The 57,671-nt window shown below is 64.4% G+C and carries 50 protein-coding genes (1 of these 50 running past the window's edge); 24 read left to right on the forward strand and 26 right to left on the reverse strand.

From position 1 onward, the window contains the following. From EGH23_RS16045 to EGH23_RS16055, 3 genes are all read left to right on the forward strand, one after another. The coding region (locus tag EGH23_RS16045) for a TOBE domain-containing protein (protein WP_220581003.1) at positions 1-321 on the forward strand (321 nt) is incomplete at its 5' end. A 245-nt stretch (positions 322-566) separates the two neighbouring features. Further along, a complete protein-coding gene (locus tag EGH23_RS16050; protein ID WP_220581004.1) occupies positions 567-1,595 on the forward strand; it encodes a zinc-dependent alcohol dehydrogenase family protein in 1,029 nt (342 codons plus the stop codon). A gap of 200 nt (positions 1,596-1,795) precedes the next feature. After that, complete coding sequence (locus tag EGH23_RS16055) at positions 1,796-2,494, forward strand: cyclase family protein (RefSeq protein ID WP_220581005.1); 699 nt, start codon at positions 1,796-1,798, stop codon at positions 2,492-2,494. 69 nt (positions 2,495-2,563) lie between these two features. Here the strand turns inward: EGH23_RS16055 and pdxA are convergent, their stop codons facing one another. Beyond that, positions 2,564-3,559, reverse strand: a complete 996-nt coding sequence (gene pdxA / locus EGH23_RS16060; protein ID WP_220581006.1) for a 4-hydroxythreonine-4-phosphate dehydrogenase PdxA — start codon at positions 3,557-3,559, stop codon at positions 2,564-2,566. Then, complete coding sequence (locus tag EGH23_RS16065; RefSeq protein ID WP_220581007.1) at positions 3,552-4,820, reverse strand: four-carbon acid sugar kinase family protein; 1,269 nt, start codon at positions 4,818-4,820, stop codon at positions 3,552-3,554. The genes pdxA and EGH23_RS16065 overlap by 8 nt, the downstream gene beginning before the upstream one ends. A 158-nt stretch (positions 4,821-4,978) precedes the next feature. Between EGH23_RS16065 and EGH23_RS16070 the strand changes: the two genes are divergently transcribed. The 4 genes from EGH23_RS16070 to EGH23_RS16085 all read left to right on the forward strand — a co-directional run bounded on the left by EGH23_RS16070 (position 4,979) and on the right by EGH23_RS16085 (position 10,015). After that, positions 4,979-6,292, forward strand: a complete 1,314-nt coding sequence (locus EGH23_RS16070; RefSeq protein WP_220581008.1) for a nickel pincer cofactor-dependent isomerase, group 22 — start codon at positions 4,979-4,981, stop codon at positions 6,290-6,292. Between the two features lie 139 nt (positions 6,293-6,431). After that, the gene (locus tag EGH23_RS16075) at positions 6,432-7,262 is read left to right on the forward strand and encodes an ATP-binding cassette domain-containing protein (protein ID WP_220581009.1); all 831 of its coding nucleotides are present in this window, start codon (positions 6,432-6,434) and stop codon (positions 7,260-7,262) included. A gap of 479 nt (positions 7,263-7,741) precedes the next feature. Next, positions 7,742-8,956 (forward strand): sugar ABC transporter substrate-binding protein, encoded by a 1,215-nt coding sequence (locus tag EGH23_RS16080; protein WP_220581010.1) that lies wholly within the window; start codon positions 7,742-7,744, stop codon positions 8,954-8,956. A gap of 21 nt (positions 8,957-8,977) precedes the next feature. Continuing rightward, a complete protein-coding gene (locus tag EGH23_RS16085) occupies positions 8,978-10,015 on the forward strand; it encodes an ABC transporter permease (RefSeq protein ID WP_236044878.1) in 1,038 nt (345 codons plus the stop codon). Positions 10,016-10,136: 121 nt separating this feature from the next. Here the strand turns inward: EGH23_RS16085 and EGH23_RS16090 are convergent, their stop codons facing one another. After that, on the reverse strand, positions 10,137-11,267 hold the full coding sequence (locus EGH23_RS16090; protein WP_220581011.1) for a PfkB family carbohydrate kinase: 1,131 nt from the start codon (positions 11,265-11,267) through the stop codon (positions 10,137-10,139). 740 nt (positions 11,268-12,007) lie between these two features. Between EGH23_RS16090 and EGH23_RS16095 the strand changes: the two genes are divergently transcribed. Next, complete coding sequence (locus EGH23_RS16095; RefSeq protein WP_220581012.1) at positions 12,008-13,096, forward strand: PLP-dependent cysteine synthase family protein; 1,089 nt, start codon at positions 12,008-12,010, stop codon at positions 13,094-13,096. A gap of 192 nt (positions 13,097-13,288) precedes the next feature. Here the strand turns inward: EGH23_RS16095 and EGH23_RS16100 are convergent, their stop codons facing one another. Continuing rightward, positions 13,289-16,228: a PAS domain S-box protein gene (locus EGH23_RS16100; RefSeq protein ID WP_220581013.1), complete on the reverse strand. Its 2,940-nt coding sequence runs from the start codon at positions 16,226-16,228 to the stop codon at positions 13,289-13,291. 1,607 nt (positions 16,229-17,835) lie between these two features. Between EGH23_RS16100 and EGH23_RS16105 the strand changes: the two genes are divergently transcribed. Then, the gene (locus tag EGH23_RS16105) at positions 17,836-19,110 is read left to right on the forward strand and encodes an orc1/cdc6 family replication initiation protein (protein ID WP_220581113.1); all 1,275 of its coding nucleotides are present in this window, start codon (positions 17,836-17,838) and stop codon (positions 19,108-19,110) included. A 728-nt stretch (positions 19,111-19,838) separates the two neighbouring features. On the opposite strand, the gene EGH23_RS27490 is transcribed toward EGH23_RS16105, so the two are convergent. The 5 genes from EGH23_RS27490 to EGH23_RS16125 form a co-directional block, all read right to left on the reverse strand. Further along, on the reverse strand, positions 19,839-20,024 hold the full coding sequence (locus EGH23_RS27490) for a DUF8106 domain-containing protein (RefSeq protein WP_483867117.1): 186 nt from the start codon (positions 20,022-20,024) through the stop codon (positions 19,839-19,841). Then, positions 20,021-20,278 carry a DUF8028 family protein gene (locus tag EGH23_RS16110; RefSeq protein ID WP_220581014.1) on the reverse strand — a complete coding sequence of 86 codons (258 nt, stop codon included), beginning with the start codon at positions 20,276-20,278 and terminating at the stop codon, positions 20,021-20,023. Before EGH23_RS16110 ends, EGH23_RS27490 begins: the two co-directional genes overlap by 4 nt. A 281-nt stretch (positions 20,279-20,559) precedes the next feature. Continuing rightward, a complete protein-coding gene (locus tag EGH23_RS16115; protein WP_220581015.1) occupies positions 20,560-21,045 on the reverse strand; it encodes a universal stress protein in 486 nt (161 codons plus the stop codon). A gap of 110 nt (positions 21,046-21,155) precedes the next feature. After that, positions 21,156-21,260 (reverse strand): C2H2-type zinc finger protein, encoded by a 105-nt coding sequence (locus EGH23_RS16120; protein WP_220581016.1) that lies wholly within the window; start codon positions 21,258-21,260, stop codon positions 21,156-21,158. Between the two features lie 84 nt (positions 21,261-21,344). Then, complete coding sequence (locus EGH23_RS16125; RefSeq protein WP_220581017.1) at positions 21,345-22,013, reverse strand: helix-turn-helix domain-containing protein; 669 nt, start codon at positions 22,011-22,013, stop codon at positions 21,345-21,347. Between the two features lie 141 nt (positions 22,014-22,154). On the opposite strand from EGH23_RS16125, the gene EGH23_RS16130 reads away from it, so the two are divergent. The 4 genes from EGH23_RS16130 to EGH23_RS16145 all read left to right on the forward strand — a co-directional run bounded on the left by EGH23_RS16130 (position 22,155) and on the right by EGH23_RS16145 (position 27,420). After that, entirely contained in the window at positions 22,155-23,822 is a 1,668-nt protein-coding gene (locus EGH23_RS16130) for an ABC transporter substrate-binding protein (protein WP_220581018.1), read from the forward strand. Then, positions 23,819-25,126, forward strand: a complete 1,308-nt coding sequence (locus tag EGH23_RS16135) for an APC family permease (RefSeq protein ID WP_220581019.1) — start codon at positions 23,819-23,821, stop codon at positions 25,124-25,126. The genes EGH23_RS16130 and EGH23_RS16135 overlap by 4 nt, the downstream gene beginning before the upstream one ends. A 70-nt stretch (positions 25,127-25,196) precedes the next feature. Beyond that, entirely contained in the window at positions 25,197-25,745 is a 549-nt protein-coding gene (locus tag EGH23_RS16140) for an SPW repeat domain-containing protein (RefSeq protein ID WP_220581020.1), read from the forward strand. Positions 25,746-25,848: 103 nt separating this feature from the next. Further along, positions 25,849-27,420, forward strand: coding sequence for a TrkH family potassium uptake protein (locus tag EGH23_RS16145; protein ID WP_220581021.1), 1,572 nt, complete (start codon positions 25,849-25,851; stop codon positions 27,418-27,420). Positions 27,421-27,451: 31 nt separating this feature from the next. Here the strand turns inward: EGH23_RS16145 and EGH23_RS16150 are convergent, their stop codons facing one another. The 11 genes from EGH23_RS16150 to EGH23_RS16200 form a co-directional block, all read right to left on the reverse strand. Beyond that, positions 27,452-27,733 carry a hypothetical protein gene (locus EGH23_RS16150; RefSeq protein ID WP_220581022.1) on the reverse strand — a complete coding sequence of 94 codons (282 nt, stop codon included), beginning with the start codon at positions 27,731-27,733 and terminating at the stop codon, positions 27,452-27,454. Positions 27,734-27,792: 59 nt separating this feature from the next. After that, positions 27,793-28,065 carry a hypothetical protein gene (locus tag EGH23_RS16155; RefSeq protein WP_328766190.1) on the reverse strand — a complete coding sequence of 91 codons (273 nt, stop codon included), beginning with the start codon at positions 28,063-28,065 and terminating at the stop codon, positions 27,793-27,795. 103 nt (positions 28,066-28,168) lie between these two features. After that, positions 28,169-28,507, reverse strand: a complete 339-nt coding sequence (locus EGH23_RS16160; RefSeq protein WP_220581023.1) for a hypothetical protein — start codon at positions 28,505-28,507, stop codon at positions 28,169-28,171. Between the two features lie 17 nt (positions 28,508-28,524). Then, positions 28,525-30,927 carry a formate dehydrogenase subunit alpha gene (gene fdhF / locus EGH23_RS16165; protein ID WP_220581024.1) on the reverse strand — a complete coding sequence of 801 codons (2,403 nt, stop codon included), beginning with the start codon at positions 30,925-30,927 and terminating at the stop codon, positions 28,525-28,527. After that, on the reverse strand, positions 30,924-31,868 hold the full coding sequence (locus tag EGH23_RS16170; RefSeq protein WP_220581025.1) for a 2Fe-2S iron-sulfur cluster-binding protein: 945 nt from the start codon (positions 31,866-31,868) through the stop codon (positions 30,924-30,926). The genes fdhF and EGH23_RS16170 overlap by 4 nt, the downstream gene beginning before the upstream one ends. 75 nt (positions 31,869-31,943) lie before the next feature. After that, a complete protein-coding gene (locus EGH23_RS16175) occupies positions 31,944-33,491 on the reverse strand; it encodes an NADH-ubiquinone oxidoreductase-F iron-sulfur binding region domain-containing protein (protein ID WP_220581026.1) in 1,548 nt (515 codons plus the stop codon). Positions 33,492-34,459: 968 nt separating this feature from the next. Beyond that, on the reverse strand, positions 34,460-35,746 hold the full coding sequence (locus EGH23_RS16180) for an L-lactate MFS transporter (protein ID WP_220581115.1): 1,287 nt from the start codon (positions 35,744-35,746) through the stop codon (positions 34,460-34,462). A 566-nt stretch (positions 35,747-36,312) separates the two neighbouring features. Beyond that, a complete protein-coding gene (locus EGH23_RS16185) occupies positions 36,313-37,326 on the reverse strand; it encodes an AIR synthase-related protein (RefSeq protein ID WP_220581027.1) in 1,014 nt (337 codons plus the stop codon). Beyond that, positions 37,323-38,420 (reverse strand): ABC transporter ATP-binding protein, encoded by a 1,098-nt coding sequence (locus EGH23_RS16190; RefSeq protein ID WP_220581028.1) that lies wholly within the window; start codon positions 38,418-38,420, stop codon positions 37,323-37,325. The genes EGH23_RS16185 and EGH23_RS16190 overlap by 4 nt, the downstream gene beginning before the upstream one ends. Then, entirely contained in the window at positions 38,417-40,201 is a 1,785-nt protein-coding gene (locus tag EGH23_RS16195) for an ABC transporter permease (protein WP_220581029.1), read from the reverse strand. The genes EGH23_RS16190 and EGH23_RS16195 overlap by 4 nt, the downstream gene beginning before the upstream one ends. Before the next feature lie 2 nt (positions 40,202-40,203). Beyond that, a complete protein-coding gene (locus tag EGH23_RS16200; RefSeq protein ID WP_220581030.1) occupies positions 40,204-41,316 on the reverse strand; it encodes a thiamine ABC transporter substrate-binding protein in 1,113 nt (370 codons plus the stop codon). Positions 41,317-41,482: 166 nt separating this feature from the next. Between EGH23_RS16200 and EGH23_RS16205 the strand changes: the two genes are divergently transcribed. Beyond that, a complete protein-coding gene (locus tag EGH23_RS16205) occupies positions 41,483-42,328 on the forward strand; it encodes a ParA family protein (protein WP_220581031.1) in 846 nt (281 codons plus the stop codon). Continuing rightward, a complete protein-coding gene (locus EGH23_RS16210) occupies positions 42,325-42,774 on the forward strand; it encodes a DUF7970 domain-containing protein (RefSeq protein ID WP_220581032.1) in 450 nt (149 codons plus the stop codon). Before EGH23_RS16205 ends, EGH23_RS16210 begins: the two co-directional genes overlap by 4 nt. A 34-nt stretch (positions 42,775-42,808) precedes the next feature. Here the strand turns inward: EGH23_RS16210 and EGH23_RS16215 are convergent, their stop codons facing one another. From EGH23_RS16215 to yicI, 4 genes are all read right to left on the reverse strand, one after another. Beyond that, complete coding sequence (locus EGH23_RS16215) at positions 42,809-43,138, reverse strand: hypothetical protein (protein ID WP_220581033.1); 330 nt, start codon at positions 43,136-43,138, stop codon at positions 42,809-42,811. Between the two features lie 671 nt (positions 43,139-43,809). Beyond that, positions 43,810-44,589, reverse strand: coding sequence for an IclR family transcriptional regulator (locus EGH23_RS16220; protein WP_220581034.1), 780 nt, complete (start codon positions 44,587-44,589; stop codon positions 43,810-43,812). A gap of 54 nt (positions 44,590-44,643) precedes the next feature. Further along, positions 44,644-45,771 carry an ABC transporter ATP-binding protein gene (locus tag EGH23_RS16225; protein WP_220581035.1) on the reverse strand — a complete coding sequence of 376 codons (1,128 nt, stop codon included), beginning with the start codon at positions 45,769-45,771 and terminating at the stop codon, positions 44,644-44,646. Positions 45,772-45,860: 89 nt separating this feature from the next. Then, positions 45,861-48,203 carry an alpha-xylosidase gene (yicI, locus tag EGH23_RS16230; protein ID WP_220581036.1) on the reverse strand — a complete coding sequence of 781 codons (2,343 nt, stop codon included), beginning with the start codon at positions 48,201-48,203 and terminating at the stop codon, positions 45,861-45,863. Between the two features lie 82 nt (positions 48,204-48,285). Here yicI and EGH23_RS16235 point away from each other — a divergent pair, with 82 nt between their 5' ends. The 3 genes from EGH23_RS16235 to EGH23_RS16245 are packed head-to-tail and all read left to right on the forward strand — an operon-like array spanning position 48,286 to position 50,774. Further along, positions 48,286-48,498, forward strand: coding sequence for a hypothetical protein (locus EGH23_RS16235; protein WP_220581037.1), 213 nt, complete (start codon positions 48,286-48,288; stop codon positions 48,496-48,498). 26 nt (positions 48,499-48,524) lie between these two features. Beyond that, positions 48,525-49,790 carry a mandelate racemase/muconate lactonizing enzyme family protein gene (locus EGH23_RS16240; protein ID WP_220581038.1) on the forward strand — a complete coding sequence of 422 codons (1,266 nt, stop codon included), beginning with the start codon at positions 48,525-48,527 and terminating at the stop codon, positions 49,788-49,790. Positions 49,791-49,811: 21 nt separating this feature from the next. Continuing rightward, a complete protein-coding gene (locus tag EGH23_RS16245; RefSeq protein WP_220581039.1) occupies positions 49,812-50,774 on the forward strand; it encodes a C-terminal binding protein in 963 nt (320 codons plus the stop codon). 194 nt (positions 50,775-50,968) lie between these two features. On the opposite strand, the gene EGH23_RS16250 is transcribed toward EGH23_RS16245, so the two are convergent. Both EGH23_RS16250 and EGH23_RS16255 read right to left on the reverse strand, forming a co-directional pair. Beyond that, entirely contained in the window at positions 50,969-51,835 is an 867-nt protein-coding gene (locus EGH23_RS16250) for a carbohydrate ABC transporter permease (RefSeq protein WP_220581040.1), read from the reverse strand. Between the two features lies 1 nt (position 51,836). Beyond that, positions 51,837-52,832, reverse strand: a complete 996-nt coding sequence (locus EGH23_RS16255; protein ID WP_220581041.1) for a carbohydrate ABC transporter permease — start codon at positions 52,830-52,832, stop codon at positions 51,837-51,839. Between the two features lie 114 nt (positions 52,833-52,946). Between EGH23_RS16255 and EGH23_RS16260 the strand changes: the two genes are divergently transcribed. The 6 genes from EGH23_RS16260 to EGH23_RS16285 form a co-directional block, all read left to right on the forward strand. Then, the gene (locus tag EGH23_RS16260; RefSeq protein WP_220581042.1) at positions 52,947-53,084 is read left to right on the forward strand and encodes a hypothetical protein; all 138 of its coding nucleotides are present in this window, start codon (positions 52,947-52,949) and stop codon (positions 53,082-53,084) included. After that, complete coding sequence (locus EGH23_RS16265) at positions 53,084-54,067, forward strand: YeiH family protein (protein WP_220581043.1); 984 nt, start codon at positions 53,084-53,086, stop codon at positions 54,065-54,067. Before EGH23_RS16260 ends, EGH23_RS16265 begins: the two co-directional genes overlap by 1 nt. Before the next feature lie 49 nt (positions 54,068-54,116). Beyond that, on the forward strand, positions 54,117-54,440 hold the full coding sequence (locus tag EGH23_RS16270; protein ID WP_220581044.1) for a UxaA family hydrolase: 324 nt from the start codon (positions 54,117-54,119) through the stop codon (positions 54,438-54,440). Positions 54,441-54,445: 5 nt separating this feature from the next. Continuing rightward, the gene (locus EGH23_RS16275; RefSeq protein WP_220581045.1) at positions 54,446-55,612 is read left to right on the forward strand and encodes a UxaA family hydrolase; all 1,167 of its coding nucleotides are present in this window, start codon (positions 54,446-54,448) and stop codon (positions 55,610-55,612) included. Position 55,613: 1 nt separating this feature from the next. Then, positions 55,614-56,618, forward strand: coding sequence for an Ldh family oxidoreductase (locus tag EGH23_RS16280; protein ID WP_220581046.1), 1,005 nt, complete (start codon positions 55,614-55,616; stop codon positions 56,616-56,618). Positions 56,619-56,695: 77 nt separating this feature from the next. Next, on the forward strand, positions 56,696-57,671 hold the 5' portion of the coding sequence (locus EGH23_RS16285; RefSeq protein WP_220581047.1) for an ABC transporter substrate-binding protein. The gene runs 392 nt beyond the window's last position; 976 of the gene's 1,368 nt are visible here — the first part of the coding sequence; its start codon is at positions 56,696-56,698; its stop codon lies beyond the right edge, outside the window.

Genomic DNA, 57,671 nt, shown 5'->3' on the forward strand with positions numbered 1-57,671 from the left:
CGCCCGGAGGACCTGACGCTCCACGACGACCCGACCGGCGGCCACGAGTTCGAGGCCGTCGTCGACGTCGTCGAACCGATGGGCAGCATCTCCTACGTCTACCTGCAACCGAGACAGCAGGACCACGAACAGACGTTCATCGCGGAGACGGACGGCCAGCGCCCCATCAGCGAGGGGTCGGAGGTCTACGTCGAGATACCCGACGACGACGTCCACCTCTTCGACGCTCAGTCCGGTGAGACCATCCACCAGCGCAAGCTCGACGAACGGGCCGAAGTCGCCCTCGAAGAGCGGATGCAGACGGTCAGTTCCTCGGACTGAGCCGGTCGTGCCGGGCTGCTGTCGACCGGCTCTTCGAAGACTCGGAGCACCGAACCGAGTCGTCGGCGAATCACGTCTGTTGTCCACCGCTGCTGCCGAAAACGGCGATATTCGAGCGGTCAGTCTCGCACGCTGGCAGCGAGGACGTAGTAAGTATCCCGCCGCTCGTCCGTCCGTAATAGAAATACCCGAGCTTTGCCGGTATCTTTATAATCAATCACGGCCACGTTTCACTCGATCTCAGTATGAAGAGCGCAGTACTGACCGACCAGCGAGAGGTCACAGTTTCGGATCGAGAGCGCCCGAGTCCCGGAGATGACGACGTAATCGTCGAGATCGGGGCGTGTGGCGTGTGCATGACCGACTATCACCTGTATCACGGGACGTTCCCGGCGGAGTTCCCCGTGGTCCCCGGTCACGAGAGTGCGGGCGAAGTGGTCGCCACCGGTGACGGCGTCTCGAACTTCGAGGAGGGCGACCGGGTCGCGGTCTTCCCGGGGATCCCCTGCGGCGAATGCGACTTCTGTAAGGAGGGAAAACAGAACCTCTGTGAGAACACGGTCTCGATGGGCGGCGCGGGCGACGAGATACTCGACGGCGCGTTCGCGGAGTATCTGCGTGCACCCGCCCAGTGTCTCCAGGACATCGGCGACCTCTCGTACTCGGCAGCCGCCTTCGCGGAACCGCTCGCCTGCTGCATTCACGGGGTCGACCGGGCCGACATCGAGAGCGGTGACACCATCGTGATCGTGGGTGCCGGACCGATAGGGCTGCTCTTGCTCCAAGCGTTTCGCGCGAGCGGAGCGGGGACGATCATCGTCTCCGAAATCGTCGACGAGCGTCGAGAGATCGCGACCCAGTTGGGCGCTGACTACGTCGTCGACCCGACAGCGGAATCACTAGCGGACCAGGTCGACGAACTGGTCGACCGAGTCGACGTCGCCGTCGAGGCCGTCGGGCTTCCGGCGACGATTGAAGAGGCGCATTCGCTCACGTCACCCGGTGGAACGACGCTCGTGTTCGGCGTGCCGCCACAGAACGAGAGCATCAAGATCGACCCGTTCGAACTCTACTACCGAGAGCTCGAGATGGTTGGCGTGTTCGCACTCACGCAAAACACCTTCTCACGCGCGGTGACGCTGCTGCAAGGCGACCGGATCGAGACGGAGCGACTCGTCACCGACGAGCTCGGACTCGACGGGCTCCAAACCGCCTTCGATCAGATGGAGAACAACGAGGGACTCAAGAAGATGATCTATCCCAACGGGAGATAGCGGCTCGCGGGTCGAAATCGGTGGAATTCCGCGCGTTGGCGATCACGTTATCGGGAAGCGGACCCGATCGGTCGCTCACGAGTAGCATCTACGGAGGAGTAGCGGTGACAGAATCCCCGGATCCCAGGCTGCAGTGCGAACGTCGGTCTCGCATCCGAGCGAGCACAATGCTTATTTTTTAGTGGACTGTCGACTCTATCATGTTCGATTCGAAGGAAGTCGTCGAACTGTCCAACCCGATCAGTGAGCAGATCCCCGTATGGCCGAGTTTTCCGCCGGTCGAACTCGAACAGACCGCTCTCGCCGCACGCGACGGGTTCACCATGGAGCGACTGGAGATGCGGAGCCACACGGCGACCCACATCGACGCTCCGGCGCACTTCATCCCGGAGGGCAAGACCGTCGACGACTTCTCCATCGAGCGGTTCATGGGCGAGGGCGTGGTGATCGACCTGACGCCGAAAGAGCCCGAAGAGGCGATTACCCGCGCCGATATCGAGGCCTACGAGTCGGATATCCGGCCCGGCGACGTGGTGATGCTCCACACCGGCTGGGACGAGCACTACGGGCAGACGCCCGAGTACCTCTTCGAGTTCCCCTATCTGACCGGCGAGGCCGCGGAGTACGTCGTCTCGCTCGACCCGAAGGCGGTCGGGACGGAGGGAGCGAGCGTCGGCGGCTGGTACGACGAGGTGCCGGCTCACGGCCCGTCGACCGACGTCCACCCGGCCGACTCGCATCTGCCCCTGCTCGAGAACGACGTCATCCCCATCGAGGAGTTGCGGAATCTCGACCAGGTCCTCGACGGCGCGGAGAGTCGGCGCGCGGACTTCTTCTTCCCGCCGCTCAACGTCCAGGGGGCGGGCGGGTGTTCGGTTCGCGCCTTCGCGCTGGTGTAGTCAGCCGAGCGAGCGTCCGCGCCGGAGGTGACAGCGCGATAGGACAGAGGTGACAGAAGGGAACCGCGTCTATCGGGCGAGTCTGACGGCCGTCGATACCGCGTCGATCATGCTCTGTTCGGAGGCGACCCCTTCGCCGGCGATGTCGAAGGCGGTGCCGTGGTCGACGCTCGTCCGGACGATCGGGAGTCCGATGGTGACGTTGACGCCGCTCACCGCGTCGCCGTCGCCGGTGAAGCCGAGCATCTTGATCGGGATGTGGCCCTGGTCGTGATACATGGAGACGACGCAGTCGAACTCGCCCGACGCGGCTCGAACGTAGACCGTGTCCGGTGGCAGAGGACCGGTCACGTCGACGTCCGTCTCGGCCGCCCGGTCGACCGCCGGTTCGATGACCTCGGCTTCCTCGTCGCCGAGGAGGCCACCGTCGCTCGCGTGCGGATTCAACCCCGCGACGGCGACGGAGGGGTCGTCGATACCGAGGTCGCGTAGCGCTTCGTCCGTGACGGAAATCGTCGACGCGACGTCGTCGACGTCGAGGTCGCAGGCCTCCCGCAACGGGATGTGCGTACTGACGTGCGTCACCGTCAGGTCGTCCTCGATCAGCATCATCGAGTAGTCGTCGGTCCCCGTGTAGTCCGCGAGCATCCCCGTGTGGCCCGCGTACTCGCTCCCGGCCATCCGGGTCGCCTGCTTGTTGATGGGGGCGGTGGTTATCGCGTCGATCTCGCCGGCCTGTGCCAGTTCGATAGCCCGCTCGACGTACTCGAGGCTCGCCGCGCCGTTCGCTTGCGAGAGTTCTCCGTACTCGTGGTCAGACACGTTGTCGAGGTCGATTACCGGCAGCGTCTCAGGGTCAGCCTCCGCCTCGAGCGGCGAGTCGACGCGACGGACGGTGAGGCCGGACGCGAACCGCTCCGCCGCGTCCTCCAAGACGGACGCGTCGCCGATGACGACGACGGTCGCCGTCTCGACCAGCGTCGGGTACGACTTGACGATGACTTCGCTTCCGATGCCCGCGGGGTCACCCATGGTAACGCCTACGGTGGGAGTTCGATCACTCATCACGAAGACCGAGACGAGCGAGGGACTTAATTATTGCCTGCTCGTCTCCGAAGCCGCCGGCTTTCGTGACAGCCGCCGCCCCGTCTGCGACGCCCCCTTCGACGGTCGCGAGCGGTATTCCCGGAGCGACGCTTTCGCCGGCCATGCGGAGCGCCGTCGCGTCGAGGCCGTCGAGAACCGCCCGAGCGGTCTCCCCGCCGGTGAGAAAGAGGTTCGACGCCAAGCCGTCACCGGCGACCTCAGCCGCGCCCGCAGCGAGCGCGTCCGTGATCCGCCGTCGCACCGTCGCTCCGTCGACGCCCGCTCGCTCACCGGCCGCCATCGCCCGGTCGACGTCGCCGCGTTCGTCGGCGCTGTGGAGTAGCACGCCCCCGTGTTCGCCGACGGCAGTGATTCCACGGGACGCCAGTTCGGCCCCCGCACCAGACGGGTCCGTGACCGCCGTCTCGACGTCGAGATGTCGCCGCTGGCCCTGTGGCACCGCTTCGAGCTGTTCGAGCGTCTCCGGTGCGACGCTCCCCGAGACGCCGACTACGGGCCGGGTCGGGTCGACGTCGATTCCCGCTCCCGACGGCGTCCCCGGGACGGCGACGTGGCGTGCGAGACCACCGCTACCGACGTATAGACATCGCCCGGAGAGGCTATCAGCCGCCGTGGCGATAGCCGCGAGGTGGCTGTCCGTGACGGCGTCGCAGGTGACGATGACAGGTCCGTCCGTCGAGGTCGCCGACTCGAAGGCCTCGCGTACGGCGGCCGTGCCGCGAGCGACGGTGTCGACACCGATCCGTTCGACGGGATACTCACTCGACGCGAAGAGTTCGGGAAGCGAGTCGTGTGTGGGTGGTCGTTCCTCGTCGTTGCCGGGCGGCGAGTCGGTCACTAACTGACCGTCGACGAGGTGATACCCACAGGCTGTCAGCCGTCCGTTGTCCGGAAACGCCGGCGCGACGACGACGAGGGCGGGGGCGGTCGCTCGCGTCGCGGCGTCGATCTCCGCGCGGACGTTGCCGCGAAGCGTCGAATCGACCTTCTTGAACGCGACCGAGGGGTCGGCGTCTTGGAGAACCGCCCGAACGCGGTCGGCGGCGACAGCGGGTTCCTCGTAGCGTGACTCGGTGTTATACACCGCAACGTCACCCCGTGTCGTCGTGTCAGTCTGTGCAGAGAGCACGACGCTGGTGTCGTAGCCGCGCGTCGCGAACTCGTGACCGGCGTCGCAACTCCCGGTCAGATCGTCCGCGACGACGAGACAGCGGGTCATCGGCGAATCCCTCTCCGTAATCGCGTACGCTGGGCTTGAACGTGAGCGTCCATGGTCCGTATGGCGCGGCGCTCCGTAAAGAAACATTCGCACGGGAACCGACGGCTGCGCGAAAGGGACAACACATAAGGTCCAGATGGGCTTTAGTACGCGTATCCATGGAGTTCGAGTTTCCGGACCGTGACCGTTTGGAGGCCGCCAACGACGCCGACGTGGCCGACCTGCCCCGCGCCTACCGTGTCAGTCGCACCCGGGATCACCCTACCGTCCCCGACGTCACGGAAGCCTCGATAGACGCCGTGACAGATATCCCCGAACTCGACGACCTGGAACCGGGGAGCACCGTCGGCATCACCGCCGGGAGCAGAGGTATCGAGGTTCTCCCGGAAGTCCTCGAAGCGACCGTTGCGGAACTACAGTCTCGGGGCCTCGAACCGTTCGTCTTCCCCGCGATGGGCAGCCACGGCGGAGCGACCCCCGAGGGCCAGCGCGAGACGCTCGCGACGCTCGGTATCACGTCCGAGCGACTCGGGTGCGAGATCCGGTCCTCGCTCGCCGTCGAACAGGTCGGAACCGACTCGACCGATCGGCCGGTGTACGCCGCCGAAGACGCGCTCGAAGCCGACGCGGTCCTGCTCGTCAACCGCGTCAAACTCCACACGGACTTCGAGGGCGACGTCGAGAGCGGGCTCTGTAAGATGGCCGTCGTCGGCCTGGGCAAACAGCGCGGCGCCGACAACATGCACAACGCCGCGCTCGAACGCGGATTCCACGAGGTAATCCCGGAGTGGGCCGGCATCCTGATCGAAGAGACACCGATAATCGGCGGCGTGGGCATCATCGAGAACGCCGCGGAACAGGCGGCCGAGATCCACGGCGTCTCCGCCGCCGATCTCTTAGTGGAGGAGCCGAGGCTGCTGGAGCGCTCGAAGGAGTTCTTCCCCGAACTCCCGGTCGACGACCTCGATTTGCTCGTCGTCGACGCGATGGGCAAGGAGATCAGCGGGACCGGACTCGATACGAACGTTATCGGCCGAGTCCGGTTCCACAATCAGGCGGAGGTCGACGAGCCGTCGATCACCCGGATCTACGTGCGGTCGCTGACACCGGCGTCACACGGAAACGCCCTCGGGATGGGTCTCGCCGACCTCGTTCACCAAGATCTCGCGTCGACCGTCGACTTCGAGGACACGTACGTCAACATCGTGACCAGCGGCGAACCGAACCGGGCGAAGCTACCCTTCGTCGTCCCGAGCGACGCGACGGCGTTCGTGCTCTCGGCGTCGATGACCGGCGTCGCCGGCGCGGGCGATCTCCGAATCGCCCGTATCGAGAACACGATGGAACCCGGAGAACTGTGGGTATCCGAACCGGTCGCCGAAGAACTCGCCGACCGGGACGACGTCCAGATCCACGGAGACGAACCGTGGCAGTTCGACGAGCACGGCGAGCTCGCGATGTCCTGGGAGTGAGGCCAGACGGTCCATCGACGGCCGCGGCGTACCCCCGGAGTGATGACGCCGCGGACGGGGCGCGTACTCCATCACCAAAATTTATTTATATTGGTAGTGGAGATATGGTGTCAGGCCGACTCATACATAACCACCAGCCATGACCACAGACAGTTCACAGCCACGGATCGAAGTGGAACACGTCAAGAAGCGCTTTGGCACCGTCGAGGCGCTCTCGGACGTTTCTCTCGCGCTCAAAGACAACGAAGTCCTCTCGCTCGTCGGCGACAACGGCGCCGGCAAGTCGACGCTCATCAAGATGCTCGTCGGCATCCACCAACCGGATGGCGGCGAGATACGGTTCAACGGTGAACCGGTCACCATCGACGGCCCGAAACACGCCCGAAAGCTCGGGGTCGGGACGGTGTATCAGGACCTCGCGCTCGTCGACGAACTCTCCGTCGCGGAGAACCTGTTCCTCGGCCGAATGCCGGTGAGAAAGGTCGGCGGACTCGTCCCAGTCGTCGATCAGGAGTACATGGCCGAGGAGGCCGAGCGCATCCTGAGCGAGCACCTCAACATCCACGTCGACCCGGACACGCCGGTCGAATTCCTCTCCGGTGGGGAACGACAGGCAGTCGCTATCGGACGCGCTCTGGTTACCGACCCGGATATCGTCCTGCTCGACGAGCCGACGTCGGCGCTCTCTAAGGCAGCCGTCGAACACGTCGAAGAACTCGTAGAACGATTGCGCGATAGCGGCCACTCGGTCATCCTCATCGACCACAACCTCGAGGAAGTCCTGTCCATGAGCGACCGCGTCGCGGTGCTCTTTCAGGGCCGAATCGTCGACGTGGTCGACGCCGCGGACGTCACCCGCGACGACGTGGTCAGCATGATGGTCTCCGGGCACCGCGCCAACGAGGACGCAGACGACGAACTGGCCGGCGATGGATCGGACATATCCTCGTCGCGTTCGTCCACAGCCTGAGTTCTATCGGGTGAGAAGGTAGTTCTGTCCCGTCCCAGCGCAGTGGCGTACATCTCACCCGACGCCACGTTCCCCATCGTTCTCTGGAACTCTAATGCCTCAGCTTCAATCGCTTTATCTACCGTGCTCCGCGTCGAGTCCCCTCATCAAGTCACTCGTAGGGGTCTTTTCGACGCCGATTGACGTCGTTCAGGGGGCTCAGCTCCGGTCTCTAGGACGGCACGGGATCCTCTATCTCTCGTCTGCTGTCCCGTGGTCGCGGGCTCTTCGGCCGCACCACGACCGCTGACTCACGATGTCATTTGGCTAACTTCTCGGACGACTGTGAACTGGAGAACCCGGTTGTGCACGCGAACGAGGACCCGTAAGTCTCCCAAGACTGTGATACTCTCCTATCGTGCCTCGACCTCGCTGGCCGCTTTGGCGAAACCCTTAAGTACCATTACTCGAGAGGTAGGGTTGGAACTCAATCAAAGACCATGATTAGTAGACGCAACCTTGTTCGAGCAGTCGGAGCGGCAGGTATCGCCGGTCTCGCCGGATGTTCGGGCGGCGGAGACGGTGACCAGTCAGGTGGCAGCGACGGCGGTTCTAGTGACGGCACTTCGACAGGCGACGGCAGCAGTGACGGTTCGAGCGGCGACACCCAGCGGTTCGCGGTTTCGACGAAGTCGATGGGGCAGGCCGGCCTGTTCGTGCAAGGCCAGGCCGCGAAGTGGTACACCAGAGACAGGGACGACGTTGAGATTACGATTCTGGATGCCGAATTCGACGCTTCGAAGCAGACCCAAGACGCGATCAACGCGATCAACCAGGGACTCGACGGGATTCTGCTGAACCCCTTCGACGCCAAGGCGTCGAGAAAGATCGTCGAGGCGGCGACCGAGGACGACATCCCAGTGATGAACTTCGACACCGCGACGCTGTCGGAGGACATCCTCATGGGTGCCCTCTTCGGTCAGTACGCCGGCGGGCAGGTCGCTGGTGAACGGTTCACAGAAATGATCGACGAGAAGGGTATCGAGAACCCGAAGGTCATCACGAGCGTCTTCAATTTCGAATCCACGACGAGTCAGGCGCGCCTGTTCGGGTTCACCGAGAACATCCCGGACAGCGTCGAAGTCGTCAACCGAATCGAGAGCGACGGGACGCCCGAGGACTCTGCCCCACAGACACAGAGTGCGCTGCAGGCCAACCCCGACGTCGACGCCATCTACTCCAACAACGTCGGCAGTGGAATGGGTGCCCTGACGGCGCTCAAGCAGATGGACATGTACCACAAGAAAGACAGCGAGGACCACGTCATGGCCTTCGGTATCGACGGCGGTCCCGAACTCAACAAGCGGATCGGGAGCGGGTACTACGACTTCGCGATCGACCAGCCGCTTCACATGTACGCACCGCTGACCCTCGAGTTGATGTGGGGCTATCTCGAGAACGGAGAGAGTGCACTCCCACAGGTGGGAGACACGGTCACGCCCGGCGAGAGCCTCTCGATCCAGAACAAGACGGTCGAGGGAATCCAGCCGTGGTCCGAGCAGTTCTGGGGCCCTGCCGAGATGACTGAGTACGAAGCCGAGGACACCACGTGGTGGCCGTGGCTGAAGTGTCAGCACGCGACGATTACTCAGGACAATGCCGACGCCTCCTACCTCTACGGTAACGTCTACCGAGAGATCGAGGGGTCGAACTAAGCCAAATCACCTGAAGAGACGATGAGTACACTATCTGACGTAAGTTCGGCGATCTCTGAACTCCAGGAGGACCGGACGCGGATGATGCTGTTCGCGCTGGACAATCTCATCTGGCCCATCCTGTTAGTGGCATTTATCGTGTTCTCGATCCTCCTCCCGGAGATATTCACCCAGTACCGGAACATCGAGTTCCTGCTGTACACGAGTGCGGGACTCGGGGCCATCACTCTCGCGGAGGCCATCTGCCTCATCAGCGGGAACTTCGACCTCTCGGTCGGGTCCGTCGCGGGGTTCTCGTCGATGTTCACCGCACTGGCCCTCACGAGTTGGTTCCCGGCGATTCCGGGAGTCGCGGGCATCCTGATCGTCCTCGCGGTCGGCGGGGCGATCGGCTTCCTGAACGGGTTCTTCATCGCGAAGTTCGACGTGAATCCGTTCCTTCAGACCCTGTCGGCCCTCATCGTCTTCGAGGGGGGGATCCTGGTCCTGTCGACGCGATCCGTCTACGATCTCCCAGCTAGCTACCTCTGGCTGGGCGGTGAAGACGTCTCGCTCGGCGGACTGCTCCCACAGTCGGTTCCCGTCGCCGTCCTCTTCATGCTCGCACTCTTCGTCACGGTGTGGTTCGTCCTGGTGAAGACTCGGTTCGGGCGAGCAGTGTACGCGGTCGGTGGCGACGAAGAGTCGTCGGCCGAAGCCGGCATCGACACGGACCGCATCGTCATCGCCGTTTTCGTGCTGTCGGGGATGCTGGCCGCGACGGGGGGCCTGCTCCTGACCGGGTTCAACGGTGGGGCGACGCCGACGCTCGGAACCGCACAGCTGTTCCCCGCCTTCACCGCTGCCGTTATCGGTGGGGTGAGCCTGTTCGGAGGCCGAGGTAACGTGTTCAACGCACTCGGCGGGGTTCTGTTGCTCAGCACCATCGCGGCCGGACTCGTGATGCTGAACATCGACCCGCAGATCGTCCAGACGATCAACGGCCTCGTCCTCTTCGCAGCGATCCTGCTGTACACGTTCGTCCAGCGATTTCGGGGCCGACTGCTCTCGGACCTCTGAACCCCGACGAAACATCTTTCTCCCGAAACTGACCGTGTCGACTCTCGGTCGCGATACGCCTTCGCATCCCTCCGGGTTCGACCTTACTGCCGAGGTTGGCAACTGAAAAACGGTTCGCGTACTACTCGAACTGTGCGTCGTAACTGGTGACGGCCGAGACGACGTCGTCGTAGGACGGCGTCTCGCCGGTCCGGACGAACTCGCGAGCGAGCGCGTTGCCGAGCACGACGGCGGCCGCTTCCGGGAGGCCCTCGACGAGACCGAGGGACAGTCCCGCGTTGAAGTGGTCGCCGGCACTGGTGGTCAACTCCGGAGAGTCGACGGGAGTGACGCTCACGCTCGTCGTCCCTCCGTCGCTTACGACCACGGACTCCGTCACGCTGTGGCCGACGAACCGGTCGACGGCCAGTGAGTCGAACGCGACGCGAGCGTCCGCGACGATATCCTCGCTCGTGTGCGCGCCGAGGACGGCCGCGAGCTCCTTCGTCTCGTAGCGGTTCGCCGAGACGGTTACCTCAACCTCCTCTGCGAGACGGCGCGTCGCCGCGAGGATCGGTTCCAGTACCTCCTCGTCGAGTTCCCGGATGTCCGCGGGGTCGAGCAAGACGTGCTCTGGCGGGTCCGAGAGCTTCGGAAAGACCTTCTCTCGAAGTCCGTCGATGATACCCGCTAGTTCGGGAATCACCGCCCAGTAACCGATTCCGAGGAGTCTCGCGCCATCGAGTTCGTCGACCAGCGTCTCGATACCGACGCGCGACTCGATCGTCTCCCAGTCCAGCGTCGCGGCACCGCCGCTCTCCATCAGCATGAGCTTCCCGTCGTCGAATTCGACGGCGTCGGTGATCCCCGGGTCCCCCAGCGAGTACACGGTACACGCCTCGAATTCCCGCTCGAAGATGTCCAGAACCGGATCTCCGCACATCCCGACGAGCGTCGGATCGAACCCGAGGGTCCGGTACGCGCGAGACAGGTGGCTGACGTGCCCTCCGGTTCGCTGGCCGTGGCGCTCCCACGAGATGGCGAGCGAGCTGTCGGCGGCCGCCGACGTAACGATCTCCTCGCCGAACTCGCGAAGCGTCGTGATGCGTTCGTCGCTCGACGAACCGGCGTTCGTTCCCGCTCGTCGGACGTTATCGACGAACCCGTCGAAGCCGAACACGACCTTCCCGCCGCTCAGTTCCGTCGGGAGGTGATCCCGGCACGACGCCACCGCGTCACGCGTCTGTGGATCCGGATCGCTAGTCGGCGACATTCGTTTCAACTCCGTCGGCTGCCTGTGTTCGTACCCGGAGCACTTCCGGGGCAGAAACGGTGACGTAGGGGCTCTCTGTTGTCCCTGAGAGATGCTCTGTGGGGTGCCTCGATGCTTCGGGTTCAACCGGGCAACACGGAGTACGTCGATCGCTGTCGAGTCGGTTTAGTTCGAGTACTGCCGGTACCCGAGACGCTGCTAACAGACGCATGTGTAGCGTTACATCTGGGGATGATATAAAAGATTATGCCGCGATGCTGTGTGAAGACCTACCGACATTTCGGTAGTCCGAACCAGGGGCACGAGTCATCTATATCTACTTATCGTCACTTTGTGTTTAAATAGTGAATATTTGATATTGTATACCGACTTCTTCCGCCAAATCTGCAGATATGATATCTAATAGGCATATTCTTATATATACAGATATATTGTCCGCGTTTTGTTCTTATATTTCGTCTATATTCATATGCCCATATCTAAATCGGGATAGTGGTAGACAGCCGTCGTCGTCGTTTCCGCGGACGACGCGAACGAGGATACGACGCCGCAGTCGAACTACAGTCGACCGTCGGCGAAGGATCGATCATCAGTAAATCGGAAGAGCGATTCACGGGCGGAGGTCCGGAAGACAGAGATAGCTATCCCCGTATGTGTCCCTCAGACGTACTATTCGTCGGACACTTTATATCGTCACTTGGCCCAAGAATTTATCCCGAGACCACGGCTGTCTATTGACGATGGGTGAGGAGCCTTCGTACGACGATGTACTGGACGGCAGCAGCCCCGCCGAAACGATGGGACACGCCTCGGAGGCCCGCCGTCGCTCCGACGCCGACGTAGACCCCGAGGACGATCTCGACGTTACTTTTCTCGACGTAGAAGCAGCGGACGACGTACCCTTTCCCCGCATCGCCCGCGACCCGGTGCTCCGCGAGATCGGAAACACGCCGCTGGTCCCCCACCCCGAGAACGAGCAGATCGTCTGCAAGATGGAGCGCGAGAACCCGACGCTGAGTCACAAGGACCGCCTCGGTGCGGGAATGATACTCGGGCTCCGACAGATGGGCGAGCTCGACGAGGGTCAGCGCGTCGTCGAGGCCAGTTCCGGCAACACGGCCGGCGGCGTGGCGCTCGCCGCCAATCGCCTCGGACATCCCTGTACGATCGTCATGCGCGAGACGACCAGCCCCGTCAAGCAGGGCTTCGTCAAATCGCTCGGGGCCGAAGTCGTCACCGCTCCGGACGTGGGCCACGAAGAGCACTTCTATTACCAGAAGGTCGCACGCCGCTACGCCGACGAGCACGACGCCGTCTACCTCAACCAGTACGAACGGCCGCTCAACCGCCACGTCCACTACGAGTGGACCGGACCGGAGCTGTACGACCAGATAGAGGGGGAAGGCGTCACGCACGTCGTCGGTGCCGTCAGCACGTGCGGATTCATGACCGGCGTCGCCGAGTACCTGAAGGAGAGGGAACCGGCGATTCGAACGGTGGGCGTAGACGGCGAGGAGTCGAACGTCCACCGGACGTTCCACGACAACGAACTCGGCCAGTACGACGTCGACGTCGAGGGACTGGGACAGTGGCGCGTGACCGACGTGGGCAACCTCGCTGCCCTCGACGACGTTCGAACGGTGCCCGACTCGACGGCGATCTCCCGCTCGAAGCACGAGAGCGCCGACAACGGTCTGCTGATGGGGCTGAGTTCCGGCGCGGCGATGGAAGTCGCCCAGACGATCACGCAGGAGGACGACGATGCGCGGGTCGTCACGGTCGTCCACGACGGCGCGGAGCAGTACTTCCACGACGTCGAAGGGTGGTAGACGAGAGGCCGACTCGCGGGCCGTCTCCGATATCGTATCCGATTCCTATCCGTATAACTGTCTTTCGCGGATGTTTCTCTGGTCTCCGCTCATAGATGTCGCGTAGATGTAGACATACGGATGATTACGCATGTAGACAGACAGTTGTACAGCTGTTGCAGAGAGCCGTCGACGTAATGCGGCGAACGCTCCCTACGTGTCCTCTCCGATACACCTGAACTCGAAGCGCGCGCCGCCGGATTCGCTCTCGGTGATGCGGCACTCCCACCCGTACGCCTCGGTCAGCTCCCTGACGAACGCTAATCCGAGACCGGTGCCGCCCTGCTCGGCAGCCGTCGTGTAGCCGACTTCGAACACCGAGTCCCGGTCGTCTTCTGGGATTCCAATTCCGTCGTCTTCGACGTAGAATCCCGACGACAGTTCGCCGACGGCGATCGAGACATCCTCGCCGCCGTGCTCGACCGCGTTCCGATAGAGGTTCGCGAACAAGTGCTGGAGGTACGTCTCGTCTGCCTGTACCGTCATGTCGAGGTCGATGTCGAGCGACGCCGACAACCCGCCTACGTCGTCCCACGCTTCGCGCGCCATCTCCGCCAGATTCACCGATTCGGTCGTATCGACGGCGTCGTTGCCTCGGGCCAGGACCAACATCACGTCGATCATCGTCTCGATGCGGTCGAACGCATCCGTGACGTATTCGACCGCGTCGGAATCGGTCTCGTCCGGCAGCTGTCGACTGTAGATGTGGCCGATCGTGACCGGATTTCGGAGTTCGTGCGCGAGCATGCTCGCGAAGCTTTCGAGCCGTTCGTTGGACGCTTCGAGTTCCGCGACCAGCTCCTCCAGCTCGGTCTGGTAGGCGTGGCGTTCGATGGCCTCAGCGAGGATGTTAGCGACGCTCTGGACGAACGTGACGTCCTCGTCGGTGAACGACTTCCGTTCGGTGTCGTGCGTGCCGAGGATACCCCACGGATCGTCGTAGGATCCGATGATCGTACTGATGCCGCTACTGACGCCGTGCGCGCGAAGTAAGTCGGGACCCGAAAAGCGCGACTCGGTCGCTAGATCGTCGACGACGACGGGTTCCTTCGAGCGGAGCGTATACGACGCCTGCGAGTCGTCTTCGATCGCCGAGACCGTCCCGGTACCGACGATTCCGTCGTCCCAGCCGACGCCCTGTCGGAGGAGCAGTTCGTCGTTGGACTGATCGAGGTCGAGAACCTTCGCGTACTCGTTGTCGAGGACGTCGGCGACCAGTCTGGCCGCTCCCTCGAAGAGCGCATCGAGGTCCGTGTCCTCGAGCGCGCGCCGACTGAGTTCGGAGACGACCCACTGCTGACGGGCGCGGGCTTCGAGTTCTCGCTCGGACTCGACGCGTTCGGTCACGTCCCGGACGTAGATCGACATCCCCGTCTCCGAGGGATAGGCGTGAATCTCCACCCAGGCTTCGAGCGACTCGTTGTACCAATCGAAGCTGACCGGTTCCTGAGTCTCCATCGCCTCGTGGGCCTTCTCCCAGACGACCCCCGTCTCCGCCTGGGGGAACGCCTCCCAGACGCTCTCGCCGAGCACCGCCGCTTCCTCCCGTTCGATAAGTTCCTCGGCGGCTTCGTTGACGTGGGTGAAGCGCCACTCCTCGTCGAGAGCGATGAACCCGTCGGTTATCCGGTCGTACACCTCGTCGAGTTCGGCCTCGAGTTCGGCGCGTTGGCGTTCGAGTTGCTCGGCCTGGGTCCTCAGTTTCGTGATGTCCTTGACGGCGAGGACGACGTGCTCGGGCGGCGATTCGTCGCCGAACGGCACAGCGGTCACGGACATCCACGCCCGTCCGCCGGGTAGGTCGATTTGACCCTCCCAGTCGGTAACCGGATCGCCGGTCTCGAACACCCGCATATAGGGCCGCTCCGACAGCGGAATCGGGTCGCCGTCCGCGTCGTAGACGAGTTGGTCACCGATAGCGTACTCGCCGGATTCCTCGAGACCGAGGCGGTTCCGGGCGCGCTGGTTCAGTTTCTCGATACTCCCGTCGCGGTTCACGACGAGGATACTCAGCGGGGCGGCAGCGAGAATCTGATCGACGAAATCCCGCTCTCGCCGGAGTTGGGCCTCTTGACGTTTGAGTTCGGTGATGTCCTCGCTGGCGGAGATTATCCGTTCGAGCGAGCCTTCCGAGTCGAACTGCGGGACGGTGTTGACCGAAATCCAGAGGCGGTCCCGTCCGGGGCGGTCGATGGCGATCTCCTCGTTGAACAGCGCCTCACCGGTCTCGTAGACGCGAGCCATCGGCGTTTCGCTGGGAGCGAGAGGGTTACCGTCGCCGTCGTAAAACTCCCACTCGTCGCGATCCGCGGGATCGCCGACGATCTCCTGCTCGGAGAGACCGAGGACGTCCTGTGCGCGCTGATTGGCCATGACCGTCTCGCCGTCGCCGTCCTGTACGGTGATGGCGACCGGTGCCGTCCTCAAGAGATGTTCGGTCAGCTCGTTCTCTCGGCGGAGTTCCTCCTCGCGTTGCTTTCGCTCGGTCAGGTCCCGGGTGACTTTCGTGAACCCCTTTAGCGAGCCGTCGTCGTCCCGGATCGCGGTGATAGTGACGTTCGCCCAGAACTCCGAGCCGTCGTTTCGAACGCGCCACCCCTCGGATTCGATACGGCCGCTCGCCTCGGCGGCCGCCAAGTTCCGCTCCGGGACCCCGCGTTCGGTGTCTTCGTCGGTGTAGAACGTCGAGAAGTGCTCGCCGACGATCTCGTCCGCGTCGTACCCCTTGATTCGCTTGGCTCCGTCGTTCCAGCTGGCGACGTACCCCTTCGGATCGAGGACGAAAATCGCGTAATCTTCCACCGAACGGACGAACTCGGCGAACTGGTCGTCCTCGTCCCACGGCGAATCGATATCGGTGGTCGCGGTAGCTTCCGCTGGATGCCACCAGATGCGGCTTTCGGGACCAGTTTCCTTCGTCTGGAGCACTCCTCGATCGACGAGTCGGTCGAGCGATCGGCGGGCACGCTGACGGTGACAATCGAGCGCATCGGCGACTTCGGCCGTCGTCAGCGGCGTCGATGACTGTTCCAGTCGCTCGAAGACCGCCAGCGTGTCCGCGACGGTGACGTCAGCCCCTTCCCCGGATCCCATGGTAGCGCGTAATAGCTGTAATGTACCCGCCAGCGTTCTTAAACCTGTGGTGCGTCGGGGTTTCGGGTAATCGTAGTGTAGCCCGTCTCCCGTCTCGGCCGCTATCGTCGTATCGGAAATTACTGATCGGAACAGTGCACTAGAACTACCGAAATGGCTACAGACGAGATATGGGCGAGAGAATATAGATATGTAGAATTGCGTTTTGAATTTCGCCATATATAATTATATATACACTTTTCATGGACATATAATGCCTATGTAGAGATATAAGGAGGGATATAGGTACGTTTTTGACAATAAGAATATATTTACTCTAATCCAGATACTAAAAAGAGCATAAATACAATCTTCGGAAGCTGCGAAGACGTATACGAGTCGAAGAGTGGTTCGTGGGAACTCCGCTTTCGAAAGCGATAGATCACCGGTTCGCTCGGTGACCTCGTTCGAGGGAAGACACAGACACCCCTCTATCGATGTGTTCCGACTGTTAGGGGAGTGTGGTGTCGACCGGGACTCGTGGAAAGCACAAAGACGATCGAAGGACGTGTTCGAACCGTGTGGGACACACACCCCTCTATCGATGTGTTCTGACCGACTGTGTAGGGGGGACCGTCGAGCGGAGAGCCGGTAACGAGCGACGTCCCACCGTACAGAGAATGTGCCGGAAGTCGAGAGAGAGCGGCGAAAACTATAGAAATGGCGAAGAGACTCTAAAGCGGCTCTACAGTGGTGTCGAGAGCTACTACGGAAAGTGTACGATCCGGCTGCTTCGTTTCTACCTCCAGAGTGAGGATCCCACCCCTCGGAACACATCGAACACATCGATAGAGGGGTGTGTGTGTGTTGTCGCTAGTAAGCTAGAAGAAAGAAGAAGAAGAACGAATATCGAAGTGTGAGAGGTTCTACATTCTATATTTCGGCTTCTAGCGTTAGAGGTGAGGACACGGCTCTCTCTACCGAATCTGTTTTGACCGCTCTCTCGATGAACCCGCTCGAACCCCCACCCCTTCCTTTCGCTCGAACACATCGATAGAGGGGTGTGTGTGTCCCTTTTTTCCCGAACATATCGTCACTACTTCTGTCTCCTCTCGCATCCGGGAAGCGCGAAATCGCATTAACGCGCTACTGACGAACTCAATAACGGAATCACACATCGATAGAGGTGAGTAACGTTTTTCCCCCCTGAACGTGTCGGTTCGGTCATGGACGCTGACGACTCTGAGACTGACGACACCACCGAGTCGTCGAGGCCGGACGATTCCGAAGCGACGACACAGTCTGATCTCCTGGCGAGCGCGGACGAGCGAACCACGGCCGACGAGGCCGAGTCCGCAGGCGAACTCGACCCGGTTTCTGATTCGAATGCAACTCGGACGAATACAGAGCCGGCTCCGACGACCGAGTCCAGCGAGGAACAGTCGTCATCGACCGAAGATAGAGAACTGTCGTCACCCGAAGAGGGAGAACCGTCGTCTCCCGCTGAGAGCGAGACGTCAGCTCCCGATGCCAGTACGTCGATCTCGACCGAAAATAGCGAGTCAGTCTCTCTCGACGGCGAGGAATCGTCGGCTCGCGACAGCGACGGCTCGCAGTCTATCGAGGACATGCTTCTCGAGTTCGAGGAGCAGGAGGGGCTGATTCGCGACCGCTCGCTGCTCGATCCCAACCACGTCGTCGAGGAAGACCGCATCGTCGGCCGCGACCGGCAGCTCCAGGAAGTAACGAAGATGCTCCGGGTCGCACTCGGTGACAACCGACCGCCGAATCTCTTTCTATACGGTCCCTCGGGGACGGGGAAGTCCCTCATCACCAAGGCCGTCTGTAAGAACATCAGTCAGATCTGTTCGTCGAGGGACATCCGATTCGGGACGGTCGAAGTCAACTGCCAGGACCTCGATACGCTCGGTATCGCCGTCTACGAACTCGGTCGCCGCGCCGCCGACGAAGCGGACGTCGACATCGAGGTACCGAAACACGGCGTCGCCACGAAGGAGAAGTGGGACGAGCTGTATCGCATCGTCAACGAGAACTTCGATTCCGTGGTGTTCGTTCTCGACGAACTCGACATGCTCGTCGGCCGCCGCGACAAACAGGACCCCGCGTTCTCGCGGCTCCTCTACCAGCTCTCGCGTGCGGGTGCCAACGACGAGATGACCGCTCACATCTCCGTCGTCGCCATCTCGAACGACACGAAGATGATGGAACTCGTCGGCAGTCGCGCGCTGAGTTCGTTCACCCCCGAGGACGTCCACTTCGACGATTACGACGCGAACCAACTGCAGTCGATCCTCCGGCGACGACAGGACGCCTTCCACGAGGACGTCCTCGACGACGGCGTCATCTCGCTGGCGGCGGCGTTCGCCGCACAGACCCACGGCGACGCGCGGAAAGCCATCGACCTGATTCGGGTCGCCGGCGAACTCGCGGAGCGGGAGGGCGATTCCAACGTCCGCGAACGACACGTCCGTGCGGCTCAGGACAAGGTCGAGAAGAACCGCGTGTTAGAGGTCGTCCGCGGCATCAGCACGCAGAAGAAGCTCTGTCTGTACGCGACCGCGGCGGTTGCAACGGAGACGGAAGACGAAACCGCCCGGAGCACGACGGGGTATCGCGTCTATCAGTTCCTCACCGACTCCATCGACGCCGACCAGTATCACCAGGAGACGTACGTCAACAAGATGAAGGAGATGACGACCTACTCGCTCGTGGACTTCGAGCGGCGGAGCCACGGTCCGAGCTCGGGGATGTTCTTGGAGTTCCAGTTCGGCGAGCGGCCACGGACCATCCTCGAAACTCTCAGGGAAGACTCTCGACTGGAGATGGTCGCCGCCGATGAGGTGCAGTCCGTCGTCAGGGCGCAGGTCCGAAACGAGGCGTAACCGACGCACGTCGGATCCGACAGACCCCTCTATCGAAGTGTTCTCTGATAACCACACCCCTCTATCGAAGTGTAGATCTCGTTCAAAGGCGCTCTAGTGCCGATATCTCTCAGTGCCGAAGGGTCGGATCTGTCGTCCTCCGGATAGTAATAGGCGAGCTCGAGGCGCTCTCCGTTTCCAAGTAGACCGACGTTCGGGTCGCCCTCTCCGTCGAGGGTTTCGCCGACCGGTTCGCTCTGACGGTCACCCCCCTCTATCGAAGTGTTTTCGCCGATTAGTTCCTTCAGCCACGCTCCCCCCTATCGATGTGTTCTCCCGACGATTTCTCCGAGTAGTCACGCTCCCCCCTATCGATGTGTTCTCCCGACGATTTCTCCGAGTAGTCACCCTCCCCTATCGAAGTGTCTTTTCGACGAGTCCGTTCGGACGGTCTCCCCTCTATCGAAGTGTTCGGTTCCTTCTGCTGTTACCCCGTGTTCGGCCGAAACCGATAGTGAGAGGTTCACTGTACTGATCTCGATTCGATACTGGTCCGTCCACTCCCGATCGATCGACCGGTGTGTCGGAATTCTCGCTGGCGGTCGTTTCCGGTTGCCCAACACTTCGATAGAGGGGTGTGTGACCTCGTTCGATTTCGATACCCACGGGTCAGCGCACGTCTGAGAGGCGAACGACAACAGAGCGACGCCAGCGAGAAAGAGAGGGAGAGAAAGCCGGAAAGAGTGGACTCAACGGAGTGACCGATCGACCACGACAGTTTCACAGCGCGGACAGAGCAACCGGTCGGAATCGATCGAGACGTCGGACAGCCACTCACCGTCTATCGGGCTCTCGTGGTCGCAGGCGGGACAGAACAAGACTGTCTTCGAGTCTCTCCGATCGGGCTCTCGCGAGCGCGGTCGTTCCAGACTCATCTGCCCGGCGAGTAGTTCTGCCCGAAGGCGGCACACACGACGTTCAGAACGAACAGACTGCCGACGAAGTGTGGTGAGGACGCGACGACGCCGGTCAGCAGCGTCATCGAGATGACGATCGGAAGGAGGATCGTCGCCCAGAAGGCGAGGCCCCGAACGGTCGTCACGAGCGCCTCGATGGTGGTGACTGCCGCCGACTGAACGACGGCGACGATCGCGGGCGGGCGTGGAAGCGAGGAGGATGCGGTCGACATGGGTGGGTTCCTTACTCCGACCTATCAACGCATATCATCATATAAGCGCCAGATGATTGGTATCGTTTCAGATTTGTTTACAAAGAAGATCCCGTTTCACCCCATTTTAGCCACTTTCTGAAACTGACGAGGATCGCTTAGATTCCAGGAGACGTTTTAAAGCCGAACCAGAGGCGATAGATGTCGGAACAACCCGATCTATCCCTGTGTCACGATCACGCTCGCCACGGGTACCGGCTCGACCTATCAAAAATGCGGATAAAATCCTCGAAGAGCGGTGACTACGCTCGGTCGCGGACGAACGTCACCGGGCAGGGAGCGTTCAACATCACCGTCTGGGCGGTGCTACCGAATACCGCTTTGCCGGCCGGCGACCGCTGGCGACCGCCGACGACGACGCGGTCGGCGTCCACCTCCTCGGCGATCTCGACGATCCCTTCCCCGCGTCTCCCGGTCGTGGCGCGCGCGTAACAGTCGATGGAGTCGTCGGCCAGTTCTTCGGTTACGACCCGCGTGACGCCCATCTCCGCGGCGAGTTCGTCGGGTTCGATGTCTGCCGTCTCGGCGTCCAGTATCCGCTCCACCGCTTCGCGATAGGACCCGTTATCGAAGACGTGAGCGATCACGACGGTCGCGTCGTTCGGCGGGGCGATCTCGCGAACGGTCGTCACGAGCGAGTCGATACGCGTCCCGTCGCGACCCCCGATGGCGAGCAGTACCGTTTCTAGTCCCGCGCTCGACCTCTCTGCCGTGGGTTCTGCGCTCATCCTATCGGCGTAGAAACGACCGAGGCGTAAAATACTGGCCCCGATTTACTATTATTATAGTAATTATTTGTGCCGGGGGATAGCCTCCCGTAGAGCGCGCTTTCCGGTCTTTACGCGCCCAGTTTCTCTTCGTGGTTCTCTTCTCGGTGGTCGTTCAGTCCGCTCACGCTCTCGAACGTCGCATCGCAGTACTGACACTGATACTGATCTGTCACGAGTTCCCTCCGGCCGGAGCTACGCTGCGCGTCGATGCGAACCTTCCGTGCGAATATTCAGGTCTTCCTTGGGGAGAAACGGTGTCACTCGTCGTCGCTCGCTTCCTCTACGGCGGTGGGTAGCGCGCTGCTGATGAGCTTCTCGTGTCCGCGTCGGAGTCGCTCGGAAACCGACTGCGCCGAGACGTCGAGCTTCTCGGCGAGTTCTTCGACGGTCGTCTCGCGCGGCACTTCGAAGTATCCCTCACGGTGGGCCGTGATGAGGGTCGTGTACTGGACCTCGGAGAGCCCGAACTGCGTGCCCGGTTCGCTCTCCATCTGCGTGACGCTCTCGATCTCCATCGTCAGGTCCTCTTCCTGACAGAATTGGTACGTCCGCGAGAGCGCGTCCGTGTCGGGGAAGACGATTCGGAAGCTCCACCGGTCGTTCCTCCCGTGGGCGTCCGTGATCGTCCCCTCTTCGTAGACGAGCGATTGGACCACGGCTGCGATATCGTCGACCCACGCCATCCGATAGAGCCACTCGTCGTCCAGGTCGACGAGCAACTCCTCGTCCTCGACGCTCGGGTCGGCGTCGAACGCGTCGGTGATCTCGTCGAGTTCGGCACCGCTGGCCCAGAGAATCGGCATCACGCGGGCCTCACCGTGGGCTACCACTCGCTCGACGTCGAACACGACATCCGGTATTCGTGTGAACGTCTCCCAGAGAGCGAACTCCTCCGCCGGGAGACTGATCTCTGCGGCTGTTGCCATCTCATCGGACGGGACGGCCAGCAGTGACATAGGCGTGTGGGTGTCACGGGCGAATCGACCGGGCGGAATACGCGGTGATGACTTAAGTAGCCTGAATGATTCAGCACAGGGCATGTCCGGCTAAGTACCCAAAACTAAGTCGTGACAGAGAGTACAGACAGTGAGACCGGCGACCGGAACGAGGAGTCACTGCGGTCGCCAGACAACACGAGAGGCCTGAGTCGTCGGCGGTTATTGACGGGGCTCGGGACGGCAGGAGCGACGGCGCTCGCGGGCTGTTCGGCGAATCCGACGACGCCCGACGGCGGCGACCTCCGTATCGGGACACTCCACCCGCCCGTCACGCTGGACCCGATCGAGATCCGCGACGTCGGCTCGGCGCAGATGGCCGAGAAGATCTTCGACAGTCTCTACGCGTACGACGAGTCGACCGAGCTCGTTCCGCAGATCGCGACCGGTCGACCGCAGACTGACGAGAGCGACCGGCGCTATACGGTCGAGATACGGGAGGACGCCACGTTTCAGAACGGGCAGTCGGTGCTGGCGGAGGACGTGAAATACTCGTTCGAGGCCCCGGTCGAGGAGGACACGCCCAAGAGCTGGCGGTTCGACATGATCGAGTCGATCGAGACGCCCGACGACCGAACCGTTCGGTTCAATCTGGCGTATCCGTACCCGGCGTTCACTCACTCCCTGACGCACGAGATCGTGCCGAAGTCGGTTCGCGAAGCGGGCAGGGAGAAGTTCGCGGAGGAACCGGTGGGAGCCGGTCCGTTCGAGGTGCGGCACTTCTCGAAGGAGAAGAAGGCCAAGGTCGTCCGATGGAAGGACTACTGGGGCGAGCCCAAACCCGCTATCGCGAAGATAACCGCCATTCATCAGGAGTCGCCGATAACCCGGATGATGAGTCTCGTCTCCGGACGAAACAGGATCATCGAACCCGTCTCTCCCCGAATCCGGGATCTCCTTTCGAAGCGGAACGGTACGAACGTCGGCCTGCGGGAGGGGCACAGTACCTATCACATCGGATTCAATCTGAACGACGGGCCGACCACCGACGAGACGGTCCGGAAGGCCATCGACTACTGTATCGACATGGACAAGGAGGTCGAGAAGTTCATCGCACCGGTCGGCGAGCGGGTGCACAGCCCGCTGCCCGAGGAGATGGCCGAGGAGTGGGACATGCCGTTACAGAAGTGGCGCGACATGTCGGTCCCTCGGAACACCTCGAAGGCCGAACAGCTGTTCAGCGAGGCCGGCGTGAACAAGGAGATCGAGATTCTCGTCCCGAAGGACCCCAAGCGCAAGGAGATCGGGCGCAAGCTGGCGACCGGCATCCGCGAGGCCGGTCAGCGCGCCTCCGTGTCGCCGACGAGCTGGGAGGGGTATCTCGAGAAACACGTCAGCGGTTCGGCGAGCGATTACATGGTCTACATCGACGGTACCCACGGCGGACCCGACCCGGATTCGTTCGTCTATCAGACGCTTCATCACGACCAGGAAGGGAAGACTCAGGGGATATTCTACGACAACGCGGATCTCATGGAACGCATCAAGCGCGCGCGGAAGACGAGCGATCGGGAGAAGCGACGGGGACTCTACGAGTCCATTATCACCGAAGCCCTCGAAGATCGGGCTCTCCTCCCGGCGTACTCCTACCAGAACAGTTTCGGATACAAGGACACGGTCGAGGGATTCCGGATTCATCCGAACGCGCAGCTCAACCCGCGCGTCGTGAGTCCGAACAACGTGATATCGATAGACGACACTGACTTCCTCGGTAGCGACCAGGGCGGTGGTTCGCGATGAGCAACCAGTTCGGACTGCCGACGAGCGTCGCGCTCGGCGTCGGCGGAATCGTCGGCGGCGGGATCTACGCGGCGATCGGCATCGTCGTGGCGGCCGCCGGCGTCCTGACGTGGCTCTCGTACACCCTCGCGACTATCGTCGTGCTCTGTGCGGCGTACTCCTACACTAACGTCAACCAGATCACGGACAGCGAGGGCGGCTCGGTCAGTTACATCGAGGAACTGACAGGCTGGTCGACGGGCGCGGCGGTCGTCGGCTGGACGCTCGTCGTCGGTTACATCGGCACGATGGCGATGTACTCCTACGCGTTCGGGGCGTTCGCCGAGATGATGATCGGGGCCGCCTATCTCGGGGGCTTCCCGATGCGACGCGTCCTCTCGGTCGGAATGGTCGCCCTGTTCATCGGTATCAACCTCCTCGGGGCGGGTTCGTCGACCTCCATCGAGCGCTGGCTGGTCCTCGCACAGGCCGGCATCATCAGCGTCTTCGCTATCTGGGCGGTGTTCTTCGGCTTCAGCAATCAGAGCCTCACCCTCGGCCTCTCCGAGTTCGGCATCAACGCGTTCATCGCGGCGTCGGTCTCGTTCGTCTCCTTCGAGGGATGGCAACTACAGCTCTACAGTCAAGACGAGTTCGAGAACCCGAAAGAGACGCTGAAACGCGGAATCTACATCTCTATCGGTATCGCCGCGTTCATCTACATCCTCGTCGGGTTCGTCATCACGAGCCTGCTGCCGCCAGCGACGGTCGGCGCACAGCCGGAGGCGGCGCTGCTCTTCGCCTCCCTGGAGATAAATCAGTACCTCGCGCTCGCGGTCGGCATCTCGGCGCTGGTTTCGACCGCCAGCGCGGTCAACTCGACGCTGTTCAACAGCGCCATCTTCGCGGACAACCTGGCGTCTGAGGACATTCTCCCCGAGGAGATGGGGGCGCACGGCGATCGGTCGGTACCGATATACGCGGTCCTCGTCATCGGCGTCCTGACGGCGCTGTTCACGAGCTTCGGGAGCTTGGAGGCGGTCGTGGAGTTCGCGTCGCTGATGTACATCGTGGTGTTCGGCTCGGTCTGCGCGCTCGCCTTCCTGTACCGCGACGAGGCCGACATCTCCGCGATTCCGCCTCTCGTCGGCGTCGCCGGCTGCGCGTTCTTCTTCTGTGCGCTGCTCTGGTACCTCTACACGCAGCTGTACTCGGTGTTCGTCCTCGTCGTCGCCATCGCCATCGTCGTGTTCGCCGTCGAAGCGCTGTACTTCAAGCGCGACGCGATCGGCGAGGGAATCAAACAGGTTCAGGAGGACATATGACGACCGAACTCACGAGCGAGCCCGTCGGAGTACGACCGACGGCCGAACGACCGAACGGAGGGTCGAGCCGATGAACACGGCGCCGCTGATCAAGTGGCTCTCGGCCGTGGTCGTCGCGGTCGGGTGCTGGCTGATCGTCGGGCCGCCCTTCCTCTACGAAGCCCCATTCGCGGACTTCTGGAGCGACCTCATCGTCGGTGTCGTGCTCGTCGGCCTCGCGGCGTACACCTACGCGAGACGCGACCAGTCGACGAGTCAGTGGAGCGCGGCGGCGATCGCGGTGTTCGGCGCTTGGTTGGTCGTCGCCGCCGTGCTCTGGCAGACGAGCGCCGTGCTCCACTGGAACGACGTCGCCGCCGGCGTCGGCGTCGCGCTCGCCGGCGGTATCAGCGCCTACGGGAGCCGCGTCGAGTACGCGTCGAGCGACGATTCGGGCGATTCGAACGGCGACTCGTCGGACGATTCGAGCGATTCGGGCGGTAGTTCGGACGGCTCCGATAGCGACTCGGACGATAGCGATTCGAACGAGGACAGTTCGAACGACAGCGATTCAGACGATAGCGACTCGAACGGAAATTCGGCAGACGATTCGGACGACGGGGAACAGAGCGGTAACTGACGCCGAACGGCGCGAACGCGGTGCGGTTCGCCCTCATCGCCGTTGCAGGTACTACACATCAAATGCTCAGTGATAAGTGCAGTTACAACAGGGGTGTGGGACCATGACTAACTACCTCCAGGTCGGTCACAACGTCGGACGAGCGCTCACTCGCCTCGCCCCCGTGATGGGAACGTTGGTCGTTATCTCCCTCTACTACGGGGAATACTACGCGATACCGGGGACGCTCCTTACCATGGGAATCGTCTTCGCCGTCGGCTGGACGCTGACGCGGCTCTGCTCGGCGGCCGACGACGCCTCGAAGGCGGAGGTGTTCGCCTCCGCTGGGGCGGTCTGGTTCGTCGCCGCGCTGGCGGGAACGCTCCCCTTCCTCACTGTCGCGTGGACGGTCGCCCTCGACCCGGCCGTCCTCCCGATACCGGCGTCAGCGACCGATCCCACGCTTCGGGCGTTCCGCCGGCCGGTCAACGCGTGGTTCGAGTCGATGAGCGGCCTCACCGGGAGCGGGCTGACGATGGCGCGAAGGGAGAGCGAGTTCCCGCATACGCTCCTGTGGTGGCGCTCGCTCTCCCAGTGGCTCGGCGGCCTCGGCGTGATCGTGTTCACGGTCGCCATCGTGAACCAGTCCGGGAACTCCATGCTCACCCAGTTCTACGAGTCCCGGTCGCCGCTCGGCCAGTTCCAGTCGGGCGACCGGTCGAACTCGCCGAAGCTACTGGTGGGGGTGTTCGCCGCCGTGACGCTCCTGTCCGCCGCCCTCTTCTGGGCCGTCGGTATGCCCGCGTGGGCGGCACTCAACCACGCGATGACGGGATTAGCGACCGGCGGCTTCGTCGTCACCGATACGAGCTTCAAGGCTTACGGTCCGCAGGTCCGGGCGGCGGCGCTGCCGATAATGTTCGTCGGCGCGATTCCCCTACCCGCGTACTACCTGCTGTACAAGCGGAACTTCTCGGACCTCCTCACCGACTCGCAGATCCGGTGGCTGGCCATCACCATCTGCGGCGGAACGGCCCTCGTCCTCGGAAACCTCGCCACTCACACCGTGTACCCCTCTCTCTCTAAGTCGGCGCTCCGCGCGGTCTTCCAGTTCGTCTCGGCGAACTCGGGAACGGGATTTTACACCGTCTCGAGCGTCGGTCGGAAGTGGCCGACCATCTCGATACTGCTGTTGACGATGGCGATGGCCCTCGGCGGCGCGTCGGGGTCGACGGCGAGCGGTATCAAGATCATCCGCGGGATCAGTATCAGCCGCGGACTCCGGTCGCGCATTCGAGACCCGTTTCCGGACGAGACGCTCTCCGACTCCATCGACAAGTCCGTCTCGGGGCAACACTCCTCGGAGAACTACGGTAACGCAGTGACTATCACGATTCTCTGGGCGGCGGTCTACTTACTGGGCGTGTTCGTCCTCCTCGTCCTGCTACCGATCGGACCGGAGGGGGTTCCGCTGCGGAACGTGCTGTTCACGGTCGCCAGCGCGCAGGGGAACGTCGGGCTGGTCAGCGGCATCGTGACGCCCTCGTCGCTCTCGAAGCCGGCGGTGGCGGCCGGCGTGAAGCTGATGCTGACCGTCAACATGTGGATGGGCCGACTCGAGATCATCCCGCTGCTCGTCTTCTTCCGAGGAGTGCTGAACGAGGTCGAACCGAGCGGCCAGTCCCAATCCGGCTGACACTCGACAGGTCGATGCGGCCGGTATCGCGTCACCCCTGTCGTTCCAACGCGTCGGCGATCGCCCGAAGCTGGGCCTTCCGGAAGGGACGTTCGGCCTGTGACGGGTCGTCGTCGTCTAACTCACCGATCCGCCAGAGGATTCCGGCTCGCATCTGCGGCTTGGGCGGGAGCGCGTTCGAGTCGACGTCGTACCCGACGGCATCGCAGATAGCGGCGAGAGCTTCCTTGGTGAAGGCGGTCGATTCGACGCGCTCGTAGCGCCCGACGGCCTGTCTGATCTCGTTTCGGAGGTCGTCGACGGTCTGTGCCATGCCCGGAGGGGCGGGCGGGTCCGTTGTGTGTATTCCGGTTCCCTTTCGCTCCGCCGGACTCAGGCGCCGGGACCTTCTTTCGGGTACTGCCCGGTCACGACGTTGTAGGTCGCTTCGAGGCCGGCGAGCGCCATCACGAACAGCAGGTTGAACCGCGCGTTCGGCGTTCTGGTTCTCGTTCGGTATATCTGACTGTCGCACGCGGGGCAGGTCGTGCGGGCGGTGTCGAACGTCGTCCCGCAGACGCTGCACTCGCGGTCGGTCCGCTCGTCGTGACCGATGCCTGTGTCGTCGTCTCGGCCGAACAGCGTATCGAGTATGGTCAGTATCACGGGTAGTGTGCTCGCCGTTACCGTACCGTCCGCGCGGCGGTCGTATAACGTTGCCGCCGCGCCGCCCGCGCGTCGCCGGTGTTCGCGTTCGGTTCTCTCTCGGCTACTGCCGCTCCCCGGGCTCCTCGTGGCCGCCCTCTTCCGGAATCTCCTCGTACTCGACGGCCTCGTGTCGCGCTTCCGCGGCGTAGGACTGCCAGAAGTGGATCCCCTCGTCGGTGACGCCCTCTATCGCGCCGATGGGCGCGCCGGCGAGCACCTCGCCGTTCGCCCGCTTCGACGTCGTCTCGGAGACCTTGATGTCGCTGCGGAGCCCCTCGCCTATCTCGTCGTCGAGCTCGATGTAGATCGTGGGATAGTCGATCGCCCGGAGCGTGCCGATTCGGTTCCCCTCGGCGGTGAGCACGGGTTTGTCGATGTCGTCCGCTGTTACGTCTCTCATTGTGAAGTCCTCGCTGGTCAGTCGTCCGACGGTGCGTCCGCGTCGGTCTCGTCCGTGGCGTCGGGGTTCGAGACGCGGACGACGGAGCCGTCCGCGTCGGCGTCGGCGAGCGAGATCTGGACGTCCGTGACCTTGTACTCGGGCGTCCGCGCCGGGCCGTCGAGCGGTTCCTCCTTCGTCAGGTTGTTCGCGCCGCCCTCGAGATAGTGCATCGGGATGAAGATCTCGCCCTCGCTCGGGCGCGTCGTGAGCTGTGCCATCGCCGTCGTCTCGCCGTGGCGGGACGTGATTCGGAGCATATCGTCCTGGGAGACCCCGTACTCCGCGGCGGTGTCGGGATGGATCTCGACGAAGCTCCTGTCGTTGTAGGACATGTCGCCCTCCTCCCGGAACGTCATCGTCCCGGTGTGGTACTGATACAGGACCCGTCCGGAGGTCATCACGAGCGGGTAGTCCTCGTCGGGCGTCTCCGAGGGATCGACCGTGTCACAGACGTGCATGTGGGCCAACCCGGACGGCGTCTGGAACTCGTCCTCGTAGGTGTACGGCGTTCCCGGGTGGTCATCCTCCCAGACGGGCCACTGGAGGCCGTCGCCGTCGTCTAAGTTCTCCAGTCGCTCGTGGGTGATACCGCCGTATATCGGTACGAGGTCGTTGACCTCGTCCATGATGTCGCTCGGGTGGTCGTACTCCCACTCGTAGCCGAACTCGGCGGCGAGCTCTTTCGTTATCTGCCAGTCGGGTTTCGCGTTCCCGACGGGGTCGACGGCCCGTTTGACCAACTGGACGTGACGAGTCGAGGACGTGTACGTGCCGTTGGACTCCAGCGAGGAGGTGGCCGGCAACACCACGTCGGCGTGCTCGGCGGTCTCGGTCAGGAAGATGTCCTGTACGGCGAGGAAGTCCAGCCCTTCGAGGGCCTGCTTCGCGTGCCCGCTGTTCGGTTCCGAGGTGACGGGGTTCTCGCCCTGGATGAACATCCCGCGGAGGTCGTCCTCGCCGACGGCGAGGAACATGTCCGTGAGCCGGTACCCCTCCTCGCGGGGCATGTCGTCGACGTCCATGTCGTAGGCGTCGGCGAACTTCCGCCGGTACTCCTCGTCGGCGACCGGCTGGTAGCCGGGGAAGTTGTTCGGGAGCGGCCCCATGTCCCCGCCGCCGCCCTGCACGTTGTTCTGGCCGCGGAACGGCGAGACGCCGGACTTGGGGCTTCCGATGTGGCCCGTCACGAGCGCGAGGTTCGCTATCGCGTAGATGTTCTCCGTCCCGTGGGAGTGCTCGGTCAGGCCGAGCGTCCAGCCGAAGACGCAGGAGTCGGCCTCGGCGATGGTCTCGGCGGCGTTGGCTATCTCCTCGGGCGGGACGCCCGCCTTCTCCTCGACGAACTCCGGCGTGAACTTCTGGACGGTCTCCTCGATCTGCTCGAAGCCGGTGGTCCGCTCCTCGATGAACTCCTCGTCGTGGAGGTCGTTCTCGATGATGTAGCGGGTCAGGCCGTTGAGCCACGTCGTGTCGTAGCCGGGTTCGACGCGGGAGTACTGGTCGGCGTACTCGGCGATCTGGACCTTCCGCGGGTCGAAGACGAACAGGTCGGCGTCGTTGTCCTTGACGTTCTGCTTGATCCGCGTCGCCAAGACGGGGTGGGCTTCGGTCGTGTTCGACCCGGTGAGCAGGTAGCAGTCCGTCTCTTCGAGCGCCTCCAGCCCGACCGACGCGGCCCCGAACCCGAACGTGCTGGAGAGCCCCGACACCGTCGAAGAGTGACAGAGCCGGTTGCAGTTGTCGATGTTGTTCGTCCCGATGACCTCGCGGGCGAACCGCTGCATCACGTAGTTGTCCTCGTTGGTCGCCTTCGAGGAGGCGACGAAGCTCAGCGCGTCCGGACCGTCTTCCTCGCGGATCTCGTCGAGCCCTTCGGCGACCCGCGCGAGCGCCTCGTCCCACGACGCCTCGCGGAACTCGCCGTCCTCTTTCACGAGCGGCTGGGTCAGTCGGTCGTCGCTGTTGACGTAACTGTGACTGAACTTCCCCTTCACACAGGTCGAGATGCCGTTTATCGGCGCTTTATCGGGGTTCGGCCGCTTCCCGAGGATCTCGCCGTCCTTCGAGTAGACGTCGAACCGACAGCCGACGGCACAGAACTCGCAGGTCGTGTCCGTGACGTCGATCTCGTTGAGCTGGTAGTCGCTGACGGCGTCCGCGACCGAGAAGAGCCGCCCCTCCGACATCGCGTTGCCGGCGAAGTCAGACACCTTGTGTTCGAACGGGCGGACGACGTGCTCGTTGACGGCGTCTTTCGCCCGCGACTGCACGTGTTCCTCGACGGCGTCTCTCGCCTGCGACTGCGCCTGTTCGCGCGCGCGTGCCATGAAGCCCGCGACGCCCTCTTTCTCGGTGTCCGGCGTCTCGTCGTCGCTCATAGCCAGTCGTCCTCCGCGGTCGCCGCCGGTTCCGGCCTGGACACGCGCGGCTCGTTTCGGGTGTCGCCCTCCCGTTTCATCGGCGTCATCTGCGTCTGCTGGTGCTCGTAGTCCTCGCCGACGATGCCCTCGGCGGAGTTCTTGTGCGTGAAGCCGGGCACGGGCAGCGTCGTCGCGTCCACCAGTCCCTGCTCGACGAGCGCCCCGGTCGGACAGACCGTCGCGCAGTGGCCACAGGAGACGCAGGTCGAGTCCATCATCGTGTCCGCGTCGTTCTGGAAACCGATGCGGGTCTCGCCGCCGGACTCCTCCATCCGGAGGACGCCCTCGACCTGCACGTCGTTGCAGGCTTCGACACAGCGGTTACAGAGGATGCACTTGTTGCGGTCGATCTGGATGAACGGCGAGGAGTCGTCTATGGGCTCCAGCTGGCTCCGGTCGTGTAACACGCCGTAGCGCGGCTCCTCGACGTCGTTCTCGATAGCGACGTCCTGTAAGTCACAGCGGCCGTTGGCCCCGCAGGTCGTACACAGTAAGTTGTGGTTCGAGAGGATGAGGTCCAAGTTCACGTCCCGGGCCTCGCTTGCCGCCTCGGTGTCCGTTGAGACCGTCATGTCGTCCTCGACGGGGAAGCTACAGGACGGGACGATACCGTGTTCCTCCGTCTCGACCATGCAGGTCCGGCACTCGCTGCGCGGGCCGATCTGCTCCTCGTCGTCGTACGAACAGAGCGCGAGCACGTCGCCGTCCGTCTCGACGGCCTCGCAGGCGTCGAGCAGCGTCGAACCCGCGCTGGCTTCGACGGTCTGGCCGTCGACGGTCAGCGTCGCGTCCTCCGTCGCGCCGGCGGGCGGGTCGTTCGCCGTCCCTGGCGCGATATCTTCGGTCAGCGGGACGTCGGCTCCGGTCGTCGTGTCCTCCCAGATCGGGTCAGTACTCATCGAACCCCTCGCACGCTGCAGCGTCGCTGATCGGTCGGTTCGAGACGTCGAGACGTCGGCGTGGTGTAGCTAAACTCATAGTTTCGTACACGTCCCGCTCGGACAGCGGCCGTCGGCGTGGGCGTGAAATTCGGTTTCGAAAACGTCGATAGTCGTCGTCACTGGTCTCGCGGCGTCGCTCCCGAACCCGCAGAGGCTGGTCTCGCGCATCGTGCGGCCGAGTTCGCGGAGCATCCCGTCCTCGAACTCGCCGTCGTAGACGTCCCGGAGGAGGTCGACGAGCTGTTTCGACCCCTCTCGGCAGGGACCGCAGCGCCCGCAGTTCTCCTCGCGGGCGAACTTCGCTCGCTCGCCGGCGAGCGCGACCATGCAGGTCGCCTCGCCGACCAGTTCGACGACGCCGTTGGTCCCGAGGCGCGCGCTCTCGAGGCCGGGCGCGCTCGCGGGCACGTCGAGCGAACGGGTCACGCCGCCGAAGACGCCCCCGACACAGGCGGCTTTCCGGGATCCTTCGAGTTCGACCGCCGGCAGGGCGTCCGAGAGCGTCGCGTCCGTCGGGAGTTCGACCGTCGCCGGGGCGGCGACGTCACCGCTGACCGTGAGTAGGCGCGTCCCGGGGTCGGCCGGCACGCCGCCGAGATCCCTCTCAGCGAGGACGCGACCGACCTGTGCGAGCGTCCGCGGCGTGTGAACCAGCGTCGGTCGGCCGTTCAGCCCGTACTCGCTCGGGCCGGGCGGCCGCCGTCGGGCCTCGATCCGATGGTTGCCCTCGATGGCTTCGAGCGCCATCGTCGGCTCGCCCGCCTTGTATTCGTCCGGGCCGACGACGACGCGGAGCGAGGCCTCGGGGTCGCGCGCTTCGACCAGCGCGTCGGCGGCCGCCCGCACCCGCTCGCGGGCGAGGTCCGCGTCCTCCGAGAGGTAGGCCACGACGTCGGTTGCGCCGAGCGCGTCCGCCGCGGTCAACGCCGGGGCGAGCACCGAGAGCGGCGCACTTTCGAGCAGGAGTCCGTCGCCGGCGGCGGCGTCGTCGGCCTCGTTCGCGTTGACGACGACGACGGGATCTCCCGCCGCCTCGCTCGCAGTCGCCCACTCGTCGGCGACGGAGGCGTCGGCGGTCGCGTCGCCGCGGCCGCGGCCGCGGAGGCCGGTCTCGCGGAGCCGCGACAGCGCGTCGGCGAGGTCGAGGTCCGTCGGGGGCGAGCCCGCTCCCGCGCGGTAGTCCTCGATACTTCCCGGGACCGCCCAGCCGCACGGGCCGAGCACCCCGCGTTCACCGACGGCCAGCGGCCCTTCGTCCGGGACGGGCAGTGTCGCGGTCCCCGGTTCGTGTTCGACTACTGCCGCCGCGTCCTCGGACGGGAGCGTCCCGTCGTCGAGCGCCTCGGTCAGGGAGCGCGTTCGCCCGGGTGAACACTCGGTGAAAAACGCCGTTTCGCCGTCGAGCGTCGCCGTGACGAGCGGCTCCAGTCCGACGTGCCCGGTCGGTCCGACGGCCGCCGTCGCGACCGACGCGTCGGCGTCCCGCGCCGCCTCGAGCACCACTCGGCCCTGCGAGCGGTTCTCACTACCGGTGGAAACACGAACGGCTGGGTCCGACTCGATGATTCGCTGTCCGGTCACGGCCTAAAGCGTATTGCGCGAGCGTAATCAATGTATGGGAGGTGTGCTCTTCCGTAGGCGGAAACCGACGAGCGAATGCGTCGCTCGGAGCGGCCCGGCGGGCCGACCCGCGGCTCGGCTCTCGACGGTTCGACTCTGTTCATGCGCTCGACGATACCTCCTTGGTGTGTGCCATCGCCATCCGATAGCGCTCCCGGCGTCGCGGAGGTCTCGGTCCCTAAATCGATCCAGTCGGATACTTGCTATAGCATGCGTGTAATTGAGTACCACGGAATATACGATACTCTCGAACTCGGTTGATTTATCCAGGTTATGAATTGGTATCTTGATGTGACGTATCAGCCGGTTCGTCACGGAGCGTCGGCGTCCGTTTCGTCGAGCGACCAACGAACCGGAAGCGGCTCCGTTCCGCCGCTCTACGTCGTGACCGACCCGTTCGGGCGTTACAGTAATGTACGTACCTTTGTTATCTCATTTGTATTAGATTATATATGATAGACCGAGGAGGCGTCGTTCGGGCGTGCTATCGTCTCATCCGTCTGAAAGGACGGCGGGACATTCGCAAGGGGTACAACTAACAGCCGTCTCGGCTCGGACCTCGCTCGTGTTAGATATCGAGAAAATATGAGTACGATATTTCGAACCCACAATACAGGCAACGGGCGAGTGAACCCCGGGTTCGCTACCGCGGTCTCCCTCGTGAACGCGACGAGACGGGGTTCAGAGGCGGACTCGCAGACGGTGCGATCTCCGACGAGAGGCGTCGTTCGGGGCCGTGACGGCTCCCATAGCTTCTCCGGACGCGGGTCGGCGGGTGCTCGACTCGAACCTGCTCACGTCCGGAATCAGACGCGTCGGCTCCCGCGGAATCAGCGCTTCGACTTCCCGGCCTCGAGATTCTCGCGATCATCGGTGAGACAGTCAGTCTACAGCACGAAGGCAGGGAAAGACTCGGTTGGACGTCCACGTCAGTCGGTCGTCGCAGCGGTGCCCGCTCCAGTTTTACCCGGGTTCTGGAGTTTCCCGATTCGCCACCGGAGAACGAGCACAGTGAGCAGTCCGACGACGAGTGCAGCGTTCATTACGTATAGCGCACTCGTGTAGTTCCCCGTCGTCTCGAGGATGACCGAGGCGATTTGGGGGCCAGCCACGCCGGCGACTCCCCACGCCGTGAGGGCGTACCCGTGGATCGCGCTGACCTCGGCCGTCCCGAAGAGGTCGCTGAGATACGCCGGCAGGCAGGCGAATCCGCCGCCGTAGCAGGTGATAACTAGGAAGATGGTTCCCGCCAGGACCCAAACGCCGACGAGTTGGGGCATCACGAAGAAGGCGCCGATTTGAATGACCATGAACGCTCCGTACGTGGTCGTTCGACCGACGTAGTCCGAGAGCGTCGACCAGAAGATACGGCCGCCGCCGTTGAAAATCCCGATGTATCCCGTGATGAACGCGGCCGTCGTTGCGGTCGCGCCGGCGACCTGTTGGAGCATCGGCGACGCGAACGCGAGCAGCATGATACCCGCGGAGACGTTGATGAAGATGATGAGCCAGACCATCCAGAAGCGCGGGGTCGTGCGCGCTTCGGCAGCCGTCAGGTTCTCCAGTCCCGACAGGGCGCTCTTCGCCTTCTCGTGTGCGTTCTCCTCGTCTTCCATCCCTTCGGGAAGCCAGTTCTCCGGTGGTTTCGCGAGGTAACTCGCTCCGAGCGACATCAGGACGAAGTACAGGGCACCGAGGGCGTAGAACGCCATCGCGACACCGAAGTTCTGGATGAGATAGTTACCCAGGGGACCGGTCAGTAACGCACCGGCCCCGAAGCCCATCACGGCGAGACCCGTCGCCATCCCCCGTCGGTCGGGGAACCACTCGACGAGAGTCCCGATGGGAGAGATGTATCCGAGACCGATCCCCATTCCGCCGATGACCCCGAACGTGACGAGAAACATCGGGAGAATTTCCAACTGGACGCTGAGCCCCGAGCCAATCATCCCGAGACCGTACAGGACTGCCGCGGACAGACCGGACAGTCGCGGCCCGTACTTCTCGACGGATTTCCCGAGGAAAGCGGCGGTAAAACCGAGCACCAAGACCGCTATAGAGAACGCGAGCGTGACGTTTCCCGTGGACCAGCCGAGAGCTTCGTTCAGGGGTATCTGATAGATACTGTACGCATATATACTACCAATCGACAGATGAATTGCGATTGCTGATGCTGCGATTAACCACCGGTTCTTATCGGCCTCTATGGATGACATCATCTATCATGTTAAAGTCTGATATGAAAAAGGCGTGTGTAGAGTAGACCGCTTACCTTTTCCCAAGGACTTATAAAAAATAATCGGGTTTTGACAAATTTATTTGTTTTATAGAAAACCATATCCTTCTACTTCGTCACGCCATCGACGCTCCGCCTCGCGGAGACGCGATAATAAATGACAGTCGCCGCGATAGGGCAGTAATCCGGCAATCCGGCGCTGGTAGATCGCCGGACGGCGTCGCTCCCGGAGCGACCTGTGGGTGCCCCGTGAACCGCCGAGAACGCCCGGACTCCACAGGTGGTCCTCCCGCGGCGAATGTGCTGGTACTAGGCGCGTCGCTGACCGTCGACGAGACGTCACCGAACCACACCGGCTCACAGGCGGTACGTATCGCGACCGAACGACTCGATATATGCGCACAGTGTCGAAAGATGGATGTCTCTGACCGCAATCCAAATATAAAAGGTTTGATATACGTCTACTACGTATATACACGGGAATAGATCGGCTCGGAACACCCGTATGTGAAGAACTTGCGGGAATCCAAATCTCAGCGACGTCCTCTATTCCTCTTCCCGGGAGAACCGAGCGAAGACGTCCCACGAGGGATCGCTCTCGGGAGCAGTGATTCGGTCGCCGTCGGCGAAGACGCCCTCTCCCGGCGTGACTTCGCCGACCACGGCGGCGGGCGTCCCGCGGTCTCTGATCGCCTCGACGACGGCGGTTCCACGGCCCGATTCGACGGCGAGCAACAGCGTACCCGCGCTCGTCACGGTCCACGGGTCCACCTCGACCGCCTCGCACACGGCCTCGACGCCGTCCGCGAGCGGGACGGCCTCGGTATCGACGTCGAAGCGCACGTCGGCTCCGCGTGCCATCTCGACGAGCCCGCCGGCGACGCCGCCCTCCGTCGCGTCGTGCATCGCGGTGACGCCGCCGGCGTCGAAGGCCGCGCGAGCGTCCGCGACGGCCGCGATGTCCTCGACGCGCTCCTGCGCCGTCGCGACGGTCTCGGGCGGGAGTCCCAACTGCTCGGGAAACAGCGTCGCGAGCAGACCCGTGATCTCCGCGGCGGGACCCGTCGTCACGACGATCTCGTCGCCGACGTTCGCTCCGTCCGGCCGGACGACCGCCTCGCGGTCGCCGACGCCGAGGACGGTGGCCCCGCCGACCCACGAGCTCTCGATGCCGGGGTAGCGCGCCGTGTGCCCGGAGACGATGCTCACGCCGAGGCGCTCTGCGTGCGAGGCGAGCCCGGTCCACGCCTTCGCCAAGTCCTCGTCGCTCCACGAGGGGGGCAGGGTCAGATTTATCGCCAGATGCGTCGGCGCGACGCCCGAGACGGCGACGTCGGTCAGCACGATCTCCAGCGCGAGTCTCCCCGCCCGCTCGAGACCGAGGTCCGGTAGCAGCGAGATGGGGTCGGTGGCGATCACGACCGCTTGCTCCCCGAAGTCGAGGACGCCGAAGTCGACGCCGTGTCGCGGCCCGACGGCCACGTCGTCCCGACGCGCACCCAGTTCCGGATAGATTATCTCCTCGAACACCTCGCGGTCGATTTTCCCCAGATCGCTCATCGCGTTTCCCTCCGGCGGGCGCGGCTAAACTCCCCCTGATTTCGGAGAGCGGTCGCGTCCGCGCTGTCGAACCGGAGCGTCACGTCGCCCGCTGGCGGCTCGGTCGCGCCGGTCTTGACGACGACCGTCCGGTCGTTCCACAGGCAGTGGACGCGGTAGGCGTCGCCGAGGAACTCGGTCGTCCGGACCGTCGCGTCGAGCGTCGTCTCGCCCCCGGTCGCGCCGCCGTTGCCCTCGAGTGAAATAGATTCGGGTCGGACCGAGAGGGCCGCGGACTCCCCGTCCCGCGCGTCGACCTCGCTCGGCAGCGGCAGGGTCGCGCCCCCGACGTCGAGCCCTGACCCGCCCCGCGTAACCTCACCGGCGAACACGTTGTTGTCGCCGACGAACTCGGCCACGAACGGGGACGCCGGGTCGCGGTACACCGTCTCCGGCGTCGCCACCTGTTCGACGGCCCCGTCCTGCACGACCGCGATGCGGTCGCTGATCGCCAGCGCCTCGGCCTGGTCGTGCGTGACGTACACCGTCGTGATGTCCAACTCCCGCTGGAGGGTCTTGATCTGCACCCGGAGCCGTTCGCGCAACTGGGCGTCGAGCGCCGAGAGCGGTTCGTCGAGGAGGAGCACGTCCGGCTCCGGGGCGAGCGCTCTGGCGAGCGCGACCCGCTGTCGTTGCCCGCCCGACAGCTGCGTCGGTTCGCGGTCGCCGAACGACGCTAGATCGACCAGTTCGAGCAGCTCCGAGACGCGTTCGTCCGCCTCGCGCCCGTCGCCGAGGTCGTGAAACTGCAGGCCGTAGGCGACGTTCTCGCGCACGCTCATGTGCGGAAAGAGCGCGTAGTTCTGAAACACCATGCCTACGTTCCGGTTCTCCGTCGGCTCGTCGGTCACGTCGCGGCCGTCGATAGCGATGCGGCCGGCAGACGGCTTTTCCAGTCCGGCGATCGAGCGCAGCAGCGTCGTCTTCCCGCAGCCCGACGGGCCGACGAGCGTGAAGAACTCACCTTCCTCTATCGACAGCGAGACCCCTTCGAGCGCGGTCACGCCGTCGTACGCAACCGCGAGGTCGTCCACGTCGACGCCGGCGGTTCTCATCGTTCCCACCGTCCGCCGACGCGGTCGATGATCACGAAGCTGACGGTCGTCACCGCCAGCAGCACCGTCCCCATCGCCGTCGCCGGGCCGAGGTTCGGTCCCAGCGACCGGTTGCCGATGTAGCGTTCGAGCGCGACCGGCATCGTCGCGCTGTCGAGACCCTCCGCGAGCAGGACCGTCGAGTCGAACTCGCCGACGCTGATGGCGAAGGCGAAGGCGGCACCGGCGACGAGCGCCGGCGCGACCAAGGGCAGCTCGATGTCGGTGAGGACGGCGGTCCGGTCGGCCCCGAGCGCCCGCGCGGCCTCGCCGAGGCGGTCGTCGACGCCCGAGAGCGCCGGGGTGACGTTCCGCGAGACGAACGGATAGCCGGCGACGGCGTGCGCGGCGACGATGGCGACCGGGCCCGTGAGCGTGATGCGATGACCGAAGACGGTCGTGCCGAAGACGAGCGTCCGGAGCATGCCCAGTCCGAGGACGATGCCGCTGACAGCGAGCGGTGCGGTCAACAGCGCCTCGGCGAGTCGCGACCCGCGCCCGTCGCGCGTGGCGACGACGGAGACGACGACGCCCATCGGCAACGCCAGCAGTAACGCGCCCGCACCGAACAGCAGCGAGTTGACGATGGCCGGCAGGGGACGGGTCGTCCCCGCCGCCGCGGAGGACTGCTGGGACAGTAAGAACGCGTAGTAGTCGAGGGTCAGTCGGCCCGACGGCGTCGTCACGCTCTCGATAACGAGGCTCGCCAGGGGACCGACGAACAGCACCAGCACGACGGCACCGTACGCCAGCAGCCCCAGCCGTCTGGGGTCGAGGAGCGACCGCCAACCGTCGAGGAGGGGCGTCCGAGCCAGCCCGCGGCTCTCGCCCCGGGAGCGTATCTGCATGGCCTCGAAGCGCAGATAGACGTAGACGAGCCCGAGCGAGAGCGCGGTCTCCAGCGCGCCGAGCGTCGCCGCCTCGGTCAGCGCGAGGTCCCGGACGCGGGCGTACAGCCAGACCTCGACCGTCGCGAGCTGGAGGCCGCCGAGCGCGAGCACGAGCGGGAACGACATGAAGGTGAAGACGAACGTGAGCACCGACGCGGTCAGCAGCGCCGGCAGAAGCTGCGGAAGCGTCACGTCGCGGAACGCCCGGCGGGGCGTGGCCCCGAGCGTCCGCGCCGTCTCGACGCGGTCGGCGTCCACCGATTCCCAGGCCGCCGTCACCAGCCGCGTGACCAGCGGAGCGTTGTAGAAGGCGTGCGCGAGGACGATGAGTTCGAGCGTGAACGTCAACTCCAGGGGACCGAGTCCGACGACGCCGAGCAGATCGTTGAGCAGGCCGGTCCGGCCGAACATCGCCAGGAAGCCGACCGCGACCATGATCGAGGGGAGGACGAACGGGAGGATCGTCACCGAACGGACGAACCGCCGTCCCGGGAACTCGAAACGGGCGAGCAGGTACGCCCCGGGCAACCCGACGGCGACGCTCGCGAGCGTCGAGAGAAGCGCCTGATACGCCGTGAAACCGAACAGACCCAACCGAACCGACGGCGTCCCGGAACCGACCCAGCGAACGAAACCGCGCGGGACCGTCGTCGGCTCGGTCACGAGCGAGTGGAACGCGCCCGTGTAAAAGGGGTCGCCGAGCACGGCCACGAGCGGGGAGAGCGTGAGACGACCGCCGACGGAGACGGCGCTGGCGAGGACGCTCCCGACGGGGTAGTAGAACACCGCGACGAGCGTCAGCAGCGTCGCTGCGACGCCGACCGGCAGCGCCCAATCGCCCCGGACCCGCATCGTCAGTTACTCGCGATCTGGCGCGCCCACTCCTCTATCCATCCGCCGACGTTGCCCGAGAGCTCCTCGTAACTGAACGTCACGGCTTCCGGCGGTTCGAGCGCGTACTTCCCGAACGTGCCGCCGGGCTCGACGCCCTCGACGGCCGGGAACTGGACGTTTCGCACCGCGATTTCGGCCTGGGCCTCGTCGGTGAGGACGAACGACATGAACTCGCGGGCCAGCTCGGGATTCTCGGCGTCGGCGAACTGCGCCATCCCCTCGGGGTTGGCGTACCCTTGGTCGTCGAGGAAGCCGATCTGATGGCGGGACATGTCGACGCCCTCGCCGTGGTAGTACACCTGGTCGGTGGAGTAGGAGACGACCATCGGTGCCTCCTCGTTCATGTAGGCCTGGTAGGCGGGCTCCCAGTCCGAGAGGATCTGGACGCCGTTGTCGACCAACTGCTGCCAGTAGTCGAGATAGCCGTCCGTCCCCTGCTGTTTGATGCTCCAGAGCAGGAACGCGCGTCCGGGGTCGGACTGCTGGGCGTTCTGGACGATGAGGCCGTCCTCGTAGGCCGGTTCCAGCAGCGAGTCGAACGTCTGCGGTTCGTCGACCGCCCCCTCGTCGTACACGAGGCTGATGTAGCCCGTATCGTAGGGAATTACCCGGCCGTTCGGGTCGAACTGGAGCGACGGCTTCACCGAGTCGGCACCCTCGACCCGCTCGCTCGCCGCCGCGAACAGCCGGTCGTCTAACTGCTGATCGACGCGCACCAGTTCGCCGGTGTTCAGCCCGACGAAGAGGTCGGCGTCGATCGGCGCGCCCTGGAATTTCCGCTGGATGTACTGGTTGACGCCGCTGTCCGGTGTCTGGAACTCGACGGTGACATCCGACCGCTCGGACTCGAACGTCGATTTGAGCCAGTTCCCGGCCGTGTCTTCCCCGGTGAACGAGGAATACGTGGCGACCGTGAGCGTCCCGCCGCTCGAACTGGCGGTCCCAGTCTTCCCGCCCGTCTCAGACGTCATCGTCCCGCCGTCCGGATCCGATGAACCGCCCATACAGCCCGTCAGTGCCGTCAGTCCCGCGACGCCGACGCCGGCGCGCGAGAGGAACGTTCGTCGTTTCATCTGTCGGTGGTTACACCGAGTAATACTTGAACCACTCGCTCTCGAGAGTTAACTCTCGAACCGATGACAATCCAGCCACGGACGGATAGCCCTCTCTGAAATAGCTATACTGGTTAACTATACCGTCTGACTAACTTTTATGTCCGTATGCGGCAACTGACCGGATATGTTGACATACACGGTGTACAGCGAGGCAGGCGGGGTCGGGAAGACCACTCTAGCGGTGAACCTCGCCGTCGCGGACGCTCGCGCGGGCCGGGACGTCCTCGCGATCGACATGGACCCACAGGAGGGCAGTCTCTCGTATCTCCTCGACGTGGGCGACAGACGCACCGACTCCGACGCGGACAGCCTCGTCCGCCATCTCGTCGAGCGACCGCGGGGTCAGTTCGAGGACCTCATCGAGACCTCCGAAGGCGTCGACGTCGTCCCGGCGCACAACTCGCTGGAAGTCCTCTCGAAGCACCTGCGCCGCCGCGAGGAGGAGGCCGCCGACTTCGGGGAGAACTGGAACCCGAACGTCCAGTTGCTCCGCGTGCTGAAGGAGGCAGACGTGCCCGCCGAGTACGATACCGTGATCGTCGACCCGCCGGCGACGGCCGACGTGAAGCTGTACAACGCGATCCACGCCACGCGGAACCTCGTCATCCCGTTCGAACCGAGCGGGAAGGGCCAGCAGTCGGTCACCGGCCTCACCGACCTCGTGGACGGCCTCGAAGAGACGCTCGACATCAACGTCGGCGTCCTCGCCGCGGTGCCCAACCGCTACAAGGGGACCAACGACCAGGAGGAGATGCTCGCGGAACTCGAAGCGATGGACTACGACGTGCCGGTCGTCTTCCGCGAGCGGACGTCGCTCCTAGAGGGCTGCTGGCGACAGCAGTGTTCGGCGTTCGCCTACGTCGAGGAACACCGCAGCCGGGAACGGGACTACGAACTGGAGACGCTCGAGCGGTTCGAGACGCTCGCTCGTCAGCTTCGAGAGACGCGCGAACAGGAGGTGACGGCATGAAAGCCGGCTCCGGCGACGACCCGTTCGCGGAGATCGAGGAGCGAGAGGAGACGACGAAAGCGGAGGACGCGGCCGACGAAGCGGCGGAGGCGACGGCCGAGACGACCGGTCGACGGACCGAGCCGCTGGGAGGGGACGGTGACGATCAGTCCGACGCGAACGGCGACGACGCCGACGACACCGACGGCACGACCGCCGAGTCCGCGTCGCCGTCGATCCCCTACAAGTTCCGGCGGTCCTCTGTCAAGGAAGGGCGGACGCAGCGACCGATATTCGTCCGTCCGCACGTCGAAGAGCGCGAGAGCGACTTCCTCCGAGAACTCGAAGACGACCTCGGCGAAGACGTCTACAAGACCGACGCGCTGGAAGCGGCGCTGGTCGTCGCTATGAACAACCCCGACCTCGTCGCCGACGAACTCCGCGAGTGGGGATACGACTGGGACTGACCGCGAGAGCGGCCGCCCTCTCTACCGTTCTCCGCTATTCGCCGAGACGCGGGCCGGGTTTCCAGGTGTTGCCTTCGAGGACGACGAGATCGTACCGTTCGAGCACCTGGCACGTCTCGACGACCGCCTCGGCGTCGAAATCGGCGGTCATCTCCGGCGGGAGCTGGTCCGCGATGGCGCTTCGCGTCCCGCCGCCCATCCGCTCGACGGTCTCTAAGAGCAACTGGACGTCGCCCAGCAGCGGACCGACCGCGTCTCGCTCCGTGGTGCTGGACTTCAGCTTCGAGATCACGTCGTCGTAGGGACCCGTGACTTCCATCGATACCGAGACGCCGTCCGCGTTTTCGTCTTCGTCGTGTGCCATATCGGTGATATGGGAACACATTGGCTTAATAGTTTCTATATCTCGGCGATATATGCCCACTCGTGGGCGTCGATAACGTTCACTCGCGCGATTTCACAGCTGAATGTTCGCATCGATTTCCCGATACGGCCCACCGGCTGTCAGTAGTGTCGGCCCGTGACTCGATCCCGCGCTCGGCCGCACACCGGTCACGCAATCCGGCCGCCGGCCGTCGGTCGCTGGCCGCCGACCGGCCTCGCCGTTCCACTGCGTATGCGATCACCGCTGATCTCCTGTCGAATAATTTGTGTACTCTTGTTATCCAAGGATCGTCGGTTCGGTCCGCACGAGTCGAAGCCCACGCTATCCCAGGGCGGTGCCGCACTACGTGTTTGCGAGACGTAAATAAGACCGCCGAGATATCGTTCGAATCCAGCGATTTTCCGGCGCTTACGACCGTACAAGCGGATACTATCCGGAAAGTGAAAGCCAATGTAGTATCGGTGTCCGGGAGAAGCGGCGTATTCGGTCTTCCGGGTGGCTACGACCAAGTTTTCACCACTCGTAAACGGCCTCGCCGATGAGACTGGCGACCCGTGCGAACGAATCCCGGCCGAAGCGTCGGAGCGAGGCGACACGAGGCATGTATCGAGTAGAAGCGGGAGAGGGATGCGTTTGGCTCTCGTTAACTATCAGACCTGCGTGGCGTTGACTTCGATGACGTTGGCGGCGCCCTGTACGATTTCGGGCAGTTCCTCGTGAAATCGCTCGCCCTTGAACCGGTTGGTCGGTCCGGAGATGCTGATCGCCCCGTGGAGATTCCCCTTCGGATGTTCGATGGGTGCGGCGATACAGCGCAGTCCCTGCAGGATCTCCTCGTCGTCGAAGGCGACGCCGCGTTCGCGGATCTCCTCTAGGTTCTCGAAGAGTTCCTCGCGGGTCGTGACGGTCTTCTCCGTCCGCGCGGGGAGACCGTGGCGTTCGATGACCTCGTCCACTTCCGACTCGGGCAGCTGCGAGAGGATCGCCTTCCCGAGCGCGGTGCAGTGGAGGTCCTTCCGATTCCCGGTGTAGGAGGCCGTCTGAATCGCGTTCTCGCCGCTGGCCTTGTGGAGGTAGACGCCGCGACCGTGCTCTTTGACCATGAACTGCGCGACTTCACCGGTCTCTTCGGCGAGCCGGTCGACCTCTTTGACGGCGATGTCGTGGATATCGACCTGACTCTTGGCGTACTCGCCGATATCGACGAAACGGAGGCTGATCTCGTAGGTGCCGCCGCGCTTGACGACGAACTCGTTGTCCATCAGCGTCGCCAGATGACCGTGAATCGTCGCCTTCGACCAGTCGAGCTCGTCCGCCAGTTCCGAGATCCCGGCACCGTCGAGGTCTCGAAGCGCTTCGAGAATCTCACAGGACGTATCGACCGCCTGTATCCGCCGTCCGGCGTCGTTCGCTGCCGTTGGTTCGGGCATGCCCGACGCTAGGGACAGCGACCACTTAATTGTTTGCGAGAGGTAAACGCCCTTTCAGACCTGCGGCGTGTCGACTTTCTCGCCCAGATTGCTGTTCTTGACCGCCTCGCCGGTTCGCCCGTCGAAAACGTGGATCTTCTCCTCGGGGAAGACGACGTGGACCCTCTCGTCCGCCTGGATCCGCCGCTCGCCCTCGATACTCGCGGTGTAGGTCTCCCCGCCGATCTGGAAGTAGGCGTAAGTGACCTCGCCCATGGGCTCGACGACCTCGATAGTGGTCTCGACGGCGTTCTGATCGCCGCTCTCGCCCAGCCGGATGTGCTCCGGGCGGATACCGAGGGTGAGGTCGTCGCTGGCGTCCGCGATGGCGTCGCGGGTCATCTCGGTGATGTGGTAGGTAAACTCCTCGTGGGAGAGCACGTCGCCCTCGCGGCGGACCGAGAGGAAGTTCATCGACGGCGACCCGATGAACCCCGCGACGAAGCGGTTCTTGGGCTGGTGGTAACAGACCAGCGGCTCGCCGACCTGCTGGAGTTCCCCGTCGTTGAGGACGGCGATGCGGTCGCCCATCGTCATCGCCTCGGTCTGGTCGTGGGTGACGTAGATGGTCGTGATGTCCATGTCGCTCTGGAGCTGCTGGATCTCCGTCCGCATCGTCGTCCGGAGCTTCGCGTCTAAGTTCGACAGCGGCTCGTCCATCAGGAACACCTCGGGCTCGCGGATGATGGCCCGACCCAGCGCGACGCGCTGTTGCTGTCCGCCCGAGAGGTCCGACGGTTCCTTCTCGAGCAGGTCGCCGATTTCCAGCAGTTCGGCGGTCTGTTCGACGCGGTCGTTGATGTCGTCTTTCGGGAGATCAGTCGTTATCTTCAGCCCGTACCCGATGTTCTGGCGCACCGTCATGTGCGGGTAGAGCGCGTAGTTCTGGAACACCATCGCCATGTCGCGCTCCTTGGGCTTCTTGTAGGTGATGTCCCGGTCGTCGAGCGTTATCTGTCCCGACGTGGCGTGTTCGAGACCGGCGATACAGCGGAGCGTCGTGGACTTCCCGCAGCCCGACGGGCCGACGAGGACGAGGAAGTCCCCGTCCTCGACGGTGAGGTTCAGGTCGTTGACCGCGATGATCTCGTTGTCTCCGGAGTCGAACACCTTGGTCAGGTCGTTCAGTTGTAGGCGTCCCATTGTGTCACCATGTATCCGTGTCCCATGCTTTACCACGTCGGTTAATAAATCCACCTCTCCCACAGAGCCGTGAGCGAGCGGTTCGCGCCTCAGACGACCACGAGCAGTCCGTCTTCGGTCGCTGTCCACTCGCCCGCGGCCGGAGCGGCGTCTACCTCGGCCGCCGCCTCGCCGTCGATGCGGACCCTCTCTGCCGTCCCGTCGCGGACGGTCACGCGGACGGTATCGGCGCTCACCGCGCCGATGTCGACGGAGAGCGTGCCGTCTTCGGCCGTCACACCCAGGTCACAGAGCTCGTCGGCGTCCACGTCGTAGAACCGGCCCGACGCCTCGCCGTCTGCGAGCGTCACGTCGAGTTCGAGTTCCTCGGGCGTTCCCGCCTGCACGGACTGGGTCGGTTCGCGCTGGGGCAGGACGCTCCCGGCCCGGACGAACAGCGGCATCTCCTCCAGGGCGACGTCCATCTCGACGGTTCGGCCGCCCTCGTAGCGCTCGCCGGTCCAGTGGTCGCGCCACTCGCCTTCCGGGAGGTACACCGAGCGCGTCCCACTCGCGGTAAACACCGGTGCGACCAGCAGGTCCTCGCCGAGCAGGTACTGCGTGTCCATCCGGTGGACGCTGGGGTCGTCTTGGTATTCGAGGACGAGCGGGCGGACGACGGGCAGGCCCGTGCGCGCGGCCACCTCGGCGTAGGTGTAGACGTACGGCAGCAGGCGGTAGCGCAGGTCCGAGTATTCCCGGAAGACGTCCACGGCGTCCTCGCCGAACTCCCACGGCTCGCGCGGCGTGGTGCCGTGACAGCGGGCGTTCGAGGAGAGCAGGCCGAACTGCGCCCAGCGGACGTACAGCGGGGTAGAGGGCGTCCCGCGGAAGCCGCCGATATCGTGGCTCCAGAAGGCGATGCCCGAGAGCGACGCCGAGAGGCCGCCCCGCAGCGCCGCGCTCATCCCGTTCCAGCTGGTCTGAGGGTCCCCGCCCCAGTGCATCGGGAACCGCTGGCTGCCGGTCCAGGCCGACCGGCCCCAGACGACGGCCTCCTCGTCGCCGTTGACCTCGCCGACCGTCTCGTAGACGGTCTCGTTGTAGAGGTAGGGGTAGAGGTTGTGCATCGACTTCCCGCTCTTCCCATTGGCGAAGACGGCGTCCTCGGGGACGTACTCGCCGTAGTCGGTCTTGAAGACGGCGACGCCCTGTTCGAGCAGGCGGCGGTGCTTGTCCTTCCACCACTCGACGGCGTCGGGGTCGGTGAAGTCCACGAGCGCACCCCGATAGTCGCCCTGACAGGTGTTGTCCATCACGTAGGGCTTTCCGGTGCCGTCGGTGACGAAGTAGCCGTTCTCCGCGCCCTCGGCGAAGGCGTCGGTGCCGACGGGGACGTGGGGGTGTTCCCACAGCGAGAGGCGGAAGTCGTCCTCGCGCAACTCGGCTATCATCCCCTCGGGGTCGGGGAACTGCTCGGTGTCCCACTCCATGTCACAGGAGGAGCGGTCGCGCATCCAGAAGGGGTCGAGGTGGAGCACGTCGCTGGGCAGCTCCTCCTCGCGCAGGCGCTCGGCCACCTCCTCCAGTTCCGCGCGGGACTCGTAGCCCAGTCGCGACATCCACGTCCCGAAACTCCACTTCGGCGGTCGGTCGGGACGGCCGGTGACGGCGGTGTACCGCTGGAGAATGTCCGTAAAGTCCGGTCCGTAGAAGAAGAGGAACGAGAACCGGTCGCCGTCGACGGCCATCGACCCCGACGCGGTCGAGTGCTTCCCGAAGTCGTACCGGACGCGGTTCGTCGTGTCGAGCAGGAGGCCGTACCCCTGCGTCGAGAGGTGAAACGGGATGTTCTTGTAGGCCCGGTCGGTCTCCGTGCCGAGCGGCTCCTCGTGCCAGAGGTGCAGTTCCCGGCCGCGGCGGTCGAACTCCACGAACTGCTCGCCCGCCCCGTATATCTTCTCGTCGGGTGAGAGCCGGAACGACGTGCCCGTCTCGGTCACCTTCCGGGGGTTGTGGTTGATTTCCTCCTGCGCGAAGCCGAGCGCCTCGACCCGCTGGCGGCCGAACACGTCGGGGTCGGCCCGCTGTTCTTCGAACACAGTCTCGCCGGTGTCGGCGTCGGTCACCGAGAACGACCACTCCTCCAGTCCGACCTCGACGGCCAGCGCGCCCGTCTCGACGGTCAGCGTGCCGTCGTCCTCGCGCGCGTCGAGCGTGAGGTCCGTAGCAACGGCGTCGGTGTCGAGTTTCGGGTACTCGCTCTCGACGGCGACCTCGGGGTTGGCCTGCAGTTCGAAGCGGAAGGTCCGCTCGTCGTAGAACGTCAGCGTCACGGGCACTGTCCGGGGCGTGACCGTCTCCGGGGCGTCGATCGCACAGTCGAAGCGGACCGCGTTGTCCTCGACTGCGTACTCCTCGACGGCGGCGACGGTGATGCGTTCGCTCGTCATCCTACTTTCGACGGGGACGCTCTCGCTAATAAATCTACTCCGTCCCGCCGGAGTTATGTCCTCGCTGGGCGAAGCGAGAACTATGACTCAGCCGAGCATCGCCCGTCTCGTCGAGCAGATGGAACTGCGGGCGAAGGTCGCGCAGTTGGGGACCGTGCGGGTCGGTGACTTGCTGGAGGACAGAGGGTTCTCGCGCGAGCGCGCCCGAGAGGTAATTCCTCACGGCGTCGGCCGCGTCACGCGCATCGGCCGCTCGCCGACGCGTCCGTACGCGAGTGACCACCACAATCTTTAACGTCGGCTTCCGCGACAGGGCAGACGATGACGCAAGACGACCAACCGGACTATCGTATTCCGCAGGGCGGCGGCGTGCCGTGGCGGGACATGGGCATGGAGGAGGACCACCGACCGGCCGACCGGGACGTAGAGATAACCGGCATCGAGACGATGGCTATCGCGGGCAACTTCACGTGGGGCATCGTCAAGGTCGAGACCGACGCGGGCGTCTACGGTCTCGGCGAGACGTTCCGCGCGGAGGCCGCCCTCGACATGGCGGGGCGGATGGACGTGGACTTAGAGGGCGAGAACCCGCTGGATACGAGTCGTATCCGCGAACTGCTCGAACAGCGTTATACGGGTACGGGCCGCATCGGGCAGGCCGCTTTCACCGCCATCGAGACGGCCTGTTTCGACATCAAGGGCAAGCTGTTCGACGTGCCGGTCTACGAACTGCTGGGCGGGAAGTACCGCGACGAGATCAAGATCTACTGCGACACTCACGGCGGCGAGTCGCTGGGCGAGGCCAGCCAGCACGACCCGCAGGACGTCTACACGCCCGAATCCTACGCCCGCGCGGCCCGAGAGGTCGTCGACGAGGGGTTCGAGGCGCTGAAGTTCGACCTCGACGTACCGACACACGCCGAGTACGACGAGGCCAACCGCCGGATGGACAACGAGGCGCTCGAACACAAGGTCAGCCTCGTCGAGGCCGTTCGGGACGAGATCGGCTACGACGTCGACCTCGGGATGGACCTCCACTGGAACTTCACGACGGAGACGGCCATCCGATTGGGGAAGAAACTCGAACGCTTCGACCTCGCGTGGCTCGAAGACCCGGTCCCGCCGGAGAAGACCGAGTCCCAGAAGCGCGTGACCGAGGCGCTCGATATGCCGGTGCTGACCGGCGAGAACCTCGTGACGACGAGCCAGTTCAACGACGCCGCCCGCGAGGGCATGATGGACATCGCCGCGCCCGACGTGAACAAGTGCGGGGGGCTGGGCGAGTACGTCGACATCGCCACCGTCTGTGACCTCTACGGCGTCCCCATCGCCTCGCACAACATATCCTCGCCGCTCGGCACTATCGCCGGCGCGCACGTCTCGGCGGCCATCCCGAACTTCCTCTGCATGGAGTGGCACTCCCGCGACGTGCCGTGGTGGAACGACATGGTCGACCGCGTCGAGGGCTCCGGTCCAATCCTCGACGACGGTTACATCGACCTCCCCGAAGGCCCGGGACTGGGCGTCGAGTTGAACCGCGACCTCTGTGAGGAGTACCTCGTGGACGGCTACGACCTCGTCATCTGATTCCCGCGTTCACAAACCACTATGTCACAACACACCGTCGTCGTCACGGATCACGACTTCGAGGACTTGTCGATCGAACGCGAGGGTCTCGCCGATATCGCCGACGTGATCGAACTTACCGGCGACGTGGGCGAGGACGCCGCCGACGCCCACGCGACCCTCGCCGAGGCGGACGCGGTCATCAACCTCCGTTACGACCTGGACGAAGCGGCCATCGACGCCCTGGAGGACTGTCGGGTCATCTCCCGGTACGGCATCGGCGTCGACAACATCGCCGTCGACGCGGCGAGCGACCGCGGGATTCCGGTCACGAACGTCCCCGACTACTGTCTGGAGGAGGTCTCGGTTCACGCGCTGACGCTGTACCTCGCGCTCGCCCGCGGCCTCAAGGCCTACGACGCCGACGTGGCCGACGGCGGCTGGGACCGCTCAGTCGCCGCGCCTATTCATCGCCTCTCGACCAGGACGGTCGGCGTCGTCGGCTACGGCGCTATCGGCCGCGCCGTCGGCGAACATGCCGACGCTCTCGGAGCCGACGTCGTCGCCAGCGACCCCTTTCTCTCCGCGGAAGACGTAGCGGACGACCCCGCCGACCTCGTCGAGTTCGAAGAGGTACTGGAGCGGGCCGATTTCGTCACCGTCCACTCCCCGCTGACGCCCGACACGCGCGAGCTGTTCGACGCCGACGCGTTCTCCCGCATGCGCGAGGACGCCTACTTCGTCAACGTCGCTCGCGGCCCCATCGTCGACACCGACGCGCTCTACGACGCGCTCGAAGCCGGCGAGATCGCCGGCGCTGGCCTCGACGTGTTCCCCGGGGAACCGCCCGCCGAAGATGACCCGCTTCGAGACCACCGGAAGACGCTCACGACGCCCCACGTCGCGTGGTACAGCGAGGAGGCCAACGACCAGCGTCGACGTACCGTCACCGACATCGTCCGCTCCGTGCTCTTGGGTGAGGAGCCGTACAACGTCGTGAACTGAGGACCGCCCCGACTGCTGCTTTCGCGCCCCTCGGCGTCTCGCTCTCGGTGTTTCTGTGAACAGTCGAGGGCTCCGCCCGCTCGATTACCTCGGCCCGCTGTCGGGCGTTCCGGCTCTCCGAACCGCTACTGACGGCTCGAACTGAGTGATACCCGACGGAAGAAAGACGGAAAAAGGGAACCGAAGCCGCTAGCTCAGGCCTTCCCCGTAGCGGTCAGTCCTTCGACGACCTTCCGCTGGAAGAACAGCATGAACAGGATGAGCGGGATGACGGACATCGTGACGGCCGCGGAGATCGTCCCCCACGGGTACTGGAACTCGCCCTGGTAGAGGGCGATCCCGACCGTGATGGTCCGCATCGAGTCCTCGGTCATGAACGTCAGCGCGAAGAGGAACTCGTTCCACGCGTAGATGAAGACGATGATGGCGGCCGTCGCCATCGCGGGCGCGGAGACGGGGAGGATGATGCGGAAGAGGACGCCGACCCGCGAGAGGCCGTCCATCAGGCCCGCCTCCTCCAGCGAGTCGGGGAGCTCCTTGAAGTACGCCTGGAAGATCCAGACCGCGAACGGCAACTGGAAGGCGGCGTACGGGATGATGAGACCGAGGTAGCTGTTCAGCAGGCCCCACGACCGCGCCAGCGAGAACAGCGGGATGAGCCGCGCGATGAAGGGCAACATCGCCGTCCCGAGGATGAGCAACAGGACGGGCAGTTTGAACCGGAAGCGGAGCCGCGAGAGCGCGTAGCCGGCGAGCGAGCCGAGGAACACGTCCAGGATGGCCGTCCCGCTGGCGACGACGAAGCTGTTGAACAGGTACCGCAGGAACGGGGCCTGTTCGAGGGCCGCGCGGTAGTTCTCCAGCGTCGGGTCCTGCGGGACGTACTGCACCGGGAACTGGACGACGTTACCGGGTTGTTTCAGCGACGTGATGAGCATCCAGAGGATGGGGAACACCGACACCAGCGCGATGATGAAGATGCTCCCGTAGAAGCCGACCTTCTTGCCGACCCACTGGAACGTCTCGATCTCGAAGCCGCGGTCGCGGTCGCTCGTCGCCATCTCAGCGCACCTCCGGTTCGTACAGCGTACCGACGTAGAGCATGGCGATGGCGAGCGCGATGAGCGTGATGACCGTCGCGGCGGCCGACCCCTCGCCGAAGGAGAGGCGGTTGAACGTCAGCTGGTGGTCGAACAGCACCAGCGTCGTCGTCGCGCTCGCGGGGCCGCCCCCGGTCAGGCCGTAGGGCAGGCCGAACGCCTGGAACGCCGGGAGCGTCCGGAAGATGAGCGCGACCAGCAGCGTGGGTTTCAGCAGCGGCAGGGTGACGTCCTTGAACTGGCGGAGCCGAGAGGCCCCGTCCATCCGTGCGGCCTCGTAGAGGTGGCCCGGGATCGACTGGAGACCGGCGAGCAGGATGAGCGCCATGAACGAACTGGTCTTCCAGATGGTGATGAACAGCATCGCGCCCAGCGCCGCGTCCGGCTTCGCCAGGAACGGGAACGGATTCGCGATGATACCGAGGCGGACGAGCAGGTCGTTGACGACGCCGTACTGGCCGTTGAACATCCACGCCCAGATGCGGGCGTTGATGACCGTCGGGATGGCCCACGGGAACAGGATGGCGGCCTGCGCGAAGTACTTCCCCTTGAACTCGCGGTTGAGCAGGAGCGCGAGTCCCAGTCCCAACACGAGCTCGACGGGGACGCTGACGACGGTGTAGATGAGCGACACCCGCAGCGCGTTCCAGAAGCCGTCGCCGTTCAGGAACTGATCCAGCAGCGGACCGCTCCCGTACAGGCTCCGATAGTTCTCGAGGCCGACGAACTCGCGCGGCTCGATCTCCAGCACGTAGCCGGTGTGGAGGCTCGCCATCACGGTGTCGAAGATGGGGTAAAACGACACCGCGAGCAGGAACGAGACGACGGGGGTCAACAGGATGACCGCCAGTTCCTCCTCGGTGAATCTGAGGTCGCGGTACCGCTCGAATCTGTTTTGCCGCCCGGCTGCCGGGTCTTGCGCGGCTGCGCCGGACGCAGTTTCGGCTGTGTCTGCCATTCGTATACGTGGCACTCTCGTCGTCGATTATTAAACCTGTGGGACCCGCGTGCGACGCGAGCGGCGGTGCGGACGGCGTACTTTTATGTAGATGCCCCGCACCCGTTCTCGTACATGGACGTCATCGGTTCGAGCAGCAGTGCCCGGAGCCTCGTCGCTCGCTGTCGTCGCCGGGTCGCAGCGGCGGACCGCGGCTGGAAGGCAACCGCGCTCGGCGTCGCCATCGTCGCCGCGACCGCGCTGGTCCCCTGATGCGGCCGGGCGTCCGGCTGCTACCGGGACTCGCGGTGTTGGGAGCGCTGGCCGTCGTCGCTCGCGCGATCGGCGGCGCGACCCCGCTGAGTCCGCTCGTCGTGGCCATCGGGAGCGGCGCGGCCGTCGCGGCGACCGTCGGCGCACCCGAGTGGGCCGAACCCGGTCTCGACCGACACAAGCTCCTCCTCGAAACCGGGATCGTCCTGTTGGGCGCGCAACTCACCCTCGGCCAACTGGCGAGTACGGGGCCGCTCGTCGTCGGACTGGCGGCGGGCGTCGTCGTCGTCGGCGTGGTGTTCACCGAGGTCGTCGGTCGCCAGGCGGGCATCGAGAGCCGAACCCGCTCGCTGTTAGCGGCGGGTGCGAGCGTCTGCGGCGTCTCTGCGGTGTTGGCCGTCGCGGGGAGCATCGACGGCGACGAGGCGGATATCAGCTACGCCGCGGGGACGGTGCTGCTGTTCGACGCCGTCACGCTCGTCGTCTTCCCGATTCTCGGGTCGATGCTCGGTTTACCGGAGCGCGCGTTCGGCGTCTGGGCGGGACTGAGCCTGTTCTCGACCGGTCCCACGGCCGCCGTCGGTTTCGCCGTCTCCGAGACGGCCGGCCAGTGGGCGACCGTGACGAAACTGGTCCGGAACACGTTCATCGGTTTCCTCGCCGTCGCGTACGCGCTCTACTACGCGGGCGAGAGTGAGAGCGGGAAGGCGGACGCCACCGAGATCTGGTACCGCTTCCCCAAGTTCCTCGTCGGCTTCCTCGCCGTCGCCGCCATCGTCAACGCCGGCCTCGTCGGGAGCGAGACGCAAGCGGCCGTCGGCACCGTCAGCGACTGGCTGTTCGCGCTGGCGTTCGTCGGTCTCGGCTTCGAGTTGAACCCGAGACGACTCCGCGCGACCGGTCTCCGGCCCATCGCCGTCGTTCTCGCGCACTTCCTGACGGTGAGTCTGCTCGCTCTTGCCGCGGTGACGCTCCTGCTATAGGTGTGACATGAGAAAACGTTATATGGTGGCGTGCACCTCATCGGAGTGTATGCCCGACAGGTATCTACAGGTAGTCGAACCAACGGACAACGTCGCGACGGCGCTGCGCGAACTCGAAGCCGGCGAGACCGTTTCGGTCGGCGTCGGCGACGAGGAGCGGACCGTCGAGATCGCCGAAGACGTCATCTTCGGCCACAAGATCGCCATCGAGGACATCGCGTCCGGCGAGACGATCACGAAGTACGGCAAGAGCATCGGTAACGCCACGGAGGACATCCCCGCGGGGACGTGGGTCCACGTCCACAACGTCGAATCGAACTACGGTCGCGGCGACCTCGCCGACGACGACCAGGCGAAAGTCATCAGTGAGTAACAGCAATGAGTGAATTCCTCGGATACGAACGCGACGACGGCAGCGTCGGCATTCGCAACCACACGGTCATCGTCTCGACCGCCCCCTACGCCAACGACACGGTCAAACGCGCGGCGGACATCGTCGAGGACGCGATTCCGATCACCCATCCCCTCGGGCGCTGTCAGACCAAGCCCGACGTCTTCCAGACCTACCGCACCCTCCTCGGATACGCGACCCATCCGAACACCTACGGCGCGGTGGTCGTCGCCCACGCCGGCGAGATCGTCGACGGCGACGAACTCGCAGACGACGTCGCCGAAACCGGCCGACCGAGTGCCTCGATCAATATCCACGAGGAGAAGGGCGTCATGAACGCGCTGAAGGCGACGGTCAACGCCGCCCAGGAGATGGCCCAGGACGCCAGCGCCCAGCACCGCGTCCCGGCCGACATGTCGAACCTCACCTTCGGCATCAACTGCGCCACCTCGGACACCACGAGCGGCCTCTGCCAGCATAAAGCGACCGCTGGAGCCGTCTGGCGGCTCATCGACGACTACGGCGGCCGCGGTTGCTTCGCCGAGACGCCCGAGTTCTTCGGCGGCGAGAACGAACTCGCAGAGCGCGCGATCAACGACGAGGTCAAAGAGGAGATCCTCGAACGGGTCGAACACTGGGACGAGCGACTGCAGGCGACCGGCTACGACGTCCGCGGCGCACAGCCGACCCCGGACAACATGGACGGCGGGCTCACCACCATCGAGGAGAAATCGCTGGGCGCGCTCGTCAAGTCCGGCGACGGGCCGATTCAGGACATCATCGACTACGGGGCGAAGATTCCCCGCGACTCGGGGATGTACATCATGGACACGCCCGGCCACGGTGCCGAATCGGTGACCGGCATCGGCGCGGGCGGCGCGCACTTCATGGTTATCTCGACGGGACAGGGTCACACCCTCTCGAACGCAGTGATGCCGACGATCAAGATCACCGGGAATCCGGGCAGCGCCGAGCGCGTCCCCGAGGAGACCGACGTCGACGTCAGCGAAGCGCTGGTCGGCGACGAGTCCTTCGACTGGGCGACCGACCAGCTCTGGGACGAGATCGAAGAGGTCGTCAACGGGAAAGTCACGCTGAGCGAGGCGCTGGGCGAGAGCCAGTTCGCCATCCACCGCATCGGCCCGTCCACGTAAGATGAAACTCGACCGGTCACGTGCGGTCTCGGTCGCCGCCGCCGCCTTCCGCGCGCACGGTATCAGCGAGGCCGACGCCGAGCAGACGGCCGAGGTACTGGTGAGTGCGGACGCTCGCGGGAAGCACTCTCACGGCCTGCTACGCCTGCCGCGGTTCGTCCGCGGCATCGAGCACGGCAACGTCGACCCCGAGGGCGACATCGAAGTCGTCTCCGAGCGCGGCGGTACGGCGACGCTCAGTGGCGGGTCGCGTCTCGGCCCCGTCGTGGCGTCGACGGCGGTGGGCGTAGCGATGGACCGCGCCGACGAGTTCGGCGTCGGTGCGGTGGGCGTCCACGACTCGAACCACCTGGGCATGCTGGGCTACTACACGGACCAACTCCAGCGCGAGGGGTACGTCGGCATCGCGGTGACGAACACGGAGCCGGCGATGCCGCCCTACGGCGGCGCTGAGCCGGTGCTGGGAACGAACCCGATAGCGATCGGATTGCCGACAGACCCCGTGTTCAACCTCGACATGTCCACCTCGGCTATCGCCCGCGGGACCATCTTCGAAAAGCGCGAGGCGGGCGAATCGATTCCCGAGGGGGTCGCGTTGGACGCCCAGGGCGAGCCGACGACGGACCCCGAAGCGGCGCTTGGGGGCACCATCCTGCCGTTCGGCGGGTCGAAAGGCTCCGGATTGGCGATCGCCGTCGAGGTGCTGGCCGGCGGATTGGTCGGCGCGGCGATGGGTCAGGACGTGACCGGCACGTATCACACGGAGAATCCCTGCACGAAGGGCGACCTCTTCCTCGCTATCGACCCCGAGGCGCTCGGGGCGTCCGACTTCCCAGAGCGCGCGAGCGCGTTCCTGCGAGAGCTGACCGCGGGACCGACCGCGGCCCACGTCGACGGTATTCGGCTGCCGGGACAGCACTCCGTCGAGCGGGACCGCAGCGCGACGACCGTCGAAATCGAAGACGACCTCTGGGACGAGGTGCGGTCGCTCGCCGGCGACGACTGAGCGAGCCCCCGTCTTCGTCAAACAGTCATTTGATATACAATAACAATTAATAGGTGGGGTATTGAACGTGTGTGTGTATGTCAGACGAGGTTTCGAGCGAACGCAGACGTAGATTTATCAAAACGATGGCCGGCGGGAGCGTCGCGCTCCTCGCCGGGTGCGGCGGTGACGGCGGCGACGGCGGTGATGGTGGTGATGGCGGTGATGGTGGAACGAGCGGCGACGGCGGGACGAGCAGCGGTGACGGCGGCGACGGCGGCAGCGGCGGCGGGTCCCTGACGTACGTCTACCCCGGTTACTTCAGCAACGACGCGAAGAGCCTGGTACCGATGTTCGAGGAATCGGCGGGCAACATCACCGTCGAGTCCCAGCAGACGCCGTCGAACGCCTCCTCGACGCGCGAGTACTACGTCAACCAGTTCGTCTCCGGATCGTCGTCGTTCGACGTGGGGAACATGGACGTCATCTGGCCCGCCGAGTTCGCCCAGAACGGGTGGGCCGCCGAGATGAGCGACCCGCAGGGCCACACCGAGAACATGCTCCGGACGCCGCTCGACTCGGTGACGGTCGACGGGACGATGTACGGCATGCCGGTCCACACGGACGCGAACGCCCTGTACTATCGGTCGGACCTGCTGGAGGAGTACGGCTACAGCGAACCGCCGAAGACGTACATGGAACTCGTCAACATGGCTCAGGACATCAAGAGCCAGTCAGATAAGCAACTCAACGGTTACATCTGGCAGGGCGGGGCGAACGAGGGACTGACCATCATGTGGCTCAACTGGCTCTGGGGCATGGGAGGAAGCGTCCGACAGGACGGCAACCTCGTCGTCAACACCGACAAGGGCGTCTCGGCGCTCCAGCACGCCGTCGATCTCATCCACGAGTACAACGTCACGCCCGAGTCGATTCCGGCCTCGTCGACGGACCAGAACCGACAGACGTTCCAGCAGGGCAACACCATCTTCATGCGCAACTGGCCCTACGCCGTCTCGCTGATGAACGAGGACGGCTCGGCCGTCAAGGACAAGTTCGACGTGGCACCGATGC

Source organism: Haloarcula nitratireducens (assembly GCF_019599505.1).

Excerpts from the sequence above, each read along its gene's own strand:
- EGH23_RS16050 (WP_220581004.1), top strand. The coding sequence starts at position 567 with ATGAAGAGCGCAGTACTGACCGACCAGCGAGAGGTCACAGTTTCGGAT.
- EGH23_RS16055 (WP_220581005.1), top strand. The coding sequence starts at position 1,796 with ATGTTCGATTCGAAGGAAGTCGTCGAACTGTCCAACCCGATCAGTGAG.
- pdxA (WP_220581006.1), bottom strand. The coding sequence starts at position 3,559 with ATGAGTGATCGAACTCCCACCGTAGGCGTTACCATGGGTGACCCCGCG.
- EGH23_RS16065 (WP_220581007.1), bottom strand. The coding sequence starts at position 4,820 with ATGACCCGCTGTCTCGTCGTCGCGGACGATCTGACCGGGAGTTGCGAC.
- EGH23_RS16070 (WP_220581008.1), top strand. The coding sequence starts at position 4,979 with ATGGAGTTCGAGTTTCCGGACCGTGACCGTTTGGAGGCCGCCAACGAC.
- EGH23_RS16075 (WP_220581009.1), top strand. The coding sequence starts at position 6,432 with ATGACCACAGACAGTTCACAGCCACGGATCGAAGTGGAACACGTCAAG.
- EGH23_RS16080 (WP_220581010.1), top strand. The coding sequence starts at position 7,742 with ATGATTAGTAGACGCAACCTTGTTCGAGCAGTCGGAGCGGCAGGTATC.
- EGH23_RS16085 (WP_236044878.1), top strand. The coding sequence starts at position 8,978 with ATGAGTACACTATCTGACGTAAGTTCGGCGATCTCTGAACTCCAGGAG.
- EGH23_RS16090 (WP_220581011.1), bottom strand. The coding sequence starts at position 11,267 with ATGTCGCCGACTAGCGATCCGGATCCACAGACGCGTGACGCGGTGGCG.
- EGH23_RS16095 (WP_220581012.1), top strand. The coding sequence starts at position 12,008 with ATGGGTGAGGAGCCTTCGTACGACGATGTACTGGACGGCAGCAGCCCC.
- EGH23_RS16100 (WP_220581013.1), bottom strand. The coding sequence starts at position 16,228 with ATGGGATCCGGGGAAGGGGCTGACGTCACCGTCGCGGACACGCTGGCG.
- EGH23_RS16105 (WP_220581113.1), top strand. The coding sequence starts at position 17,836 with ATGCTTCTCGAGTTCGAGGAGCAGGAGGGGCTGATTCGCGACCGCTCG.
- EGH23_RS27490 (WP_483867117.1), bottom strand. The coding sequence starts at position 20,024 with ATGAGTCTGGAACGACCGCGCTCGCGAGAGCCCGATCGGAGAGACTCG.
- EGH23_RS16110 (WP_220581014.1), bottom strand. The coding sequence starts at position 20,278 with ATGTCGACCGCATCCTCCTCGCTTCCACGCCCGCCCGCGATCGTCGCC.
- EGH23_RS16115 (WP_220581015.1), bottom strand. The coding sequence starts at position 21,045 with ATGAGCGCAGAACCCACGGCAGAGAGGTCGAGCGCGGGACTAGAAACG.
- EGH23_RS16125 (WP_220581017.1), bottom strand. The coding sequence starts at position 22,013 with ATGGCAACAGCCGCAGAGATCAGTCTCCCGGCGGAGGAGTTCGCTCTC.
- EGH23_RS16135 (WP_220581019.1), top strand. The coding sequence starts at position 23,819 with ATGAGCAACCAGTTCGGACTGCCGACGAGCGTCGCGCTCGGCGTCGGC.
- EGH23_RS16140 (WP_220581020.1), top strand. The coding sequence starts at position 25,197 with ATGAACACGGCGCCGCTGATCAAGTGGCTCTCGGCCGTGGTCGTCGCG.
- EGH23_RS16145 (WP_220581021.1), top strand. The coding sequence starts at position 25,849 with ATGACTAACTACCTCCAGGTCGGTCACAACGTCGGACGAGCGCTCACT.
- EGH23_RS16150 (WP_220581022.1), bottom strand. The coding sequence starts at position 27,733 with ATGGCACAGACCGTCGACGACCTCCGAAACGAGATCAGACAGGCCGTC.
- EGH23_RS16160 (WP_220581023.1), bottom strand. The coding sequence starts at position 28,507 with ATGAGAGACGTAACAGCGGACGACATCGACAAACCCGTGCTCACCGCC.
- fdhF (WP_220581024.1), bottom strand. The coding sequence starts at position 30,927 with ATGAGCGACGACGAGACGCCGGACACCGAGAAAGAGGGCGTCGCGGGC.
- EGH23_RS16170 (WP_220581025.1), bottom strand. The coding sequence starts at position 31,868 with ATGAGTACTGACCCGATCTGGGAGGACACGACGACCGGAGCCGACGTC.
- EGH23_RS16180 (WP_220581115.1), bottom strand. The coding sequence starts at position 35,746 with ATGTCATCCATAGAGGCCGATAAGAACCGGTGGTTAATCGCAGCATCA.
- EGH23_RS16185 (WP_220581027.1), bottom strand. The coding sequence starts at position 37,326 with ATGAGCGATCTGGGGAAAATCGACCGCGAGGTGTTCGAGGAGATAATC.
- EGH23_RS16190 (WP_220581028.1), bottom strand. The coding sequence starts at position 38,420 with ATGAGAACCGCCGGCGTCGACGTGGACGACCTCGCGGTTGCGTACGAC.
- EGH23_RS16195 (WP_220581029.1), bottom strand. The coding sequence starts at position 40,201 with ATGCGGGTCCGGGGCGATTGGGCGCTGCCGGTCGGCGTCGCAGCGACG.
- EGH23_RS16200 (WP_220581030.1), bottom strand. The coding sequence starts at position 41,316 with ATGAAACGACGAACGTTCCTCTCGCGCGCCGGCGTCGGCGTCGCGGGA.
- EGH23_RS16205 (WP_220581031.1), top strand. The coding sequence starts at position 41,483 with ATGTTGACATACACGGTGTACAGCGAGGCAGGCGGGGTCGGGAAGACC.
- EGH23_RS16210 (WP_220581032.1), top strand. The coding sequence starts at position 42,325 with ATGAAAGCCGGCTCCGGCGACGACCCGTTCGCGGAGATCGAGGAGCGA.
- EGH23_RS16215 (WP_220581033.1), bottom strand. The coding sequence starts at position 43,138 with ATGGCACACGACGAAGACGAAAACGCGGACGGCGTCTCGGTATCGATG.
- EGH23_RS16220 (WP_220581034.1), bottom strand. The coding sequence starts at position 44,589 with ATGCCCGAACCAACGGCAGCGAACGACGCCGGACGGCGGATACAGGCG.
- EGH23_RS16225 (WP_220581035.1), bottom strand. The coding sequence starts at position 45,771 with ATGGGACGCCTACAACTGAACGACCTGACCAAGGTGTTCGACTCCGGA.
- yicI (WP_220581036.1), bottom strand. The coding sequence starts at position 48,203 with ATGACGAGCGAACGCATCACCGTCGCCGCCGTCGAGGAGTACGCAGTC.
- EGH23_RS16235 (WP_220581037.1), top strand. The coding sequence starts at position 48,286 with ATGACTCAGCCGAGCATCGCCCGTCTCGTCGAGCAGATGGAACTGCGG.
- EGH23_RS16240 (WP_220581038.1), top strand. The coding sequence starts at position 48,525 with ATGACGCAAGACGACCAACCGGACTATCGTATTCCGCAGGGCGGCGGC.
- EGH23_RS16245 (WP_220581039.1), top strand. The coding sequence starts at position 49,812 with ATGTCACAACACACCGTCGTCGTCACGGATCACGACTTCGAGGACTTG.
- EGH23_RS16250 (WP_220581040.1), bottom strand. The coding sequence starts at position 51,835 with ATGGCGACGAGCGACCGCGACCGCGGCTTCGAGATCGAGACGTTCCAG.
- EGH23_RS16255 (WP_220581041.1), bottom strand. The coding sequence starts at position 52,832 with ATGGCAGACACAGCCGAAACTGCGTCCGGCGCAGCCGCGCAAGACCCG.
- EGH23_RS16260 (WP_220581042.1), top strand. The coding sequence starts at position 52,947 with ATGGACGTCATCGGTTCGAGCAGCAGTGCCCGGAGCCTCGTCGCTCGC.
- EGH23_RS16265 (WP_220581043.1), top strand. The coding sequence starts at position 53,084 with ATGCGGCCGGGCGTCCGGCTGCTACCGGGACTCGCGGTGTTGGGAGCG.
- EGH23_RS16270 (WP_220581044.1), top strand. The coding sequence starts at position 54,117 with ATGCCCGACAGGTATCTACAGGTAGTCGAACCAACGGACAACGTCGCG.
- EGH23_RS16275 (WP_220581045.1), top strand. The coding sequence starts at position 54,446 with ATGAGTGAATTCCTCGGATACGAACGCGACGACGGCAGCGTCGGCATT.
- EGH23_RS16280 (WP_220581046.1), top strand. The coding sequence starts at position 55,614 with ATGAAACTCGACCGGTCACGTGCGGTCTCGGTCGCCGCCGCCGCCTTC.